Here is a 54942-nt window from a genome sequence, read left to right on the forward strand (position 1 = left end):
AGGGCACTCGGAAGGCGGACGGCGGCCCGCCACCACGGCGGGCCCGCCGTCCCTGCCGGTGTCCGGCCCCGCCGGAGGGGACGGGGCCGGGCCCGCCACTCCGGACGCGGGCCCGTCCGACCAGGTCCGGGTGCGCTACCGCACCCGCGACCGGCTGCGCGCCACCGGCACCGACCCCTATCCCGCGGGCGTACCCGCCCCGACCCACGCCCTCGCCGACGTCACCCCCGGCGCGGACGTCACCGTGGCCGGCCGCGTCATGCTCGTCCGCGACCACGGCGGCATCGTCTTCGCCCTGCTGCGCGACTGGTCCGGCGACCACCAGATCGCCCTCACCCGCGACGGCTCCGGCCCCGCACTCGACCGCTTCACCCGCGACACCGACATCGGCGACCACATCACCGTCACCGGCCACGCCGCCCCCAGCGACACCGGTGAACCCACCGTCTTCGTCACCTCCTGGCAGCTCACCGGCAAGTGCCTGCACCCCCTGCCCCACAAGCGGCACGGCCTGACCGACCCCGAGGCCAAGGTCCGCCAGCGCCACCTGGACCTGATCACCAGCCCCGACGCGCGCGCCGTCCTGCGCACCCGCTCCGCCGCCGTCCAGGCCCTGCGCCAGGGGCTGCTGGACCGCGGCTACCTGGAGGTCGGGACCCCGGTGCTCCACCAGGTCCACGGCGGCGCCCACGCCCGCCCCTTCACCACCCACATCAACGCCTACGACCTCGACCTGTACCTGCGCATCGCCCCCGAGCTGTACCTGAAGCGGCTGTGCGTCGGCGGTCTGGAGAAGGTCTTCGAACTGGGCCGCACCTTCCGCAACGAGGGCGTCTCCCACCAGCACAACCCCGAGTTCACCATGCTGGAGGCCTACCAGGCGCACGCCGACTACGACGTCATGCTCGACCTCGCCCGCGAACTGGTCCAGGGCGCCGCGACCGCCGCCTTCGGCTCCCCGGTCGCCCGCAGGGACGGCGGGGAACACGACATCTCCGGGACCTGGCCCGTCAAGACCGTGCACGGGGCGCTGTCCGAGGCGCTCGGGGAGGAGATCGGCCCCGGCACCGAACTGCTGCGGCTGCACCGGCTGTGCGACCGCACCGGGGTGCCGTACACCGCGGACGACGGGCCCGGTGACGTCGTCCTGGAGATGTACGAGCGGCTGGTCGAGCGCCGGACCGGACCGCCCACCTTCTACAAGGACTTCCCGGCCCGTGTCTGCCCGCTGACCCGGCGGCACCGCACCGACCCGCGGCTCGCCGAACGCTGGGACCTCGTCGCCTTCGGCACCGAACTCGGCACCGCGTCCACCGAGCTGACCGACCCCGTCGAACAGCGCCGCCGGCTCACCGACCAGTCACTGCTCGCCGCGGGCGGCGACCCGGAGGCCATGGAACTGGACGAGGACTTCCTCCAGGCCCTCGCCTACGGCATGCCCCCGACCGGCGGGCTCGGCCTCGGCGTCGACCGGGTCGTCATGTTCCTCACCGGTCTGACGATCCGCGAGACACTGCCCTTCCCGCTCGTGCGCCGCCGCTGAGGCGTCCGGCGCCCACTGCGCTGTCCGGGTGCATTACCGCCGCCGCACCGGTGCCGTTGTGGTGCGGCGGACTCCGGTGGGGCGACTGATGGGTCATGCAGAAGGATCAGTTGTTCACCCGGCGCCGGATGCTCCTCGCCGGCGTCGCCGCCCTGGGAGCCGCGGGCACCGCCGGAGCCGTCCTGGCGCAGAGCGGCGAGGAGGCCGCCCGCGGCACCGCCGCCCCCGTCGCCGGCCCACAGGCCCGTCAGGCGCTCAAGCCCTCCGCCTTCCGGCTCCAGCCGCTCACCGGAGACGGACCGCCACGCGCCGCGCCCCGCAAGCTGAAGGTGCGCGAGGAACCCATCATGCAGGTCTCCACGAGCGGCCGGCACATGGTGCTGACCTTCGACGACGGTCCCAACCCGGACTACACCCCGCACATCCTGGACACCCTCGCCAAGCACCGCGTACGGGCGATGTTCTTCGTCTGCGGCGAGTGCGTCGTGCGGAACAGGGAACTGCTCGCCCGGATGGCCGACGAGGGCCACGTCGTCGGCAACCACACCTGGACGCACCCGCTGCTGACCGAGCTCAACCGCCGTGAGATCCGCTCCGAGATGGAGAGCACCAGCGACGCCATCGAGGACGCCTACGGCGAGCGCCCGCAGTGGTTCCGCGCACCCTACGGCGCCTGGAACCGCGCCGCGTTCCAGCTGGGCGCCCAGATGGGCATGGAGCCGATGGCCTGGACCGTGGACACCACCGACTGGATGGTGCCCGGTACCCGCACCATCATCGACCGGGTGGAGAACGGGGCCGCCCCCGGTGTCGTGGTGCTCTCCCACGACGCCGGGGGCGACCGCTCGCAGACCGTCCGCGCGATCCGCGAGTGGCTGCCCTATCTGATCGACTCCGGGTACCGCCTCACCGTGCCGCGCCGCCGCGTGTGACGCCTTCCGGGGGACCCGCCCCTCTTCCCGCCCGCCGGGCCGCGGTGGTTCAGACGACCGTGGCCAGGCGGGCGAAGACCACGACGTTCCCGTCGTAGCCGTTCTGCTTCGAGAAGCCGCCACCGCAGGTGATGACCCGCAGCTCCGGCGCCCCCTTCGAGCCGTACACCCGGTCGCCCGGGAAGTTGCTCTTCTCGAACACCTCGATCCCGTAGATCTCGAACACGGCGGTCTTCCCGTCCTGGCGCAGGACCTCGACCTGGTTCCCCTTCTTCAGCGCCCCGAGGCCGTAGAACACGGCGGGGCCCTGCTTGTTGTCGACGTGTCCGACGATGACCGCGGTGCCCTTCTCGCCCGGGGAGACGGCTCCGGTGAACCAGCCGGCCAGGTCCGGGTTCTCCGGTGGCGGCGCGGCGACCCAGCCGTCCGCGTCCAGCCCGACCTGCATCACGGGCGCGTCGACCCGGATCGCCGGGATCCGCACCCGCTGCGCGGGGGAGAACGGCAGGGGTGCGGGCCCCGGTGCGAGGGTGCCCAGGGTGGCGCGGTTGTCCGGGGCCGCCGCCGTGGCGGGCTGCGGCGGGCCGACGTCGAACTCGCCCGAGCCATTGCGCATGAGCGCCAGGCCGGTGAGCAGAACGAGCGCTATCACCCCCCAGGGGGCGCGCCTCCTCCGTCGCTCCTCCTCTTCGGCAAGCTGGGCCAGCTTGGACGCAGACATTCGTCACCCCTCTCGACGCGGGCCTCGGCACGTCCCTCGCGCATGGGAAAACGCTAAGTCCCGCGCGTGCGGCGGGCGACGGGTCGAACGGCGAACGGGTGGCCCCGCACCCGGTCGGTGCGCCATCCGAGTTGCCGTTTCCAGGAAATTTCTGACGGTCTGTGACCTGCGGCAATATCCGATTGTGTGGTTGTCCGTCGGCGTGTCGGCTCACCAGGACGGACCATTCTCGACATGCGGGCGTGTTCTGCGCGTCTGAGGGTCTACCCGGGAGGTGTTTTCTCGCCGATCCACCGGGGACGGGACCCGGGGCGCCTCCCGCGGAGGATCACATGCGCAACCAACGCGCCCTGGCGGCGGCGTGCACCGCGGTCGCCGTGCTCGGGCTCGCCGCCCCTGACGCCGTCGCGGACGGCATGGGCAACGGCGGCGGGCCGAGCAGCACCGACAACAACCCCGCGGTCATCGTGCCCGGTACCGGCAACATCGGCACCTTCAGCGGGAACGGAGTCTTCCCCGGGAACGGCGTCTTCCCCGGGAACGGCGTCTTCCCCGGGAACGGAAACTTCAACGGCAACTTCAACGGCAACAACGGCCACGGCAACGGAAACTTCAACGGCAACAACGGCCACGGCAACGGCAACTTCAACGGCAACAACAACGGCCACGGCAAAGGCAACTTCAACGGCAACAACAACGGCCACGGCAACGGGAACTTCAACGGCAACAACGGCCACGGCAACTTCAACGGCAACGGCCGTGGAGGCGAGGGCAACGGCCGCGGCGGTGAGGGCAACGGCCACCGTGGCAACGGGCGCGGAGACGAGTTCGGGCGGGGTGACGAGTTCGGGCGGGGTGACGAGTTCGGCCGGGGTGACGAGTTCGGCAACTCGCAGGACATCTTCGTGACGCCCGACATCGTCTCGGCCGGGGGCCGCATCACCGTCATCGTGAACGGCTGCCGGCGCGGTACGGCGAGTTCCGACGCCTTCGGCACCATCGACCTGGACGCGGTCCACGACGACACCGCGCGGGGTGTCGCCATCGTGGACCGCGACGCGGGCCGCGGCCGGTACGACGTCACCGTCCGCTGCGACGGCCGCACCCTGACCCGGCGCGGGGCCTTCAGCGTCATCGGCGGGGTCAACGGCGGCCTCGGCGGGAGCAGGACCAGCGGCGCGACGCCCACCGACATGGCCATCGGCGGCGGCCTCGTGGGCGCGGCCGTGCTCGGAGGTGGTGCCTTCTGGATGCGCCGCCGCCACGAGAAGCGCGCCTGAGTCCCCGGTGCGCCGCCGAGGCCACCGGATCTCCCCCCGCTCCCGAGCACGCGCGTCGGCAGGCCTTCGCCCCGGTTCCCCGAGGGAAGCCGGGGGCGGAGGCCTGCCGTGGGCTACCCGGTGATGCCCGGGAACAGGGTCTGGAACGGCTCCGCCGTCACCGCGATACCCCGGCTGTAGGGCGCGTCGAAGTCCCAGATGAGGAACAGCATGAAGGCGATCGTCGCGGAGAACAGCCCGGCCAGGACCAGTTCGCGCCCGGTGCGCCGGATCTGGAGCGCGAACACCATGCCGATGGTGATCAGCGCACCGGTCAGCAGCCCCCACCACACGACCGGCGGCATGGTGGCCCCGGTGGAGTCGGCGCGCGCGTTGCGGGCCTGGTCGGCGGTGGCCATCTGGTCCAGCAGCGGCTGGTAGGCCTGCGCCTCGAAGTCGTTCTTCGGCTGGTAGTCGGTCACGGCCTCCCGCACCTTGTGCAGCAGTTCGGTGCCGCGGTCCGTGACCCGCTCGTCGTCCGCCATCGTCCGCCACTCGGTGTGGACGACGTAACCGACGTAGGCGTCGATGTCCGCGCGGATCCCGTCCCGGACGTCGGGCGGGTAGACCCGGACCCGCTCGGAGATCTCGTGCAGTGCCTGGGCCTCGGTCTGCACGTGGTCCTGGGCGCTGCTGCGCGCCTCCCACACGCCCGCGATGGCCAGGCCCAGGACGATGGCGTAGATGACACCGATCCACATCGTCATGTACTCGATGACGTCCGGGGTCTCGTTGGGATCCTCGTCCTCCGCGGCCGCCCGGTGCCGTAGCAGCGTGATGACGACCACCACGGCACAGGCCCCCAGCATCGCGAGGATGAGAACAAGCCAATCCGACAACTGATGCCTCCAGGGAGTGAGGGGTGCCGGCGCGTCAGCGCGGGCGCAGCGCCGCCACGGCGACGATCGCGGGGACGGTGATGAGCAGGACGTAGGTGACGGGCGAGGTGTGGCCGTGCGTGGGACGGCTGATGGCGTGGGGGTGGTACTCCGCCGGGTAGCTCACCGGGGTCACGGAGGGCCGCGGGGTGGGCTTGGGCGTCGGCTTCGGCGTGGGTCTCGGCGGTGGCGTGGGGGTGGGGGTCGGCCGGGGCGCCGGGGGCGCCGGGGCGGGCCGGGCGGGCGGTCGCGGCGCGGGGGCCGGTCTCGGCGGTGGCTTCGGCACCGGCCGGGGTGGCGGTTTCGGGGTCGGCGTCGGCTCGGGCGGAGGCGTCGGCTTCGGCGGCGGGGTCGGCGGGGGAGGGGGAGTGGGCGTCGGCGTGGGCGTCGGCGGACACGGTGGCGGGGGCGGCTTCGGACAGGGCGGGTCGGGCCAGTGGTAGCCGCCGGCATGGGCCACCGCCACCGTGCCGTCCGGGCCCGTGGAGGCGTACGCGCAGGCGTCGGCCGACGCGCTGCCGGCCGGCCAGCCCACCAGGGCCCAGGTCAGCGTCATCAGGGCCAACACCCGTGTGGCGGGCGCGCATCGGGTCACTTCGGGTCCAGGCACGACCGAGATCATGAGGCGCGGGAGGCCGCCGTACCCCGTAGTGGGCCGAGATTGCTCCGAAAGAGGGAGATGGGGTGATCAGAGGTTTGGCGAGCGGAAGCGTCCGCTATCGCCCCGTGTGTCCCTCTGGTGTCTCTGTCCCGGCGCCGGAGCCGCACAGCGTCCGGAAAGAAATTCCGGCAGCCGTTGAACGCCGAGGCCCCCGCGGTGCGTACCCATGGCCGTGCGGCGGCACATCAGGGCGCTGCAATATCCAGGCGATAATGGGGAGTTGACGATGAAGACCTCCTGGCGGACCGCCTCACTGGTGGCGACAGCCGCTTCGGTGCTGGCGCTGACGACGGCGTGCGGTCAGGACAATCCCACCACTCCCGCGTCGGCGGCCCAGAACGTCGGGGCCACCGCGGCGGCCGGCGACTACGGCAACCCGGGCAGCGGCGCCTCGCCGGGCGCCGGCAACGGCTACGGCGCCGACGGCAACCAGAGTTCCGGCTCCCCGGCCCCGGCCGCCCCCGCGGGCAAGCTCGCCGTGGCCGGCAACCCCCAGCTGGGCAGTGTGCTGACCGACGGCGCGGGCCTCACCCTCTACCGGTTCGACAAGGACACCGCCAACCCGCCCACGTCCAACTGCGCCGGCGACTGCGCCACCACCTGGCCGCCGGTCCCCGCCGCCGACGCCACCGCCGGCGCCGGCATCGACAAGGCGCTGCTCGGCGAGGTCACCCGTGCCGACGGCGCCAAGCAGCTGACCATCGGCGGCTGGCCCGCCTACCGCTACGCCAAGGACGTCAACGCCGGTGACGTCAACGGCCAGGGCGTGGGCGGCAAGTGGTTCGCGCTCGCCCCCACCGGCAAGAAGGCCAAGCTGTCCGACCTGCCCGGCCTGTCCGTCCGCAAGGACGCCAAGCTGGGTGACGTCGTCGTCGACAAGAACGGCATGACCGTCTACCGCTTCCTGAAGGACCAGGCCTGGCCGAAGTCCGTCTCCCGCTGCACCGGCGCCTGCCTGGAGAAGTGGCCGGCGGTCGGCCCGGTCAACGCCGACGACACCGAGGGCGTCAAGAAGAAGGGCCTGATGCCCTTCACCCGCCCCGACGGAGTGAAGCAGATGACCGTCAACTGCTGGCCGATCTACACCTTCTCCGGGGACAAGGCCCCGGGCGACACCAACGGTCAGGGCGTGGGCGGCACGTGGTACGCCGTCTCGCCCGACGGAAAGCCGGTCGGCGCGCCGGGCAACTGATCACCTCCCCAGGTCGATCGCCCCGCCCGCCCCGGCGCGCGGCCGAAGATCCGCCCCCTCCGCACCGCACGGAGGGGGCGGATCGTTGTGTGCGGTGAACGCTCGAGCTGCCCGTACCGCCGTCACACAGCGGGGCCATACGGGCACTTGCCGCAGGCAGTGACCGGGAACGGACGGTCAATTTCCGGTTCGGGTCGCTCCTTTGGCGGGCGATCAGTAGCCTCAGCTCGAACACCGGATCGCCTGCACCCGTCCACCGTCTTGGAGAGATACATGGAGCGACCCGCCTGGGCCCCGCGGAGCATCGACATCTCGGTGCCCAGCGTCTCGCGGATCTACGACTTCTACCTGGGCGGTTCGCACAACTTCGAGGTCGACCGGGAAGCGGCCCGCAAGGCCATGGAGTTCCTGCCGGGCCTGCCGAAGATCATGCAGGCCAACCGGGCGTTCATGCGCCGGGCCGTGCGGTTCGCGGCCGGGGAGGGCATCACCCAGTTCCTCGACATCGGGTCCGGCATCCCCACCTTCGGCAACGTCCACGAGGTGGCGCAGGCGGCCGTGCCGGGCGCGCGGGTGGTCTACGTCGACAACGACCCGGTGGCCGTCGCGCACAGCCAGGCGGTGCTGGCGGGCAACGACGACGCCGACGTGGTCGCGGCGGACCTGCGCAAGCCTCGGGAGATCCTCTCCAGCCCCCCTCTGGACCGGCTGATCGACCTGAATCGGCCAGTGGCCCTCCTCCTCGTTGCCATACTGCACTTCGTGGAAGACGCGGACGAACCGTACGGTGCGGTGGCCGAGCTGCGCGAGGCGCTCGCGCCCGGCAGCCTGCTGATCCTCACCCATGCCTCGTACGAGGGAATCCCGGTGCCCGCCGAGCGGGCCGGGGGCGCGGTGGACGTGTACAAGGACATTCGCAACCCGCTGATCATGCGCTCGCGCGAGGAGATCGCGCGGTTCTTCGAGGGGTACGACATGGTGGAACCCGGACTGGTGCCGATGCCGCTCTGGCGCCCGGACCCGGCGCCGGAGGACGAGGATGCGTATGCCTTCTCCGGATTCGCCGGAGTGGGGCGTACGGCGTGAACGCGGAGCCGGACCAGCCGGAGGGCAGACTGCGCCGGCTGACGACGATCTGGAGCCGGGCACTCTTCCCGGTGACCTCCACGTCGCTGACCCGCACCGAGTTCGAGGAACGACTCCTCCCGCTCGCACGCCGGCTGAGTGAACTGCTGCGGGCCCGCAGCTTCGACGCGGACGCCGCGAAGGCCGTGGGCGCCGCCCTGGTCGAGGCGCACTGCACCGACCCCGAGGCACTGGCCCGCACCCTCGACTGCGTCGACGCCTACCTGGTGCTGTACTGCGGCGAGGACGGCCCCCAGGACGAACTGCGCATCCGCTCCTCCCGGTTGCAGCACGCCATGGCCGCCGGCTACGCCCAGGCGCTGCGCGAGCGCACCCTCGCCGAGCAGGAGGCCATCGCACAGGCCGCGTTGCGGGCCCAGGGCGTGGTGGCCCAGGCGCTGCACGCGAGCGAGGCCCGCTTCCGCGCGGTCTTCGAGGGCGCCGCGATAGGAATCGGCATCGCCGACCTCGAAGGCAACGTCCTCCAGGTCAACGAGGCGCTGCTGCGCATGTTCGGCCTCTCCGAGCAGAATCTGCGCGGCCGGCGCGTCCAGGACTGGGTGCACCACGAGGACGCCCCGCAGATCTGGCGGCTCTACGACGAACTCGTGAGCGGCGAGCGCGAGCACTACCACGTCGAGAAGGCCTTCAACCGCCCCGACGGGACGGTCCTGTGGACCAACCTGACGGTGTCCCTGCTGCGCGACGCCGACGGTGACCCGCAGTACCAGCTCGCCCTCATGGAGGACACCACCGAGCGCCGGCTGCTCAACCTCCGGCTGCGCTACGAGGCCACGCACGACGCCCTCACCGGCCTGCCCAACCGCTCCCTGTTCTTCGAGCGGCTGGAGAAGGCCCTCGGCGCGGGCGCGGGCCAGCGCTTCGGCCTGTGCTACCTGGACCTGGACGGGTTCAAGACCATCAACGACAGCCTCGGCCACGCGGCCGGCGACCGGCTGCTGGTGGAGGTCGCCGACCGGCTCCAGTCCTGCGCCACCGCGCCCGGCGAGATGGTCGCCCGGCTCGGCGGCGACGAGTTCGTGGCCCTGACCACCGGCCCCGGCACCGAACGCAAGGTGGACGAACTCGCCGAGCGCATCATGAATGCGCTGGTCACGCCGATCAGCATCGACGGCCGCGACCTCATGGTGCGCGGCAGCCTCGGCATCGTGGAGGGCCCGGCCGGGGAGCGCACCGCCGCCGAGGTGCTGCGCAGCGCCGACATCACCATGTACCGGGCCAAGTCGGCGGGCGGCAACCGCTCCGAACTCGCCGACCCCGAGGCCGACGCCCGCGCCATCACCCGGCACGGCCTGACCACGGCCCTGCCGACCGCGCTGGAGCGCGGCGAGTTCTTCATCGAGTACCAGCCCCTGGTCCACCTCGGCGACGGGAGCGTGCGCGGCGCCGAGGCCCTGGTGCGCTGGCTGCACCCGCAGCACGGCGTCCTCGGCCCCGACCGTTTCATCCCGCTCGCCGAGCACACCGGCCTGATCGTCCCGCTCGGCCGCTGGGTCCTGGAGGAGTCGATCCGGCAGGCCCGCGCCTGGCGGGAACTCCAGGGCGAGCAGCAGGCGGCCGGCCCGCTGCGGATCAACGTCAACCTGTCGCCGTGCCAGCTCACCCACCCCGGCCTGGTGCAGGACACGGTGGACATCCTCGAACGGTCGGGCGTCACCCCGGACGCCCTGTGCCTGGAGGTCACCGAGTCCGCGCTCATCGGCGCCGACGACGACCTGCTCAAACCCCTGCGCCGGCTCGCGGAGATGGGCGTCGACATCGCCCTGGACGACTTCGGCACCGGCTACTCCAACCTCGCCAACCTGCGCCGCCTGCCGGTGAGCATCCTCAAGCTGGACCGCTCCTTCACCCAGGGCATGCAGCAGTTCCCCGCCGACCCCGTCGACCTGAAGATCGTGGAGGGCATCGTCTCGCTCGCCCACAGCCTCGACCTGGCGGTCACGGTCGAGGGCGTGGAGACCGGCGCCCAGGCCGAGCAGCTGCGGATCCTGGGCTGCGACACGGCCCAGGGCTGGTACTACGCGCGTCCGGGCCCGCCGGAGAGACTCCACGACCTCGCGCTGGTGGACGCGACGGGCTGACCCGCCGGAGCCGCGCCGTCGTCCCCCACCCGGGCGGCCGCGGCGACGGCGGCCGCCGCCCGGACGAGGGCCGCGGTCGCCATGGAACGGGACTGCTGCGGCCAGGCGACCGCCAGCAGCGAGGGCGGCGCGTCCGGGACGGGCCGGTAGACGGCCCCCGGGCGCGGATAGCGGTCGGCGACGGACGCCGGAAGCAGCGCGACCAACTCGCCCAGGGCGACACGGGTGAGCAACTGGGCCAGATCACGGCCCTCGTCGCGCATGTCCGCCAGGAACCGGTGCACATCCCCGGGGCGCAGCCCCAGGTCGGCGAGGAGGACCTGGTCGCGGGCGGCGAGCGGGTGGGCCGCGCCGAGCACCGCCACACGCGGCTCGGCGATCAGGGTCTCGCTGTCCAGGCCGGTGCGGTCGAAGGGCTCGTGGACCAGCGCGGCATCGGCCTCGCCGCGCCGCAGCAGCCGCGGCTGTTCCAGCCACCCGCACAGCCGTACCGTCACCGGGACGGCGGCGGGGTCGGTGGCATAGCGCTCCAGGAGCGGCTCCAGCAGTCCCGCGTCGCCGTCGGCCTTGACCGCCAGGACGAGCCCTCGCTGCGGGTCCGCCGCGCGCTGGGCCCGCCGCCCGGCGGCCTCCAGGGCGTCCAGCGCGAACCGCGCCTGGGCGAGGAGCACGTCGCCCGCGCGGGTCAGGACCACGCTGTGGGTGGTGCGCTCGAAGAGGATGACCCCGAGCTCCGCCTCCAGCCCGCGGATCGCCCGGGACAGCGGCGGGGCGGAGATGCCCAGCCGTTCGGCCGCGCGGGTGAAGTTGAGTTCCTCGGCGACGGCGACGAAGTAGCGCAACGGGCGGGACTCCATGGTTTCGCCCTCCCTCCGGCAGTGCCTTCGACTCGGTCGTGCGCTCGGTATTGCCCTGAGGGTAACAACCCGGAGCGAAGCGGTCCTTCAGTCGGCGGACGCCGAGGGGCAGGCTCGATCACGTCCACCCCTCCCGTTCTTCCAGGAGCGTTCCGTGATCCTCGTCACCACCCCGACCGGCCAGATCGGCAGCCGGGTCCTCGACTCCCTCCTCGACGCCGGGGACGCGGCGGGGGAGATCCGCGTCGTCGTGCGCGATCCCGGGCGCCTGTCCCCGCGGGCGCGCGCCCGGGTCGAGGCCGTCACCGGCTCGCACGCCGATCCCGACGTCACCGCCAAGGCGTACGCGGGCGCCGACCGGGTGTTCTGGCTGGTGCCGCCGAGGCCCACCGCCGACAGCGTCGACGGCCACTTCCGCGCCTTCACCCGGCCCCTGGCCGACGCGATCCGCGCCGGGGGCGTCGAGCGGGTCGTCGCCGTCTCCACCCTGGGCCGTGGCGTCGCCCGCGACGCCGGGCAGATCTCGGCCTCGCTGGCCATGGACGACGAGATCCGGGCCACCGGGGTCCACCACCGGGCGCTGTGCCCGCCGTACCTCATGGAGAACCTGCTCCACCAGGCCGCGGCGATCCGCCACGACGGTGTGATCGCCATGGCGGCGCCCGGCGACCGGGTGCTGCGCACCTGCACCACCCGTGACATCGGCGCGACGGCGGCACGGCTGCTGCTCGACGGCTCCTGGACCGGCCAGGACGACGTCCCGACGGTCGGTCCCGACGCGCTGACGCCCGAGGACATGGCACGTGTCGTCGCCGAGGTGCTGGACCGGCCGGTCCGCTTCCAGCGGATCAGCGGGGCGGAGTACCGGGCCTCGGTGCTGCGGTACGGCGCGAGCGAGAACTGGGCCCAGGCCCTGACCGACCTCGCGACCGCGACGGCCGAGCAGGGCTTCTACGGCAGCGAGGCGCCCAGCACCCCCGAGACGGCGCCCACGTCCTTCCGCCGGTGGTGCGAGGAGGTCCTCAAGCCGGCCGTCCAGCCCTGACGGCGCCCCCACCGCCCGCGGTTTTGGGGGTAGGGCCCGGGGGCGACCGGCGGCACCCCTCCCGCTCTCGGCGGTACAACCCCCGCCCCGGTGGACCCCCGCCCCGGCGCCGCCGCCTACCGCTCCAGCAGCATCCGCTGTAGTTCCCGGGCCGCCCGGGGCGGAGCCACGTCGCTGCGGTGGGCCAGGGCGATGGCGCGGTGCAGGCCGGGGCGGGCCAGCGGGGTGACCCGCAGGCCCCGGCCCGCCCGGGCGGCCACCATCCGGGGGACGACGGCCACGCCGAGCCCCGCCCGGACGAATCCCAGCACCGCGTCCATCTCGCCGCCCTCCACCGCGAAGTCCGGCTCGAACCCGGCGGAGCGGCACGCGGCGACGGTCAGTTCCCGCAGGTCGTACCCGTGCCGGAACATCACCAGCCGTTCCCCCTCCAGGTCGGCGATCTCCACGGCCCGCCCGCCCCGGCCCGGGTCCGGCGCCTCCGGCGAGGACACCACCACCAGATCCTCGCGCAGCAGCTCCACGGTCGTCAGCGCGGGCGCCGGCGTCGGCAGCGGCAGCACGATCAGCGCGAGGTCGAGCGCGCCGCGTGCCAGCTCCCGCACCAGGTCGTGGGAGCCGCTCTCCTCGATCAGCAGCTGGATACCGGGGTACCGGTCGTGGAAGGCCCGCAGCACGTCAGGCAACAGCCCCGTGCACAGGCTCGGCGTCGCGCCCAGCCGTACCCGCCCCCGCCGCAGCTGCACCAGTTCCTGCACCTCGTGCCGGGCGGTGTCGGCGTCGGCCAGGATGCGCCGGGCCAGCGGCAGCAGCGCCTCGCCGGCGTCGGTGAGCGTGATGTTGCCCCGGGCGCGCAGGAAGAGGTCCGCGCCCAGCTCCCGTTCCAGCGCCCTGATCTGCTGGGACAGCGAGGGCTGGGCGACATGGACCAGCTCGGCGGCCCGGGTGAAGTGCCGGGTCTCGGCGACGGCCACGAAGTACTGGAGCTGCTGGAACTGCACCCCACCAGAATAGCCTCAGCCTATGGAAACAAGCTGGACCATGTCTTGGACCGATCGGGCCCTTCGCCCCTAGCGTGCTGTTCCATGGCTCTGGCAACGCGGACGGACCGACGGCCGTCCATGGCGCGCACGATGTGGGACTCCTCCGTCGGCAAGAAGACGGTGATGGCCGTCAGCGGCGTGATCATGCTCCTGTACCTGGTCGCGCACCTGATCGGCAATCTGAAGATCTTCTTCGGCGCCGGCGAGTTCAACCACTACGCGCACTGGCTGCGCACCGTGGGCGAGCCCTTCATGCACTACGAGTGGACCCTCTGGCTCGTCCGGATCGTCCTCGTGGTCGCCGTGGTGGCCCACGCCACGTCCGCCTACCAGCTCAGCCGGCGCGACATCAAGGCACGGCCCAGCAAGTACGTGCACAAGAAGCCGCGGGCCAGCTACGCGACCCGCACCATGCGCTGGGGCGGCGTCATCCTCGGCCTGTTCATCGTCTGGCACATCCTCGACCTGACCACCGGCACCGTGCACTCCGGCGGCTTCCAGGACGGCCACCCGTACCAGAACGTCGTGGACACCTTCTCCACCTGGTACGGCAATGTCGTCTACATCGTCGCGATGCTCGCGCTCGGCCTGCACGTCCGGCACGGCTTCTGGAGCGCCGCCCAGACCCTCGGCGTCGGCAGCCGCAGCCGCGACCGCGCCCTCAAGACCCTCGCGAACGTCCTCGCGCTGCTGCTCACGGCCGGCTTCATCGCCATCCCCGTGGGCGTCATGACCGGAGTGGTGAGCTGACATGACTACCTACGCCGACTACACGACCGGCGCGCCGGTCACCGACACCAAGGCCCCCGCCGGACCCGTCCACGAACGCTGGGACAAGCGCCGCTTCGAGGCGAAACTGGTCAACCCCGCCAACCGGCGCAAGCACACGGTCATCGTGGTCGGCACCGGCCTGGCCGGCGGCTCCGCCGGCGCCACGCTCGCCGAACAGGGCTACCACGTCGTCCAGTTCTGCTACCAGGACTCCCCGCGCCGCGCCCACTCCATCGCCGCGCAGGGCGGTATCAACGCGGCGAAGAACTACCGCAACGACGGCGACTCCGTCCACCGGCTCTTCTACGACACCGTCAAGGGCGGCGACTTCCGGGCACGCGAGTCCAACGTCCACCGGCTCGCGCAGATCTCCGTCGAGATCATCGACCAGTGCGTGGCCCAGGGCGTGCCGTTCGCCCGCGAGTACGGCGGCCTGCTCGACACCCGCTCCTTCGGCGGCGTCCAGGTCTCACGGACCTTCTACGCCCGCGGCCAGACGGGCCAGCAGCTGCTGCTGGGCGCCTACCAGGCGCTGTCCCGGCAGATCGCGGCCGGGAACGTGGAGATGCACCCGCGCACCGAGATGCTCGACCTGATCGTCGTCGACGGACGGGCCCGCGGGATCGTCGCGCGCGACCTCGTCACCGGCAGGATCGGCACGTACTTCGCGGACGCCGTGGTCCTCGCGAGCGGCGGCTACGGCAACGTCTTCTACCTGTCGACCAACGCGATGAACTCCAACGCGACCGCCGTCTGGCGGGCGCACCGGCGCGGCGCGTACTTCGCCAACCCCTGCTTCACCCAGATCCACCCGACCTGCATCCCGCGCACCGGCGACCACCAGTCGAAGCTGACGCTGATGAGCGAGTCCCTGCGCAACGACGGCCGCATCTGGGTGCCCAGGGCCCAGGGCGACACCCGCCCGCCGAACGAGATCCCCGAGGACGAGCGCGACTACTACCTGGAGCGCATCTACCCGTCCTTCGGCAACCTCGTGCCCCGGGACATCGCCTCCCGCGCCGCGAAGAACGTCTGCGACGAGGGCAGGGGAGTGGGCCCCGGCGGACAGGGCGTCTACCTGGACTTCGCCGACGCGATCCGGCGCATGGGGCGCACAGCGGTCGAGGCGAAGTACGGCAACCTCTTCGACATGTACCAGCGGATCACCGACGAGGATCCGTACGAGGTGCCGATGCGGATCTACCCGGCCGTGCACTACACGATGGGCGGCCTGTGGGTCGACTACGACCTCCAGACCACGGTCCCCGGGCTGTTCGCGATCGGCGAGGCCAACTTCTCCGACCACGGCGCCAACCGGCTCGGCGCCTCCGCGCTGATGCAGGGCCTCGCAGACGGCTACTTCGTGCTGCCGGCCACCATCAACGACTACCTGGCCCGCAACCCGCACCAGGAACCGGTCACCGACGAGCACCCCGTCGTGCAGGAGGTGCTGGCCGAGACCGAGGACCGGATCAACCTCCTTCTGGCCGTGGACGGCGACCGCACCCCGGACTCCTTCCACCGCGAACTCGGGGAGCTGATGTGGGAGTTCTGCGGCATGGCCCGCTCCGACACGGGGCTGCGCAAGGCGCTGGAACGCATCCCGCAGATCCGCGAGGAGTTCTGGCGCCGGATCAAGGTGCCCGGCACCGGCGAGGAGTTCAACCAGTCGCTGGAGAAGGCCAACCGCATCGTCGACTACCTGGAGCTCGCCGAGCTGATGTGCCTCGACGCGCTGCACCGCACCGAGTCCTGCGGCGGCCACTTCCGCGAGGAGTCCCAGACCCCGGACGGCGAGGCCGCCCGCAAGGACGACGCGTTCTCGTACGCCGCCGCCTGGGAGTTCACCGGCACCGGCGAGGCGCCCGTCCTGCACAAGGAAGACCTCGTCTTCGAGTACGTCCATCCCACCCAGCGGAGCTACGCATGAAGCTCACCCTGCGCGTCTGGCGGCAGAAGAACGCCGGCGCCGAAGGAGCGATGTCCACCTACGAGGTGGACGACATCTCGCCCGACATGTCCTTCCTGGAGATGCTGGACGTCCTCAACGAACAGCTCATCCTCTCCGGCGAGGAGCCGGTCGCCTTCGACCACGACTGCCGCGAGGGCATCTGCGGCGCGTGCTCGCTCGTCATCAACGGCGACGCGCACGGACCGGAGCGCACCACCACCTGCCAGCTGCACATGCGGTCCTTCCGGGACGGCGACACGATCGACATCGAGCCGTGGCGGGCGTCCGCGTTCCCGGTGATCAAGGACCTGGTCGTGGACCGGTCGGCGTTCGACCGGATCATCCAGGCCGGCGGCTACGTCACCGCGCCGACCGGCTCCGCGCCCGAGGCCCATGCCACGCCGGTGCCGAAGGCCGACGCCGACTTCGCGTTCGAGCACGCCGAGTGCATCGGGTGCGGGGCGTGCGTCGCCGCGTGCCCGAACGGCGCGGCGATGCTGTTCACCTCCGCCAAGGTCAACCACCTGAACGTGCTGCCCCAGGGCGCACCCGAGCGGGAGACCCGGGTGCTGGACATGGTGGCGCAGATGGACGCGGAGGGCTTCGGCGGGTGCACGCTGACCGGTGAGTGCGCGACCGCCTGCCCCAAGGGCATCCCGCTGGTCTCGATCACCGGCATGAACAAGGAGTGGCTGAGGGCCACCCGGAAGGCAGGCAAGCGGTAACACCCGAGAACGTTCGCCGACCGGTGGACGGGCGGGGCCGGGACCGGTGCTCCCCGGCCCCGTCTGGTTTTCCCGGTCCCGGCCGTCCGCGCGCACGGACGACCCCGGCGTTCACCACCCCCACATCCCCTCTCCCGGCACCGGTCACGCGCACGCCAACCGTTCTCGGAAGAACAGGAGCGGCGGGCCGTACGACCCGGGCCCGCCGCCCCCGCCGCCGACCCGGCCCGTGCCCAGGAGAGAGCCATGACCGGCGTTTCCACCCTCGACCGTCCCCCGCAGCCCGCGGCACCCACCCGCTACACCGTCACCCTCGCCCGCGACGAGGCCGACGTGCGCGCCGCCCAGCGGCTGCGGCACGACGTCTTCGCCGGGGAGATGGGGGCCCTGCTGGCCACCGCGGAACCCGGACACGACATCGACGCCTTCGACTCCTACTGCGACCACCTGCTCGTGCGCGAGGAGGTGACCGGACAGGTCGTCGGCACCTACCGGCTGCTGCCGCCGGAGCGGGCCGCGATCGCCGGCCGGCTCTACTCCGAGGGCGAGTTCGACCTCGCCGCGCTGGACGCGATCCGGCCCGGCCTGGTCGAGGTCGGCCGCTCCTGCGTCCACCCCGACCACCGCGACGGCGCCGTCATCGGCCTCATCTGGGCCGGCATCGCCCGCTACATGACCGACCGGGGCCACGAGTGGCTGGCGGGCTGCTGCTCGGTGCCCCTCGCCGACGGCGGCGCCCTCGCCGCCGGCACCTGGGAGCGGGTCCGCGACAAGCACCTGGCACCCGAGGAGTTCCGGGTCCGGCCGCTGCTGCCGTGGACCCCGGGCGCCGCGGCCCCCGCCGCCCGCACCGAACTGCCCGCCCTGCTGCGCGGCTACCTCCGGCTCGGCGCCTGGGTGTGCGGCGAGCCCGCGCACGACCCCGGCTTCGGGGTCGCCGACCTGTACGTCCTGCTGTCGATGCGCCGGGTCGACCCGCGCTACCTGCGGCACTTCCTCTCCCTCGTCCCGGCCTGATGAACGCCTGGCTGCCCACCGCGCCCTGCACCCCGGGCGCCTGCCTGGAACCGGTCCGGGCCGCCGCGGCCGTACCCCGTGCCGTGCTGCGGCTGACCGCGGTCGCCGTCCTGCTGCTGGCCGGGATCGCGCTGTCCCCGCTCGGCGGGAGGATCCCCGCGGGGTGGGTCGGGCGGTGGTGCCGGATGATCGTGCGGGCCGTCGGGGTCCGGGTCCGGGTCACCGGCGCCGCCCCGCCGGCCGGCGGGCTGCTGCTGGTCGCCAACCACGTCTCGTGGCTGGACATCCCGCTGCTCACCGCCGTGCGCCCGGCCCGGATGCTCGCCAAGACGGAGGTCCGCGGGTGGCCCCTGGCGGGCGCGCTGGCCGCGCGCGGCGGGGCCCTGTTCATCGAGCGGGACCGGCTGCGCGCCCTGCCCGGTACGGTCGCCGAGATCGCGGGCGCCCTGCGCGCGGGCGCGGCCGTGACCGCGTTCCCCGAGGGCAGCACCTGGTGCGGGCGTGCCCACGGCCGCTTCCGCCGGGCCGTCTTCCAGGCCGCGCTCGACGCGGGCGTGCCCGTGCAGCCGGTCGGCCTGCGCTACCGGCGGCAGGACGGCGGGCCCGGCACCGCGGCGGCCTTCGTCGGCGAGGACACCCTGCTGGCCTCCCTGTGGCGGGTGGCCCGGACCCGCGGCCTGGTCGCCGAGGTGGAGGTCCGGCCGGTGATCCGGCCGGGCACCCACCCGGACCGCCGCGCCCTCGCCCTCGCGGCCCAGCCGACCGCACCCGAGCCGGCCTGGACCCACGCGGCGCTGGTCGCGAGCGCGCCGGAGGCGCCGTACGACGGGCCCGGCCGGCCACGGACAGGCACGGGCGACGGCCGGGCGGCAGCCATTCGGCTCCCGGCGCGGTGACCGCGGCGTACCGCGCCGCCCGGCCGCGCCCGGCGGCCTGTCCGGCCGTGCGGCCCCCTGCCCGGCCGGGCGGCACCGGCGCGTGCGCGTACCCCGCCTGGCCCCTGGCCCGGCCGGCCGTCCCCCTCGTGGCGCGGCGGGCCGGCGGATCGGCCGCTCAGGGCATGACCCGCGCCAGATAGGGCGCCGTCGCGCTCCCCTCCGTGCGGGACACCCGGGCCGGCGGGCCGGCCGCGACGATGCGGCCGCCTTGGTCGCCGCCGCCCGGGCCCAGGTCGATCACCCAGTCGGCGCCCGCGACCACCGTCATGTCGTGCTCCACCACGACGACGGTGTGCCCGGCGTCGACCAGCCCGTGCAGGCGGTCCATCAGCACCTCCACGTCGGCCGGGTGCAGACCAGTCGTCGGCTCGTCCAGCAGGTACAGCGTGTGACCCCGGCGCCCGCGCTGGAGTTCGCTCGCCAGCTTGATCCGCTGTGCCTCGCCGCCGGACAGCTCGGTCGCCGGCTGGCCGAGCCGCAGGTAACCGAGGCCCACGTCGAGCAGGGTGCCGAGGCTGCGGGCGGCGGCGGGGGAGTCCGCGAAGAACTCCGCGGCGGCCTCCACGGTCAGGTCGAGCACGTCGGCGATGGTCCGCCCCCGGTACGTCACCTGGAGCGTCCCGGGGTTGTAGCGGGCGCCGCCGCAGTCCGGGCAGGGCGCGTAGGTGCTCGGCAGGAACAGCAGTTCCACGCTGACGAACCCCTCGCCCTGGCAGGTCTCGCAGCGCCCGCCGGCCACGTTGAACGAGAACCGCCCGACGCCGTACCCGCGCTCCCGCGCCTCCCGCGTGCCGGCGAACACCTTCCGCACGACGTCGAAGAGGCCGGTGTAGGTGGCCAGGTTGGACCGCGGGGTGCGCCCGATGGGCTTCTGGTCGACGCGGACCAGCCGCCCGACGCCGTCCAGGTCCTCCGTCAACTCGCCGATGAGCGTGGACTTGCCGGACCCGGAGACACCGGTCACCGCCGTGAACGCGCCGAGCGGGAACTCGGCCGTCACCTCCCGCAGGTTGTTCCGGGTCACCGGGCCCACCGTCAGCCAGCCGCCCGGGGCGCGGACTTCGCGCGGCGGACCGGGCGACTCGTCGAAGAGGAACACGGCCGTCGCCGACTCCTCGACCGAGGCCAGCTCGGCGACCGGACCGCTGTACAGCACCCGCCCGCCGTGCTCACCCGCGCCGGGGCCCACGTCGACCACCCACTCGGCCCCGCGCACCACCTCCAGGTGGTGCTCCACCACGAACACCGAATTCCCGGCCGCCTTCAGCCGGTCCAGCACGGTCAGCAGCGCCTCGGTGTCCGCCGGGTGCAGCCCGGCGGACGGCTCGTCCAGCACGTACACCACACCGAACAGCCCGGACCGCAGCTGCGTGGCGAGCCGCAGCCGTTGCAGCTCGCCCGCAGAGAGGGTGGGGGCGGCCCGGTCCAGGCTGAGGTAGCCGAGCCCCAGCTCGATAACCGGCGCGATCCGGGACGTGAGGTCGGCCGTGAGCACCCGGGCCGCCTCCATGCCCGCGCCCGCTGCGAGCAGTCCCGCGAGGCCGGTCAGCGGCAGCGCGGCCAGCTCGGCGATGGTCCGCCCGCCGAAGGTGACCGCGAGGGCCTCGGGCCGCAGCCGGCTGCCCCCGCAGGCCGGGCAGGGCGCACTGGTCAGGAAGCGCTCCGCCTTCGCCCGCAGGGTCGGCGACCTGGTGTCGGAGAACGTCTTCAGGACGTACCGGCGGGCGCTCGTGTAGGTGCCCTGGTACGGCCGTTGGATGCGGTCGGCGTCCCGGACCGGGTGGACGGTGACCACCGGCTGCTCGTCGGTGAACAGGATCCACTCGCGCTCACGCGCGGGCAGTTCGCGCCAGGGCCGGTCCACGTCGTGGCCGAGCGCGTCCAGGATGTCCCGCAGGTTCTTGCCCTGCCAGGCGCCGGGCCAGGCCGCGACGGCGCCCTCCCGGATGGTCAGCGAGGGGTCCGGGACCAGCAGCTCCTCGGTGGTCTCGTGCACCCGGCCCAGGCCGTGGCAGGTGGGGCAGGCACCGGCCGCTGTGTTCGGCGAGAACGCGTCCGAGTCCAGCCGCTCCGCCCCGGGCGGATAGGCGCCGGCGCGCGAGAACAGCATGCGCAGCGAGTTGGAGAGGCTGGTGACGGTGCCCACCGAGGAGCGCGAGCCGGGGGCGGAGCGGCGCTGCTGGAGCGAGACCGCGGGCGGCAGCCCGGTGATCTCACCCACCTTGGGCGCCCCCACCTGGTGGATCAGGCGGCGCGCGTACGGGGCGACCGACTCGAAGTACCGCCGCTGCGCCTCCGCGTAGACGGTGCCGAACGCCAGGGACGACTTGCCAGAGCCGGAGACGCCGGTGAAGACGGCCAGGACGTCCCGGGGGATGTCCACGTCGACGCCCTTGAGGTTGTGCTCGCGGGCGCCACGGACGCGGACGTACGGGTCATGGGGGCTGTGCATCGGGGGGATACTTTAACCGCCCCGGTGCGTCAGACCTGCGGAGGGTTGTCCCGGTCCTGCGGCCGGGTGCCGAACTCGTCGCGCAGTCTGTCCTGACCGGTGTCGACCTGCGACTGGTACTTGTTCCCGGTGCGCTCGTCGACGTAGTCGCCGCCCTTGTCGATGCCCTTGTCGGCCATGCCCTCACGGCCCTTGAGCATGCCCTTGATCTTGTCCTTGAAGGACATGGCAGCCCTCCTCGTCGCTAGGGGTTCGCCCTCCCAGGTTCACCGCCCCGGGCCGTGTTCGCATCTCGGGCGGGTCACCGGGCCGGCGCGAAGAGCGCGGCCAGCCGCCGGTGGGAGTCGAGCAGGGCCGTACGGTCGTAGGTGCTGGTGGTGACGAGCACCTCCTCGGCGCCCGTCTCCCCGAGCACGCTCTCCAGCTCCTGGGCGACCTGGTCGGCGGTGCCCGCGATGTGCCCGGCCAGCCCGGACACGTAGAAGTCCCGTTCCTTCGCGGTCATCGCGCGGGCCTCGACCGCTTCGGCGGGGGCGAGCGGCGGGAAGGTGCCGTGCGTGCGGGAGTACGCCATCGCCCAGGCCTCGGGGAGCAGCAGCCGGCGCGCCTCCGCCTCGGTGCCGGCGACCGCGACCGTGCCGGAGATCACCACGTACGGCTCGGAAGCCCAGCGCGAGGGGCGGAACAGGGAGCGGTACTGGTCGATGCCGCGCAGCATCTTCTCCCGGCCCCGCAGGTCCCCGATGACCACGGGCAGCCCGGCGCGCGCCGCGATCCGCGCGCCCTCGCCCATGGCCAGCACGAACGGCGGCACGGTCAGGCCCTCCGCGGGGCGGGCGTGCACGCCGGTCGGCGAGTCGCCCGTGAACCAGTCCAGCAACTCGCCGAGCTGGGCCGCGAAGTCGTCGGCGTCGCCCTTGTCCCGGCCGAGCGCCCGGCGCACCCCATCCGTGAAGCCGACGGAGCGGCCGAGTCCCATGTCGACACGGCCCGGGAACAGGGACTCCAGCACCCCGAACTGCTCGGCGACGACCAGGGGCCGGTGGTTGGGCAGCATGACCCCGCCGGTGCCGACCCGGATAGCGCGGGTGGCGGCGGCGACCGCGGCGGCGAGCACGGTCGGCGCGGAACCGGCGACACCCGGCACGCCGTGGTGCTCCGACACCCAGAACCGGTGGTATCCCAGCTCCTCCGCACCGCGGGCCAGCGCGACGGTGTCGCGCAGCGCCTCGGCGGGCGGGCGGCCCTCCCGGGTCCGGGAGCGGTCGAGGACGGAGAACCGGGTGCGGCTGATCAGTGTGCTGCTCACACCAGGGTTCAACGCCGTAGGGGGTCCGCGATTCCCGCGGTCACGGGCGGTGGCTGGTTAGGGTGGCGGGCGTGACCGACAGCAGCACGCGCCCGCTCGCCGTGTTCGACCTCGACAACACGCTCGCCGACACCGCCCACCGCCAGCACTTCCTGGAGAGCCGGCCGCGGAACTGGAACGCGTTCTTCGCCGCCGCGCCCCAGGACCCGCCGCTCGCCGAGGGGGTGGCGCTGGCCGTGGAGAGTGCCCGAACCTGCGAGGTCGTCTACCTCACCGGCCGTCCCGAGCGGTGCCGCCGGGACACGCTGGAGTGGCTCGCGGCCCACGGTCTTCCCGAGGGACGCGTGCACATGCGGGGCGACGCCGACCGCAGGCCGGCCCGGTTCACCAAGCTGGAGACGCTGCGCCGGCTCGCCCGGGACCGGGAGGTCCGGGTGGTCGTGGACGACGACGAACTGGTCTGTGCCGACGCCGAGCGGGCCGGGTTCACCGTCGTACGGGCCCGCTGGGCCGCGACGTCGGCCGCGCTGGAAGACGCCCAGGAGCGGGAGGGGCGTACCTGAGGAGGGCCCGGGCGGGGCGGCTCAGTCGCCGTCCTCCAGGCGGAATCCGACCTTCAGGCCCACCTGGTAGTGCTCGACCCGGCCGTTCTCGATCTGGCCGCGTACCTGGGTCACCTCGAACCAGTCCAGGTTGCGCAGGGTCTGGTCGGCGCGGGCGATGCCGTTGCGGATGGCCTGGTCGAGGCCCTCGTGCGAGGTGCCGACGATCTCGGTGACCCGGTAGGTGTGGTTCGACATGCGGGTGCTCCTCTCGTGTCACGCCGTACTCCACCGTGCCGTATCCGCGCCCCGCGCGCACGGCGTCGCGGGCCGGCCGGGGGCCGGGCCTTGACCTCCGCATTGGTCCATACCAAAATCCAGCACACCCGTACGAGCCGTGTGCTCGTCCCCCCACGCCGGGCCCCCACCCCTGTCCCAGCACTCCCGCCAGACAGAACAGGACCCCTCGTGAGACGTCGTCTGCTCGCCCTCCTCTGCGTCACCGGCTCCCTCGTCAGCGGCTGCGGGATGCTCCCCGGCGACCACGGCCGCACGACCGTGACCGTGTGGCTGATGAAGGGCAGCGCCTCCGGGGAGTTCCTGCGGCGGTTCACCGAGGACTTCGAACGCACCCACGAGGACCTCCGGCTGGACATCCGCATCCAGGAGTGGACCGGCATCGTCGACAAGGTCCGCGGCGCGCTCAAGGCCCCCTCCGGCGACGGCCCCGACGTCATCGAGGTCGGCAACACCCAGGTGCCGCTGTACGCGGACGGCGGCCGGCTCGCGGACCTGACCCTGGAGTCGATGCGGGACTGGGGCAAGGACAAGTGGCTGCCCGGTCTCGCCGAGCCCGGCAAGGACGGCAACAAGCAGTACGGCATCCCCTGGTACGCCGCCAACCGGGTCGTCATCTACCGCAAGGACCTGTTCGAACAGGCCGGCATCACCAGCCCGCCCGAGACCCGCGACGCGTGGCTCGCCGCCACCGAGAAGCTCGACTCCGGCGGCAACCAGGGCATCTACCTCGCCGGGCAGGACTGGTACACGCTCTCCGGCTTCATCTGGGACGAGGGCGGCGACCTCGCCCGGGAGAAGGACTACGAGTGGCAGGGCGCCCTGGACACCCCGGCCGCGCTGCGGGGCATGGACTTCTACCGCCAGCTCCAGGCGCTGGGCGAGGGACCCGTGGACGCCGACGAGGAGCACCCGCCCCAGGCCGGGGTGTTCGCCGGCGGCAAGGTCGCGCAGATCGTCGCCGTACCCGGGCTCGCCCAGGCGGTCGTCCGGCAGAACCCGGACCTGAAGGACAAGCTCGGCTTCTTCCCGGTGCCCGGCCGGACCGCCGGGCGGCCCGGCACGGTCTTCACCGGCGGTTCGGACCTGGTCGTCGCGGGCAACACCGGCGACCAGTTCGCCGCGACCGCCGTCGTCGGGGCGCTCACCGGCGCCAAGTGGGACACCGAGCTGGCCCGCACCATGAACTACGTGCCCAACAAGACCACGCTGGCCGGCGCGGTCGGGGGCGAGGAGGGGGTCGCCGCCATGGCCGCGGGCGCGGCGCACGGCCGGGCGACCCCCAACACCCCTCAGTGGGCCGACGTGGAGGCCGACAACCCGATCAAGCAGTACATGACCCGGGTGCTGGGCGGCGCGGACCCGGCGGCCGAGGCCCGCCGGGCCTCACGCCGGATCACCGAGGCCCTCGCCCCGAACGTGGGCTGACCGGGCGCGCCCGGCTCACCGCAGCACGCTCAGCGACAGCGCGAACCGGCCCTCGGCGTCCGTCCACCAGTGGGTCAGCTCCAGGCCGGCGGCGGCCAGTTCGCGGGACACGCCCTCCTTGCGGAACTTGGCCGAGACCTCCGTGCGCAGCTCCTCACCGGCCGCGAAGTCGACGGCGAGGTCCAGCGCGGGCACCTTCACGGTCTGCGCGGTACGGGAGCGCAGCCGCATCTCGATCCACTCCCGCTCGGCGTCCCAGCGGGCCACGTGGTCGAACGCGTCCGGGTCGAAGTCGGCGCCCAGCGCGCGGTCGACCACGGCCAGCACGTTCTTGTTGAACGCGGCCGTCACCCCGGCCGCGTCGTCGTACGCCCGGACCAGCACCCGCTCGTCCTTCACCAGGTCCGTGCCGAGCAGCAGTCCGTCGCCGGGGGCGAGCAGCGCGCGCACGGAGGCCAGGAACTCCGCGCGTTCGGCGGGCAGCAGGTTGCCGATCGTGCCGCCGAGGAAGGCCACCAGCCGGGGTCCCGGTGTGGCGGGCAGGGTCAGCGGGGCGGTGAAGTCGGCGATCAGCGCGTGCACTTCGAGCCCGGGACGCTCCTCGATCAGGGCCTCGCCGGCCTGGGTGAGGGCGCTCTCGCTGACGTCGACCGGGACGTACGCCGCGAGGGGCAGCGCGTCGATCAGGTAGCGGGTCTTCTCCGAGGAGCCCGAGCCCAGTTCGACCAGGGTGCGGGCACCGCTGGCGGCGGCGATCTCACCCGACCGGGTGGCGAGGATCTCCCGTTCGGCGCGCGTGGGGTAGTACTCGGGCAGTTCGGTGATCCGCTCGAACAGTTCGCTGCCCCGGGCGTCGTAGAACCACTTGGGCGGCAGCCATTTGGGGGTGGCGGTGAGGCCGTGCAGGACGTCGGCGCGCAGCGCGGCGTCCATGGCGTCCTCGGGGAGCGTGCGGGTGACGTGCAGGGGACTCAACGGCAGGGCTCCTTCGGTGATCGGGGTGCCACCGCTCGGGCGGAGCCGAGCGCGGGGGAGGCCGCCGGGTCCTCCAGCGGGGCGAGCCGCACGCCGGCGCGGCTCGCGGTGAGCACCGTGCGGTCGGGGACCTCCCGCCAGAGCGGGTCGTCGTCGTACGGCTCGGAGGCGACGACCGTGCTCCGGCCGGGCTCCGTGCGGTACCAGAGCGAGTCGCCCCAGGCGGTGGCGGTGATCGTGGCTCCGTCGGTCAGCAGCAGGTTGAGGCGGGAGGCGGGGGCCGCCCGCGCCAGTTGGCGAACCGTTTCGCCCATGGCCTGGTCCGGTTCGTCGCCGCTGCGCAGCCGGTGCAGGACCAGCGCCCAGACGAACGCCGAGTCGTTACGGGCCTGGAGCGAGAGCAGCTCGACCGGCGGCAGCGCGGACACCAGGGGCGCCGCCGCGTCCGGCCAGCCCGCGACCGCGCCGTTGTGGCTGAACAGCCACCGTCCGGCCGCGAACGGCGCCGCGGCGGCCTCGGCGTCCGCCCCGGCGAAGGTCGCGTCCCGGACGGCCGCCAGCACGGCACCCGAGCGCACCACCCGGCACAGGTCGGCGAAGGACAGGTCCGCCCAGATCGGCCCGGCCCGCCGGTAGCGCGCCGGCACCGGGTCCTGGGAGGCGTACCAGCCCACCCCGAAACCGTCGGCGTTGACCGTGCCGTGCCGCTGCCGGCGCGGCGCCCACGACTGGCGGAACAGGCTGTGCGGGGGCTCCATGAGGATCCGGCCGAGCGGCTCCTCGGGCCCCAGAAAGGCGAGGTGACGGCACATCAGACCGCCTCCGAGCGGGCGGTGCGGAACCCGGAGAAGATCTGCCGGCGGATCGGGTAGTCCCAGTTGCGGAAGGTGCCCCGGCAGGCCACCGGGTCCACGGCGAACGAACCGCCGCGCAGCACCTTGCACTCGGGTCCGAAGAACACCTCCGAGTACTCCCTGTACGGGAAGGCCCGGAAGCCCGGGTACGGCAGGAAGTCGCTCGACGTCCACTCCCACACGTCGCCGATCAGCTGCCGGACGCCGAGCGGCGAGGCACCGGCCGGGTAGCTGCCGGCCGGAGCGGGCCTGAGGTGCCGCTGGCCCAGGTTGGCGTGTTCCGGTGCCGGGTCGGCGTCCCCCCACGGGTAGCGCCGCGAGCGGCCGGTGACCGGGTCGAAGCGGGCCGCCTTCTCCCACTCCGTCTCGGTGGGCAGCCGCCGCCCGGCCCAGCGGGCGTAGGCGTCCGCCTCGTACCAGCACACGTGCAGCACCGGCTCGTCGGGCGGGACCGGTTCCGTGATCCCGAACCGGCGCCGCAGCCACTGGCCGCCGTCCCGCCGCCAGAACTGCGGGGCGGAGATGGCGTGCTGCCTGATGTGCGCCCAGCCCGCCGGTGCCCACCAGCGCTCGGTGTCGTAGCCGCCGTCCTCGATGAACGCCTGGTACGCCGCGTTCGTCACCGGGGTCGTGTCGATCCAGAACGGCGCCACCTCGCGCGGGTGCGCCGGGCGCTCGTTGTCCAGCGCCCAGGGCTCGCTGGAGGTGCCCATGGTGAACGGGCCGCCGGGCACGAGGACTTCGGCCGGCCCGGTGAACAGCGGGGCCGGCTCGGGGTCCGGGGCGGTCAGCGCCTGCGGTCCCCTGCGCAGCTGATGGGTGATCAGCATGGTCTCGTCGTGCTGCTGTTCGTGCTGGGCGATCATGCCGAAGGCGAAGCCGGCCTCGGTCAGCCGGGTGCCGTGGAAGTCCGTGGACTGGAGCAGGTCCAGCGCCCGGCCGCGCACCTCCGCCGCGTACCGGCGGGCCTCGGCGGGCGGCAGCAGCGGCAGGGTGGGGCGCTCGGCCCGCGGGTGCTCGAAGGCGTCGTAGAGGCTGTCTATCTCCGGCCGCATCGCCTCGCGGCCGCCGACCGTCCGCAGCAGCCACAGCTCTTCCTGGTTGCCGATGTGCGCCAGGTCCCAGACCAGGGGGGACATCAGCGGCGAGTGCTGGGCGGTGAGGTCCGGCCCGTCGACGCAGGAGGTCAGCAGCGTGGTGCGGTCGCGGGCCGTGGTGAGGGAGGCCAGCGCGCGCTCCCGCAGCGCCTCGGCGTCCGTCTCGGCCGTCTGGGTGTCGATGTCGGTCTCCGGGGCGGTCATGTACGGATGTCCTTCCTCCTGTGGGCGGTGCGGGTGCCCCCGGCCGGGCCGGACCCGGACGACGGCCGGCCGGTCACGGAGAGCCGCTCCAGCAGGTCGTCGGCCGGGCAGCGGCCCCGGGCGACATGGCGGTCCCGGTAGGCCGCCACCGCGTCGGTGACCCGGGCGGTGGCGCCGAGCCGGGGCAGCGCGTCCAGGGCCGCCGCGAAACAGGCGTCGGCCGCCTCGCGCAGCTCCGGGTCGGCGAGCCCGTACCGGGCCGCGTCGAGCCACAGGGGGTTGTGCGGGGCGGGCAGGTTCAGGGTCCGTTCGCCCAGTGGTTTCACGGTCCGGTAGGCGGTCTCCGCGGCCTCCGGGTCGTCGAACAGCGCCGCCGTCACCGCGAGCGGCACGATCCAGCCGTCCTCGCCGGGCTGCGCGTCGATCATGCGCAGCTCCAGGTGGCCGCGCGGCCGGACCGGCGGGAACAGTGTGGTCAGGTGGTAGTCCAGGTCCGCCCGGGTGGGCGGCCGGGGTGTGCCGGAGCGGGTCCACTCCCGGAAGGTGAGCCCCTCGGGCACGTCCCAGGGCCCGCTGTCCCGGCGCACGCACATCACCGGCGCGTCCAGCACCTGCCGGGCCCAGGCGGCCCGGGGGTCGCCGTCCAGCGGTGGGGCGCCGGCCCGGCCGGCGCCTATCTCCGTCCACACCAGCTGCCGGGTGGACTGCCAGCCCGTGGGGCGGCCTTCGATCAGCGGCGAGTTGGCGAACGCGGCCACCAGGACCGCGCCCAGCTGGTGCGCCAGCCACCAGCGCCGGGTGTGCCCCAGCGGGCCGGGCTCCTCGTGGCCCGCGTCCACACAGACCTGGACGGACGCCGAGGCGCACATCATGTGCCGGCCGGCCGGACCGGTGCGGTCCAGGCAGGTCTCCATGGCGTCGTAGCGGGGCTCGTGCAGGAACCTGCGCGGCGCGTGCCAGGGGTCGTGGCCGATGCCCGCGAGGCCGAGACCGTCCCGGGCCAGCACGGCCCGGACGGCGTCCAGGTCGGCGGAGACGGTGTCGACGCACTCCATCAGGGAGGCGGCGGGCGGCGAGCTCAGCTCCAGCTGGCCACCGGGTTCGACGGTGAGCGCCGATTTCAGGGGTACGGCCCGCACGGTGGCGTAGGCCGCTTCGAGTCGTTCGGGTGTGACCGGGAGCTGCGGCAGCTCCAGCGGGTGGACGAGCCACTCCAGCTCGACACCGAGGGTGCGGGGCGGTCCGGTCTTGAAGCAGATGCCCCGGACCAGGGCCTCCACCTCGGCCTCGGTGACGGCGGTGCGGTGCCCGGTACAGTCACCACCGTCGCTCTGCGTATGAGACATGTCGGGATCCTCCTGAGATTCCACCATGCCGCCGACCCGGGTGCGGGCCGGGCAGGCACTCGTCCCACCCAAGACCTTCGCACCGATTCGCACAAGAGTGCCAGCCGGGTTGTTCCGGATTTATTACTTTTGTTTCTTCGTGCGGTCCCCGACCGTCGGGGAGCCGGGAAACTCCGTTGCACCGCCCCACCAGCATCACCCAGGATGCGTGAATGAGCACGACGGGGGAGACCGCGCGGGCCGCGGCCACGGCACCCACGGGGGTGGCGCCGTGAGCGCGCGCCCGCGCGGGATCGCCGAGGAAACGGAACGAATCGCAGCCGCGGGCCGGTACCGCGCGCCGGACGGCCGCGCGCTGCACACCTGCCTGCTGACGGCCCGCGCCTTCTACGAGCACCACCGCGGCGACCGCGATCCGTTGAGGTAACCGCCGCCGGGATTCCGGGCGGAGGCGATTACTCGGACCGCGTGCTCCACTCCCCGGCCGTCCCCGTCTTCAGTGACGACCGGGGCCGGCTGCTCGCGGAGCTCCCGGCGGCCCTGGCCGTACGGGCCGAACGCGTCCTGGAGACGGCCGCGGCCCACGGTCACCGGCGGCTGGTGCTCGGCGCCTGGGGCTGCGGGGTCTTCCGACACGACCCGGCGCAGGTCGCGGGCGCCTTCCGCGCGCTGCTGGGACCTGACGGCCGGTTCGCCCGCGCCTTCGGGCACGTGGTGTTCGGCGTGCTGGACCGGACGCCGGGGGCGGTGGCGCGAGGGGCCATCGAGCGGGCGTTCCCGGAACCGGTGAGGGCCCAGCGGGAGTTCGGGACGGGCGCGGCCGCCGGCTCGGTCCCGGCGCGGGGCCAGGGGGCGGTCGGACCCGGCCCTGGTGCTCGAGGCGCGGGCCCGGCCGTGGGGTCCGCCGCGTGGGGCTCGTGCCGTGGTCCGACGCGGTCAAGTCCGGCCGTACCACTCGTGCGACGGCCCCGCGCCGCTCAGGTCCACCCGTAGCGCTCGTGCAGGCGTTGGCGGACCAGGTGGAAGCGCATACGGTCCAGGGCGCACGCCTCGCGGCGCATGCCCTGCTCGTGCAGCCGCAGCACCCGGTCCACGTTCACCCACGAGTCGCGGCCCGACCGGTCCCAGGGGCCGCTGCCGATCGGCACCCACTCGCGGTCGCCGTCGTGCCGCTTGCTGGAGAGCTGTACGGCGAGCAGGGTGCCGGCCGCCTCCCGGGCCACTACCAGCACCGGGCGGTCCTTGCCCCGGCCGTCGTTCTCCTCGAACGGCACCCAGGTCCACACGATCTCGCCGGGGTCCGGGTCGCCGTCATGGGCCGGGGCGTACTCGGTGCGCACCCGGCCGACCTCGCGCGGGTCGGCCTCGGTGGTGGCGTACGGGCCCTGACGGCCGGGGACGTCCTCTTCGGTAAACGTGCTCACGGAGGCACCCTAGTGGCCCGCGCGACCCGGCTCCGGAGCAGGTGGGTTACCGCGGGGCCGGACCGGGGTGCCGGGCCGGTGCGGAACCGGGGAGCTGGACCGGTGCCGTGGCCGTCGGGCGCGCGCCGATCCGCATGCCGGGGCGCCGGCCGTGCACCGTCAGATAGGTCAGCCCGGACTCGCCGGCGGTGATGCTGCGGGCGGCGCCGTGCGGCAGCCAGACGAGCGCGCCCTCGCTGAGCGCCTCCACCGCCTCCGAGGAGCCGTTGCCGAGCGTGCCGTTCCCGGCGACGACCAGGACCAGCACGTCCAGTTGGCTCTCGGTGTGGGCCGTGATCCGTCCGCCCGGGGCCAGCCGGACGACGTTCGCGTCGAGTTGCCGGCCGCTCTCCGCCAGCTTCCACAGCACCCCGGCCGGCGCCGGCGGCGCGTCGGCCAGCGCGCGGATGTCGCACAGCACGCGCGGTTCCGGCGCCGGACGGGCTGCTGCTGCGGTGTCGGTCGCGGACGGCGACGTCATCTGGTGTTCCCCTCGGGCTCTGTCCCTGCCACGGTGTCCGCTCAGCCTACAATTAATACATGTAGGATTCGTGAAAACGAGCGCAGGCGGGAGAGGGGGTCCGGACGTGACCACGCGGGAGAGTCCGCGCCGCCGGGAGGTGCTGGAGGTGCTGCGCACCGCGCCCGCGCCGCTCGGGGTCGCGGAGGCCGCCCGGCGGATGGGGCTCCACGCCAACACCGTGCGGTTCCACCTGGACGCCCTCGTGGCCGACGGCCTGGTGGAACGCCGGGCCGCGGCGCCCACGGGACCCGGCCGGCCCCGCACCGTCTACACCGTACGTCCCGGCATGGACCGCGGCGGCCCCCGCGACTACCGGTTGCTCGCCCGTATGCTGCTCAGCCGGTGGGCCGCAGCAGCCGACCCGGCCGGGGCACGGGCGGAGGCGACGGAGACGGGCCGGGCCTGGGGCCGCTTCCTGGTCGACCCTCTGCCGCCGTACGAACCGGCCACGCCCGGCCGGTCGGTGACCGCGTTGCTCGACCTGCTGGACGGCCTGGGCTTCGCACCGCAGCCGGAAGGGGAGGACGCGGCGAACGGCGAGTCCGGCCGGACGCCCGAGCGGATCCGGTTGCGGCACTGCCCCTTCCTGGAACTCGCCGAGGAACAGGGCGGGCTGGTCTGCCCGCTCCATCTGGGCCTGATGCAGGGAGCGCTGGCGGAGCTGGGCGCGCCGCTGACGGCCACCTCGCTGGAACCGTTCGCCGCGCCCGACTCCTGCGTGGTCCACTTGGCGGGTGCCGCCCCCGGCTGACCCGTCCCGCGCGCTCCGGGCACCTCACGACCGGGCCCACCGCTGCGGGCCGAGCCACCGTGCCGCTCGCCGGACCCGCGGCCACCGCGCGCTCGCGGTATCCGCAGCGGTCGCGCCCCCGCTCGCCGTATCCCCACCCGCCGAGACGCCCGCCGGACCCGGGCCACCACACCGCCCGCCGGTCCGGAAGCCACCGCAGCGCCGTACCACCGCACCCGCCGCACCACGCGCCCCGATCGACCCCGCCGCCCACCCACCCCGGCGGAGAAAGGCCTCCCATGAACACCACCGCCGCCGCCACCGCCGGCGCGGTCACCTTCGTCTGGCTCGGGATGGTGCTGGCGATCTCCTTCCTGGAGGCGCCGCTGAAGTTCCGTGCCCCGGGTGTGACGATCCCCGTCGGTCTCGGTATCGGACGCCTGGTGTTCCGCGCGCTGAACGCCGTGGAGACCGTCCTCGCGGTCGTCGTGGTCCTCGCGGTCGCGCTGGGTGACGCCCCGGCCGCCGTCATCTCGCCGACCGCGGCGGTGGCGGCCCTGCTCCTCGCCCAGCTGGCCGTCGTCCGCCCCCTCCTGAACCGCAGGTCCGACCGGGTCCTCGCGGGGGAGGAACTGCCCCGCTCGCACAGCCACCTGTGGTACGTGGCGCTGGAAGTCCTCAAGGCGGCCGGCCTGATCGCCCTCGGCGTCACCCTGCTCACGACGTGACCCCCGGAGCACACCGGACCGGAACCCGAACGCCCGCCCACCCCGCCGAACGTCCCGCGCGCCGGGGCTCGCCCACCCCGCCGGGCGCGCCGGCCCGAGGCCCGGGCCCTGGTCGCCCGGGACCCGGATACCGAGCCGGCCGTCGTCGAACGGCTCACCCGTGAACACGGCCCCGAGGCCCGGGCGGCCCTGGCCCGCCCCTCCCGCACCTCGCGGCCCCTCGGCTCACGGAACTCCCCGCCGACCCGGAACCCGCCCGCCCCGCCGCCGCGAACCCGGCCCCGCGCCCGCGGCCGGCCAGGCTCGTGCAGACGCGCGGCCGGGGCCCCTGGTGAGGGACCCCGGCCGCGCACAGCACCCCTTTCTCAGCCCTCCTGCTGCACGGGCACCTTCTGCGACGGAGGCGCCACCACGCCGTTGAGCGAGGGCGAACCACCGTTCACCGGCTGCCCGTCGTCACCCATCGTGGCGAGCAGCTTGCGGGCGAGGCCCAGCCCCGTGCCGCCCATCGTGAGCGCCTTGGCGAACAACTCGCCCATGCCGTCGGCGCCGTTGAGCAGCACCATGTTGTCCACGTTGCCGAACGCCGACGCGCCCGCCTGGACGATCTCCGGCCACTTCTCGGCGAGTTGCTGGGCGACGACCGCCTCCTGGTTCTCCGCGAGGGCCGCGGCCCGGGCCTTGATGGCCTCCGCCTCCGCCAGACCCCGGGCGCGGGTCGCCTCGGCCTCCGCCAGGCCCTTCGCCTGCTGGGCGGCGGCCTCGGCCTCACCGGTGGCCCGGGTGGCGTCGGCGGTCGCCGCACCCCGGGTCTTGGTCGACTCGGCCTCGGCCGCGGCGGCGGCCTTCACCCGGGTCGCCTCGGCCGCCGCCGCCAGCTCCGTCTCCTTCGCCTTGGCCTGGGCCGCCGAGATCCGCGCGTCACGCTCGGCCTCGGCCAGCGTCCGCTTCTCGTACGCCTTGGCGTCCGCCGGCTTGCGGACGTCCGCCTGGAGCTGCTGCTCCCGCCGGTGCGCCTCCAGTTCGGCGACCCGTGTCTCCTGCACGACGACCTCCTGCCGGGCCGCCGCCGCCGCGAGCGGGCCGGCCTGCTGGGCCTTGGCCGCCGCCTTGTCCCGCTCGGCCTGGTAGCCGGCCTGGAGGATCTCGCTGTCGCGGGTGGCCTCCGCCATCCGCGCGAACGACTGCTGCTCGGCCTCCGTGGCCAGCCGGTTCGCCTCGGCCTGCGCGATGCGCGCGTCCCGCTGGACGGCCGCCGCGTGCGGCATCGCCAGGTTCTGGATGTACCCGGTCGGATCCTCGATCTCGTGGATCTGCAGCGAGTCCACGATCAGACCGAGCTTCTCCATCTCCGTACCGCAGGCCGCCCGGGTCTGCCCGGTCAGCTTCTCCCGGTCGCGGATCATGTCCTCGACCGTCAACCCGCCCACGATCGACCGCAGATGACCCGCGAAGACGTTGTGCACCCGCTCCGACATCAGCTTCTGCTGGTCGAGGAAACGGCGGGCAGCGTTCGCGATCGACACGAAGTCGTCGCCGACCTTGAAAATGACCACGCCCCGCACCTTCAGCGGGATGCCCTGGTGCGTCACGCAGTCCACGTGCAACTCGGTCTCGTTCAGATCCAGCGACAGCTTGCGCACCGCCTGCACACCGGGCAGCACCAGCGTGCCGCGCCCGGTGACGATGCGGAAGCCCATGCCGTCCTCCAGGCCCTCGGTGCGGTGTGTGGACCCGGAGATGACGAGCGCCTCGTTCGGCTCGGCGACCCGCCACATCATCTTGAACAGACCGATCAACACGAGGACGGCAACGACGACCGCCCCCGCAACGACGCCGACGACCATCGGCATTCGCCCCCTTTGCATGGTGCCCTCTCGGCACCGAACGAAGGGAGTGTGCGCCCGCGCCGAGCCGGGGTGAAGACGCCGGGTAATCCTTGTTGCAATCTTGACGCACGCCGCCCTCACCTGGGGCGACGCACGCTCAACTGTCGTACGCCGGCGTCACGTAGACCGTCCTCGGCGGCAGGTACTCCACCACCATCACGACCGTCCCGGTCGTGATCCGGCCCGTGCCGTCGGCCGGATGGGCGAGGAAGTGCTCCGCGCCGCCGCGCACCCGCACGATCACCTCGCCGACCAGACCGGGCCCGACCGTCCCCGTCACCCGCCCCATCAGCCCGACCATCGACGCGTCGTCCATGGCCCCAGCGTACGGGCGGAACGCCGTCACGCTGCCGGAGTGCCGGCGTCCGCGCCGGCGCCGACCCCCTCCGGCGGCCACCGCTCGTGCCAGCGCAGCTCCGCCTCCACCTGCGCGGCCAGGGACACCAGGAGCGGCTCACTGCCGGCCGGGCCGAGCAGTTGGGCGCCCACCGGCAGTCCGGGGCCGGCGAACCCGGCGGGCACGCTCACCCCCGGCCAGCCGAGCACGTTCCACGGCCAGGCGTACGGGCAGGCGGCGATGATCGCCCGGTCCGTGGCCAGCCCGCCGAGCCCGGCCAGGGCGCCGATCCGGGGCGGGGGCACGGCGGTGGTCGGGGCGAGGACCACGTCGTAGGACTCGAAGAACGCGCCGATCCGCCGGTGCAGCACCGCCTCGGCGCGCCGGGCCGCCCGGAGCGGGGCACCGGCGAGCAGCCGGCCGAGCCGGGCCGCGCCGCGGGTGCGCGGATCGAGCAGCGCGGGATCCGGGGCCTCACGGACCCGCTCGGCGATCCCGGCGGTGGCCCGGGGCAGGAAGGCCAGCCCGATCTGCCCGTACGGCGGATCGGCCTGCTCCACGACGTGCCCCAACCCGGCCAGCCGCTCGGCGAGTTCGACGACCCGGGAGCGGACCACCGGGTCGAGCGGGGCGGGTACGGCGGTGAACGGCGGCTTCAGCGACAGCGCGACGCGCAGCCGCCCCGGGTCGCGGCCGACCGCGTCCGCCACCGTCAGCGCGGGCGGCCGGTGCGGGTCCAGGTCGTGGTTGCCGCTCGCCGCGTCGAGCAGCACGGCCGCGTCGGCGACCGTACGGGCCAGGGTGCCGTTGACCGTGATGCCGTGGAAGGACTCGCCGCGCGGCCAGGTCGAGATGCGGCCGCGCTGCGGCTTGATGCCGATCAGGTGCGTCCAGGAGGCCGGGATGCGCACCGAACCGGCGCCGTCGGAGCCGAGGGCGGCCGGCACGAGCCCGGCGGCGACGGCGGCGGCCGAACCACCGGACGACCCGCCGGGCGTGTGCCCGGTGTTCCACGGGTTGCGGGTCTCCCCGAACGCCGGCCCCTCCGTGAAGGGCCACTGCCCCAGCTCGCACGTGTTGGTCTTGCCGACGATCACCGCGCCGGCCGCGCGCAGCCGCCGTACCGCCTCCGCGTCCGCGGCCACCGGGGGGAACTCGCCGCAGCAGCCGAACGCGGTCGGCTCACCGGCCACGTCCATGTCGTCCTTCACCGCCACCGGCACCCCGAGCAACGGGCGCCGCGCACCGGCGGCCAACTCCCGGTCCGCCGCGTCCGCTTCGGCGAGCGCGGCCTCGGCGCGCACGATCCGGAAGCAGTTCAGCGTCGCCTGTGCGGCCTCGATCCGCGCCAGTGTCCGCTCCACCACCTCCCGCGAGGTTACCTCCCCCGCGGCGAGCGCACGCCGGGTCTCCACGAGTCCTGCGGAACGGTCGGGCGTCATGGACGAGCACCTCCGGGAGACTCCGGGCACGATGTCTACCGAACGGTAACGTCGAAGCGGCGCGGGAGCGTGGTTTTCCCGGGGGTGTTTCCCGGGGGCGGGGGTTCTTCCGGGGGACGGGGGGTGTTCCCCGGGGCAGGGGCGGTCACGCCCTTTCCGGCGCCTCGGGGGCGGACCCGGAGCCGGTGGGGCGTGTGGTGGGGGATCAGTTCAGGAGTCGTCGCAGCCAGGCCAGCCGGGCCGCGCGGGCCGTGCGGGACAGGGTCGCCTCCGGCGCGAGGGCGTCGAAGCCGTGGCAGCCGCCCGGCCAGACGTGGAGCTCCGCCTCGCCGCCGGCCTGCCAGATCCGGGACGCGTAGCCGACCACCTCGTCCCGGAAGGTCTCCGCGGAGCCCACGTCCAGGAACGCCGGGGGCAGGCCGGACAGGTCGGCCGCGCGGGCCGGGGCCGCGTACGGGGAGACGTCGGGGCCGCCGCGGCGGTCGCCCAGCAGGGCCGTCCAGGCGGTCTCGTTCGCGGTACGGTCCCACACGCCCCGACCGGCCATCTGACGGCTGGAGACGCTGTCGTTGCGGTCGTCCAGCATCGGGCACATCAGTATCTGGCCGAGGGGACGCGGACCCCGCCGGTCCCGGGCCAGCAAGGCCAGCGCCGCGGTGAGGCCGCCGCCCGCGCTGGCGCCCGCGACGACGATCCGGTCCGGGTCGCCGCCGATCTCCCGCGCGTGCTCCGCGGTCCACACCAGCCCGGCGTACACGTCCTCGATCGGCGCCGGATGCGGATGCTCGGGCGCGAGCCGGTACTCCACCGACACCACGACCGCGCCCAGCTCACGCGCCCAGGCCAGCGGTTCGGTCACCCCGGCCCGGTTGGTGCCGGCCACCAGGCCGCCGCCGTGCACGTGGTACAGCACCGGCAGCGGGGCCGGGACGGCAGCGGCCGTCGGCCGGCACAGGAGGAGGGAGACACCGGGGGCGCCCCGCGGTCCGGGCACCGTACGGTCCTCCGCCTCGAACGCGCCGTCCATGGTCACGTCGACCAGCTCGACGGCCGCGCCGCGCCGGGCGGCCTCGACGTCGTCCGGCGTCAGTCCGGGCCCGATCACGCCCCGGAACGACTCCAGCACGGCGGCGAGTTCCGTATCGAACGGCGGGGGGACCAGGGACATGGCTCCTGCTGCTCCTTGCGTGGGTCGTCCGGGTCATGAGAGGCCATGAGCCGTCTACCCCTCAGCGTGCCGGTCAGCCCCAGGCCGGCTTCGAACGCGCTCCGGCGCGGGCAGCGGGCGCGGCGAAGGGCCGGAGCCATGGCGGCTCCGGCCCTTCGCCGGGATCGTACGGTGCCGGCCCCGCGGGGGCGGCGGCACGGCTCAGGCGGCGGCAACGCCCACGTTGCCGTGCAGCCGGGCGACGACCTCGGTCAGCTGGGCGGCGACCTCGGCGTCGTCGACCGGGTGGGTCTCGGCGAAGCGGGTGACCGAGCCGGGGATGGACAGCTTGATGTCCTCGATCACCTTGCCGCCGGCGATGCCCACGGCCTTGCGGGCCTCGTCCTGCGCCCACACGCCGCCGTACTGGCCGAAGGCGGTGCCGATCACGGCGACGGGCTTGCCGCCGAAGGCGCCGGCGCCGTAGGGGCGCGACAGCCAGTCGATGGCGTTCTTCAGCACGGCCGGGATGGTGCCGTTGTACTCGGGGGAGAAGAGCAGGAAGGCGTCCGCGGCCTGGGCTGCCTCGCGCAGCTTGGCGGCGGCGGCCGGCACCTGGCCCTCGACGTCGACGTCCTCGTTGTAGAAGGGGATGTCGGCCAGGCCCTCGTACAGCTCGACCTCGGCGCCCTCCGGCGCGAGCTTCACGGCCGCCTCGGCGAGCTGGCGGTTGTGCGAACCGGCGCGAAGGCTGCCGACGAGCGCGAGGATGCGAACAGACATGGGAACTCCAAAGGGCTGAAACATCACTGTTACGATCCGGACCGGGGTCCGTTTAAGTGTGTACCACCCTAACCGGACCGCGGTCCAGTTTTGTTCCCGATGCTTTACGCTGTCGACATGTCCAGCGCTCTGCCGCCCTTCCCGAAGCCTGAGGAGCCCGTCGACACGCCCTGGTTGCTGGAGGTCGGCCCGGCGTCCGAAGAGCCGTTCCTGCGTGCCGACGCCGCCCGCAACAGGGCCCGGCTGCTGGAGGCCGCCGCACGGCTGATCGCGGAGCACGGGGTGGCCGGGGTCACCATGGAGGCGGTGGCTGCGGCGGCCAACGTGGGCAAGGGCACCGTCTTCCGCCGCTTCGGCGACCGCACCGGGCTGCTGATGGCCCTGCTCGACCACTCGGCCAGGCAGCTCCAGGCCGACTTCCTGAGCGGGCCCCCGCCCCTCGGTCCCGGCTCGCCGCCCCTGGAGCGGCTGCGGGCGTTCGGCGTGGCGGTGCTGTACCGCACGGCGGAGCAGCTGGACCTCCAGCTGGCCGCCCAGCCGGAGCCGACCCGCCGGTTCGCGCACCCGGCCGCCGAGTCGCTGCGCATGCACGTGACGATGCTGCTCCGCCAGATCGTCCCGGACGCCGACTGCGACCTGCTGGCCCACACCCTCCTGGCCTCGCTGGACCCCGCGCTGATCCACCACCTGACCCGACAGTGCGGCATGCCCATGGAACGCCTGGAATCCGGCTGGCTGGACCTGGTCGCCCGGGTGACCGGCACGGAGGCGCGGGGCTAGGGGGCGTCCGGGCCGGGCCGCGGCCCGGACGGTCAGTCGCCCTGGCCGGTGAACATGCGCACCAGGCCCCGCGGCGCGTCCGCGCGGAACAGCAGGGACTGGCTGTGCGCCGAGTCCGCCGCTGAGGTCTCGGCGCGGGGGAACATCCGGGACTCGTAGGCGGCCAGCGCGGCCTCCGTGTCCCCGGGGTGCGCTGCCAGGGCCAGGCCCAGTTCGGCGCCGTCGATCAGGGCCAGGTTGGCGCCCTCGCCCGCGAACGGCGACATCAGGTGGGCCGCGTCGCCGAGCAGGGTCACCCCGGGCACCCGCTCCCAGCGGTGCCCCGGCGGCAGGGCGTGGATGCGGCGGGGCACCAGGGCGCCGTCCGCGTCGGCGACCAGCGCCCGCAGGCTCGCGTCCCAGCCGTCGAACTCCTTCAGCACGGCCGCCTTCGCCGCCTCGGCGTCGGCGAAGTCGATGCCGTCCAGCCAGTCCTCCGGCGCCACCACGGCCACGTACACGTGCAGGCTGCCGTCGGTCTCCCGGTGGGCGAGGAAACCGCGGCCGGGGCCGAGCGCGAAGAGCATGCCGCCCCCGACCACCTCCGCGCTCACCGGGTGCCGCGCATCCGCCTGCCGCAGGTCGGCTTCCACGAACGACACGCCGGTGTACGCGGGCCGGGCCGCGGAGACCAGCGGCCGCACGCGCGACCAGGCCCCGTCGGCGCCGACCAGCACGTCGGTGGTGAACTCGGTGCCGTCCACGAGCGTCACCCGGTGCCGGCCGCCGGCCAGCGGGCGTGCGCCGGTGACCTTGGCGCCCCAGCGGACCGTGCCGGCGGGCAGGGAGCGGAGCAGCAGGTCGCGCAGGTCGCCCCGGTCTATCTCGGGCCGGCCGCCGGAGCCGTCGTCGGGCTCGGCCAGCCGGACCGTGCCGTCCCGGTCGAGGACCCGTACGGCCTGGCCGCCGGAGTGCACCCGGGTCAGGAACTCCTCGTGCAGGCCGGCGGCCCGCAGCGCCTCCTGGCCGGTGTCGTCGTGGATGTCGAGCATGCCGCCCTGGACCCGGGCGTCCGCCGACGCCTCCAGGTCGAACAGCGCGGCCTCGATGCCGTGCACGTGCAGCACCCGGGCGAGCGTGAGCCCGCCGAGGCCCGCGCCGACGACGGCGACGGGGTGGTGGGGGAGGGAACCGGGGGTCGTCATGTGGCCTCCTGGCCGTCGGTCGTCACGTCGGTCGGAACTGCGGTCGTCACGCCGGTCGGTACCGGGGCCGGTACGGCGGTCCGTTCGATGCCGTTGACCAGCGTCTGGAAGGCCCACGACAGGCGGGCCTCGGGCGTGCCGGACAGCAGCGCTCCGGCGCCGGCGGCGATGTGCGGATGGGTGGCGGCGGGCGCCTCGCGCAGGGCTTGGGCCGCCGCCTGCCAGTCGCCCTGGGGCTGCTCCCCGGCGTGCTCGGCGGCGGTCGCCGTGGCGTGCTGGAGCAGCAGGTCCACGCCCCAGGCCGCCTGGGCGAGCGGCACCCCGCCCGCCTGGAGCAGCTCCAGCAGGGTCTCGACCAGGCGCAGGTAGTGCGGGCCGCTCGGCCGGGCGGTCAGCGCCGAGCGGGCCAGGGTGGGGTGCTCCAGGAGCATGTGGGTGTAGGCGGTGAGCACCCCCTCCAGCCGTTCCCGCCAGGTGCCCCCGGCCGGCGCCGGGCCGACCGTGCCGAGCAGTTCGTCCAGGACGGCGGCGTGCAGTTCGTCGGTGTTGCGGACGTACACGTAGAGCGAGGCCGGGCCGGTGTCGAGTTCCTGCGCGAGCCGACGCATCGTCACCTTGCGGAGCCCTTCCGCCCGCAGGATCGCGACGGCGGCGGAGATGATGCCCTCCCGGGTCAGGGCGGGCTTGGCGGGACGCTCCCGGCGGGAGCGGGGGGCAGCGTTCATGCCCGACACACTAACGAACATGTTCGTCGCGAACAAGTTCGGAGCGAACGTGTTCGTCACCAGGCGTGCAGGCGTCCTCTTTGCCAAACGATGAACCACCTTGCCCCGCCCGCCCCAGGCCCCCGCCCCTCTGCCAAGATGCGGTCTGTCATGGTGCAGATCCCGAACACGCCCACGAGTGCCGATGTGGCCCGCCTGGCCGGCGTCTCGCGCGCGACCGTCTCCTACGTCCTCAACAACACCGGCGCCGTACGGATCAGCGAACCGACCCGCCGGCGCGTGCGCGAGGCCGCCCGCGAACTGGGGTACGTCCCCCACGCCGCCGCCCGCAGCCTGCGCGCCGGACGCAGCCGTATGGTCCTCATGCCCGTCCCGGCGATCCCGGTGGGCCCCCTGTACAGCCGGTTCCTGAACGAACTCCAGTGGGCGCTGGGCCGTCTGGACTACACCGTCGTCCAGTACGGCAGCGTCGGTCTGGAGGGGGACGAGGCCGCCCGGGCCTGGGCGGAACTGCGGCCGGTCGCCGTCCTGGTGCCCGGTGCCGGCCTCGGCCCCGAAGGCGTCGCCGTCCTCAAGCGGTCCGGCGCCCGGGCCGTCGTCACCCTCGGTCCCGGCCGTGTGCAGGGAGCGCACGCCCTGCAGATGGACCACGACGCCGTCGGTCACTGCGCGGGCGCCCACCTGTACGCCCGGGGCCGGCGCCGGATCGGTGTGGTGCTGCCTGGGGAACCGGGACTGGAGGCGTACTCACGGCCCCGGCTCGCGGGCGTGCGCGAGGCGCTGCGGGGCACGGACGCCACCGTGACGGAACTGCCGCTCGCCTACACCGAGGAGGCCGCCGCCGCACTGGCCGCACGCTGGTCCGGGTCCGGCCTCGACGCGGTGTTCGCCTACAACGACGAGTACGCGATGCTGCTCATGCGCGCCCTCCAGGACGAGGGCGTGCGCGTCCCCGGGGACGTCGCCGTCATCGGTGCCGACGACCTGATGCTGGGCCGGCTGCTGCGGCCCCGGCTGAGCACGGTCCGCATCGAACTGCCCTCGGGGCAGGACCTCGCCGGACTGGTCGACCGTGCCGTGCGCGACCCGGGCGGCGAGCCCGAGGTGCGCACCGTGCTGGGGGCCTCGGTGATCCGGCGGGAGTCCAGCTGATCCGGACCCGCACCCGGTTCCCCGCGGCCCCGCACGCGTTACTGCTGCTGCCCCTCCTGGGCCTGGCCCTGCTGGGCGGCGATGTCCTTGCGGACCTCGGCCATGTCCAGCTTGCGGGCCTGCCCGATGAGGTCGGCGAGCATGGGCGCGGGCAGGGCGCCCGGCTGGGCGTAGACCGCGACCTGGTCGCGCACGATCATCAGCGTCGGGATCGACTGGATGTCGAAGGCGGCGGCCAGCTCCGGCTGCGCCTCGGTGTCCACCTTGGCGAAGACCAGGTCGGGGTTCTCCTCGGCGGCCTTCTCGTAGACAGGCGCGAACGACCGGCACGGCCCGCACCAGGACGCCCAGAAGTCGATGAGAACGAACTCGTTCTCGGTGACCATCTGGTCGAAGTTCTCCTTGGTCAGCTCCACAGTGCTGCTCATGGCGTGTTTCCCTCTTCCTGGTGTGGGGTGTGCCGACGGCGGAAACACGGCCGCCCGGCCGCCTATTCCACCCGTGCACGCCCCTGTTCCGCGCGCGTACCCGTGTGGCCACGGCGCACACCACCCACCAGACTGACCCCATGACGGAAACGGAATCCATCGCTTACGACGTCGTGGTGATCGGGGGCGGTCCCGTGGGGGAGAACGTCGCCGACCGCACCCGCGCGGCCGGCCTCACCACGGCCCTCGTGGAGAGCGAGCTGCTCGGCGGCGAATGCTCGTACTGGGCCTGCATGCCCAGCAAGGCCCTGCTCAGGCCGGTCATAGCCCAGGCCGACGCCCGCCGCCTGCCCGGCCTCGCCCAGGCCGTCCAGGGCCCGCTCGACGCCCCGGCCGTCCTGGCCCGGCGGAACTACTTCGCCGCCGACTGGAAGGACGACGGCCAGGTCGGCTGGCTGGAGGGCACCGGCACCGTCCTGTACCGCGGCCAGGGCCGGCTGGCCGGTCCCCGCACGGTCACGGTCACCGGCCCCGACGGCACCGTCACCACCCTCACCGCCCGGCACGCCGTCGCCGTGTCCACCGGCACCCGGGCCCAGCTGCCCGACCTGCCCGGACTCGCCGAGGTCAAACCCTGGACCAGCCGTGAGGCCACCAGCGCCCAGGCGGTCCCGGGCCGGCTGATCGTCGTCGGCGGCGGTGTCGTCGCCACCGAGATGGCCACCGCCTGGCAGGCCCTCGGCTCCCGGGTCACCATGCTGGTACGCGGCAAGGGCCTGCTGAACCGCATGGAGCCGTTCGCCGGGGAACTGGTCGCCGAGGCCCTCACCGAGGCGGGCGTCGACGTGCGCACCGGCACCTCGGTGGAGTCCGTCGGCCGGGAGAACGGCACGGTCGTGGCCGTCACCTCCGCCGGTGACCGGATCGAGGGCGACGAGATCCTCTTCGCCACCGGCCGCGTCCCGCACACCGACGACATCGGCCTGGAGACCGTCGGCCTGGAACCCGGCTCCTGGCTGGACGTCGACGACAGCCTGCGGGTGACCGGCACCGACTGGCTGTACGGGGTCGGCGACGTCAACCACCGCGCCCTCCTCACCCACCAGGGCAAGTACCAGGCCCGCGTCGCCGGTGCCGCCATCGCCGCCCGCGCCGCCGGCGGCACGGTCGCGGAGGAACCCTGGGGCGCCCACGCCGCCACCGCCGACCACCACGCCGTACCCCAGGTCGTCTTCACCGACCCGGAGGCCGCCGCGGTCGGGCTCTCCCTCGCCGAGGCGGAACAGGCCGGCCACCGCGTCCGCGCCGTCGACGTGGAGTTCTCCTCCGTCGCGGGCGCCGGCCTGTACGGCGACGGCTACAAGGGCCGCGCCCGGATGGTCGTGGACCTGGAGGACGAGATCCTGCGCGGGGTCACCTTCGTCGGCCCCGGCGTCGGCGAACTCATCCACTCGGCCACCGTCGCGGTCGCCGGACACGTCCCGGTCAGCCGGCTCTGGCACGTCGTCCCGTCGTACCCGACGCTGAGCGAGGTGTGGCTGCGGCTGCTGGAGGCGTACCGGGACAACTGAGCGGCCGGCTACGGCAGTCCGAAGCCCAGGGCCTCGGCCGCCGCCTCCGGCGTCGGCTGGGCCCACAGGGCCAGCGCCGCCTCGGTGGTGGACAGCGAGCGGAGCTCCGCGCGGTCCAGATACAGGGTGCCGTCGAGGTGGTCCGTCTCGTGCTGGACGATCCGGGCCGGCCAGCCGGTGAACTCCTCGTCCAGCGCGCGGCCGTGTTCGTCCGCGCCGCGCAGCCGCACCCCGGCGTGCCGGGCCACCACCGCGACCCACCCCGGCACGCTCAGGCAGCCCTCGAAGAACGCGGCCCTGGCGGTGCCGAGGGGCTCGTACGAGGGGTTGACCAGGACCCGGAACGGCTGCGGCACCCGGCCCCGGGCCACCGCCACCTCCTCGGGCACCTGCGCCGGGTCCTCGATGACCGCGATCCGCAGCGGCACACCGACCTGCGGGGCGGCGAGACCCACACCGGGGGCCGCGCGCATGGTGACGCGCAGGGCCTCGACGAACCGGGCGAGCAGCGCGGGGCCGAGCTGGCCGTCGTACGGCTCGGCGCCGCGCCGCAGCACCGGCTGTCCGGCCGCGACGATGGGCAGGGGGCCGCCGGCGGCGAGGAGTTCCTCGACCCGCTCGGCGAGCGGTGCGTGATCACGGGGAGGTGCCATCGCGTCAGCATGCCACGCCCGCACGCCGTCCCCTGTGGCCCAGGTCACCAACACCCCGGGGAACCCGGCCCTTTCGCGGTCCGGCTTCGCCATTTCGCCCGAGTCCCGGAGAACCCCGCCGATGACCACCGCTCCCGCGGCCGCCCCGGCCGAGGCACCGCCTTCGGCCGGCCGGTCCCGCGCGGCGCCAGGGCGGTCCTGCCGCCGTACCTCCTCGTGCCGGCCCGCGCGGCCGTCGCCGTGCTCGGCTGGTTCGTGCCGCCGCTCGGCGTCCCGCCGGCCCGTCTCCTCGCCGTCGACGTCCTCCTCGGCGAGACCGCGCACCGGCGCGGGCGCCGCGCCTGCGGGAGTGTCAGTGGCGTGAAGTAGCGTGGAACGGCAGGTGAGCGAAGCCGGATGACGCGGAGGAGCCACGGATGACGAGGGAAGACGGCCGGGTCCGGCGGCGCGGTCAGGGAGAGCTGGAGGGACAGGTCCTCGGCGCGCTGCGCGAGGCGGACGGACCGGTCACCGCGGCCTGGGTGCAGCAGCGCCTGGGCGGCGACCTCGCCTACACCACCGTCGTCACCATCCTGACCCGGCTGCTCGCCAAGGACGTCGTCTCCCGCGAACGGCAGGGCCGGTCCTTCCTGTGGACGCCCACCGCAGACGTGGCCCGGCTGGCCGCGCTGCGCATGCGCCGCCTGCTGGACGGCGAACGGGACCGCGAGGCGGTCCTGGCCAGCTTCGTCACCGCCCTGCCGCCCGGGGACGAACAGGTGCTGCGGGCCCTGCTCGACATCCCCGGCCCGGACGCCGGCGGCACGGAGGGCTGACCGCTCATGGGGGTCTTCGTCTTCCTGCCGCTCGTACTGCCGCTGTCCGCGTGGCCGGTCGCCCGCCTCGCCGAGACCCGGCTGCACCCGCGCACCGCCACCCGGCTGCTGACCGCGGTCGCCGTCGTCATGGCCGGGTGCAGCACGCTCTGCCTGGCCCTGCTCATGGTGGTCGGCACCGCCCAACTGCCCGGCAACCCGCTGCCGGACGGCTGGTCCGACCCGGAGGTGCGGGCCGCCGTCCCGCACGACGAGGTGGCCGGCCGGGCCGCCATCCCCGCGCTCGCCGTCGTCGCCGCCGCCTGCGCCCGCACCCTGTGGCGGCACCGCCGCGTCACGCGCCGCGCCCACCGCGCGCTCAGCGGGGTGCCGGGGTCCACGGTCGCGGTCCTCCCCGACGGCACGCCGTACGCGTACGCCCTCTCCGGGGGCCGCGGCCCCAGCCGGAGCCGGGGGCGGATCGTCGTCAGCACGGCGCTGCTGGCCGGGCTGGCGCCCGCCGAGCGGCGCGCCCTGTTCGCCCACGAGCGCGCCCATCTGAGCGCCCGTCACCACCGTCACCTGCTCGCCGCGCACCTCGCGGCCCGCGCCAACCCGTTCCTGAGACCGCTGCGCACCGCCGTCGTCTACACCGCCGAGCGGTGGGCGGACGAGGAGGCGGCCCGCGCGGTCGGCGACCGGCGCACGGTCGCCCGCGCCATCGGCAAGGCGGCCCTGCTGTCCCCGCGCACACCGGTGCCGACCGTGCCCGCGCTCGCGGCGACCGGTCCCGTGCCGCGCCGGGTGGCCGCGCTGCTGGCCCCCGCCCCCACGGTCCGTACCTGGCCGCCGGCGTTCACCTCGGTGGGCCTGGCCGCCTGGGGCGCCGCCGCCGGGGCGCTGGTCTCGGCGATGTCGTCGGCGAACTCCGCCGTCACCCTGTTCCTGATCCTGCACGCCGCGACACCGCTGTGACGAGGCGGCGTCCGCGCGGCTGCGTCCGGACCGCGTGGGCCGGTGCCGGTCGGATCCGGGGAGCCCCGGAGGGGACGGCCGGCTCCGCGTTCGCCCGCTCGGTGAGCGCGGCCGGGTGCCCGCCCCGCTCGGTGAGCGGGGCGGGCACCCGGCCGGTCACCGCCCGGTCCTCCTCGGAGTGGCCCGCGTCGCGGCCCCGGTGGCGCTGGTGAACACGCGGGAGGCGTCTACGGCACGGGATGTGCCGCGTGTCTGGTGACCGGTGCGCGTGCGGGGCGCCAGGTGGCGACCAGGGCCGCCGCCAGCAGCAGCTCGGCGATGTCACCGCCGTAGTACATGATCTCGGCAGCACCCTGCACCTGGGGGACCGGAGCGTCGACGGTCACCCAGAAGCCGCCGTACATCAGTTGCGCGACGCTCGCGTGCACCGCGATGGCGCAGCCCAGGCAGACCAGCCGGGCGCGCACACCGGGGCGGTACGGGGCGGGGTCGGGTCCGGCGACGGCGTGCGCGAACAGACAGCCCGCCAGCAGGAAGTGCGCGTGCAGCAGCCAGTGTCCGGCCGGACGCTCCGTGAGGGTGTCGTAGAGCGGGGTGAAGTACAGCGGCACGAGGCTGCCGGCGGACAGCAGCAGACCGGTCACGGGGTGGGCGAGCAGGCGGGCCGGGCCGCTGTGCAGGAACGCGGTGAGACGGCGGGCGCGGGGCGCCGGCAGGGCGCGCAGCACCAGGGTCATCGGGGCGCCGAGCACCAGGGCGAGCGGCGCGTACATGCCGATGAGCATGTGCTGGGCCATGTGGCCGCGGAAGTCACGGTGGGCGAGGGCGGCGACGGGCGGCAGCAGCGCGGCGGCCAGCAGGAGCAGGCCCGCGCAGAAACCGGCCGTGCGCCAGGGGTTCCAGCCCCTGACGGGGTTCCGGCGGCGGACCCGGCGCGCCAGCAGCAGATAGCCGCCCGCGCACACCAGCAGCGCCAGGACGGGAAGCAGGACCTCCCACGCGCCGCCGCCCTCCGCGTGGTGCATGTGCGGCCGCATGTGCGTGCCGTCGGGCATCAGACGGCGTGTCCGGGCCGTGCGGCGCGGGGCGCGGCCGGATCGAAGGGCCGGGCGCCGCGCCGCAGGAGCAGGCCGCCCGCCAGCAGCAGCGCGCCGAGCACGAGGAAGCCGATGTCCCACCACACCTGGTAGGGGCCGGCGTGGACGTGGTGGATGCCGAGGACGTGATGGTCGAGGACGCCCTCCACGAGGTTGAACAGGCCCCAGCCGGACAGCACCCAGCCCCAGAGCACCCGCGAGGCCCACACCTGGCGCCGGCCGGTGGTCACCCGGGCGTACAGGACGGCGAGGCCGCCGAGGACGGCGAGCCAGCAGACGGTGTGGAAGACCCCGTCCCAGACGGTGTTCATCTCCAGCCCGGAGACGGTGTGGGGGTCGTAGTACTTCACCCCGATGCGGTCGTGGTCGGTGCTGGTCAGCATGTGGTGCCACTGGAGGAGCTGGTGCAGCAGGATGCCGTCGACGAATCCGCCGAGCCCCACCCCCAGCAGCAGGCCGGGCAGCTGGAGGCTGGGCGGCGTGTTCTCGGCTCCGGTCTCGCGCACGGTCGCTCCTCGTCTCGGTCGGTCCCCCGCTCGGCCGCGTACGGTGGCGGCTGCCCTACGAGAGCTACCAGCTCCCCGGCTCCACCGCTGCGGCACGCTCGGCCATCTGTGCGGACGCGGGCGGCACGGGGCCGGAACCGGCCTGCCGGAACACGTCCTCTCATGCCGTCCGCCCGCCAGGGGTACCCGCCCGCCACGGGAGGAACCCGGCACGCCCGCGACGGTGCGGGCGCCTGCGACGGCTCGGACGGAAGGGCGGCAAAACCCATGCCCGCTACCACCGGCACACCCACCGACGACACGGTCGACCTGCACTTCCTCGGCAACGCGACCGTCCTGCTGCGCTACGGGCCGCTGACCCTGCTCACCGACCCGAACTTCCTGCACCTCGGCCAGTACGCCTACCTCGGCAACGGCCTGCTGAGCCGGCGCCTGACCGAGCCCGCCCTGCAACCGGAGGACCTGCCCCGCCTCGACGGGATCGTGCTGTCCCACCTGCACGGGGACCACTGGGACCGCCGGGCCCGGCGCCACCTGGACCCCTCGGTCCCGGTGCTGAGCACCCCGCACGCCGCGCGCCGCCTGAAGGTGCTGCACGGGCGCGAGCGGGTGGCCGGACTGCGCACCTGGCGGGGGCTCACCCTCCGGCAGGGCCCGGTCCAGGCCACGGTCACGGCGCTGCCCGGACGGCACGCCGGACATCCGGTGCTGCGGCGGCTGCTGCCCCCGGTGATGGGCAGCATGATCGAGCTGGGTCCCGCGGGCGGCCCGCCACGGCTCCGGCTGTACGTCTCCGGCGACACCCTGCCCTACGACGGCCTCGACGAGATCACCCGCCGCTTCCCGGCCGCCGACCTGGCCGTCCTGCACCTGGGCGGCACCACGCTGCCCGGCGGTTTCCTGGTCACCATGGACGGCCGGCAGGGTGCGGAACTGGCCCGGCGCCTCGGCCCCCGCGCCGTCCTGCCCGTGCACTACGAGGAGTACACGGTGATGCGCTCGCCCCTGTCCGCCTTCCTGGCCGAAGCCGGCCGGCTCGGCCTCGGCGACCGGATCGTGCACTGCCCGCGCGGGCGCCACGCCCGGCTCGCGACCGAGCCGGGAGCGGCGCCCGTCGTCGGCTGACCGGCGCCCCGGAGTGTCGGGGGCGCGGGCTCAGCGGGTCACCCAGTCACCTCGTCACCTCGTCACCTCGTGGCGCGCGTCCGGGACGCAGTGCGTCATGGTGAGGCCCTCGACGTTCCGCGGCGGGTTCTTGCCGAGGTTCGCCAGCCGCTCCTTGTCCTCCTCGGTGAGGTCCTGGCCGGCCAGCGGCTCCAGGTCGGCGACGTCCTCCGGACGGATGCCGAGGCCCTCGCCGACCCGCAGCCCCAGGTCGTTCTCCACCAGCAGGAAGTGCCAGACCATCCGCTCCTGAATGGAACGGTCGCACCGGGAGAGCTGACCGGCCAGGTTCCGCACCAGGTCGTCGCGCTCCCACTGCTCCATCAGCAGGTAACGCTGGCCCGCCTGGAGGTAGTCGTTGGTACGGGGGATGCGCCTGCGGGTGAGCCGGCCGTGGATCTCCGGGCCCTGCTCGTCGTGCGCCGGGTACTCCGCCTCGCGCAGACCGCCCCGGATCGACGGCTCGTAGTTGACGCTTCGATTCTCCCCGCCGCCGTCGACGTGGTACGTCATCAGCCCGTCGCGCTGGTTGGTGCGCACGTGTGCGTTCTTCGCCTGGTTGACCGGTAGCTGGAGGTAGTTCGGGCCGACCCGGTAGCGCTGGGTGTCGCTGTAGGAGAAGGTCCGGCCGACCAGCATCTTGTCGTCGGAGAAGTCCAGGCCGTCGACGAGCACACCGGTGCCGAAGGAGATCTGCTCGTTCTCCGCGAAGAAGTTCTCCGGCATCCGGTCCAGCACCATCCGGCCCACCGGCTTGGGCGGGAAGTCCTGCTCCGGCCAGGTCTTGGTGTCGTCCAGCGGGTCGAAGTCGAGTTCCGGGTGCTCGTGGTCCTCCATGACCTGCACGAGCAGCTCCCACTCGGGGTACTCACCGCGCTCGACGGCCTCGTACAGGTCCTTGGTGGCGTGGCCGAGGGAGCCGGCCTGGACGTTGGCCGCGTCCTCCTCGGTCATCGAGCGCACGCCCTGCCTGGGCATCCAGTGGTACTTGACGAGTACGGTGTGGCCCTCGGCGTTCACCCACTTGTAGGTGTTGACGCCGAAGCCCTGCATGTGGCGGTAGTCGGCCGGGATGCCGCGCGGGCTGAACAGGTTGACCAGCATGTGCATGGCCTCCGGCGTCTGCGACATGAAGTCGAAGATCCGGTTCGGCTTCTGCTCGAAGTCCACCGGGTCCGGCTTCAGGGCGTGGATGACGTCCGGGAACTTGATGGCGTCCCGGATGAAGAAGACGCCCAGGTTGTTGCCGACCAGGTCCCAGTTGCCGTCCTCGGTGTAGAACTTCACGGCGAAGCCGCGCGGGTCGCGGGCCGCCTCCGAGGAGTCACGGCCGCCGATGACGGTGGAGAAGCGGACGGCGACGCCGGTGCGCTTGCCGCGCTCCTGGAACAGCTTCGCGCGCGTGTAGCGGGCGATCGGCTCGTCGCCCCAGGCGCCGTACGCCTCGAAGAAGCCGTACGCCGTCACGCCGCGCGCGTGCACCACCCGTTCGGGGATGCGTTCGCGGTCGAAGTGGCTGATCTTCTCGAGGAACTGGTAGTTCTCCAGCGTCGCGGGCCCACGGGCGCCGACGGTGCGCTGGTTCTGGTTGTCGTGGACGGGGTGGCCCTGCCGGTTGGTCAGGATGCTCCGGTCGTCCCCGGAGGCGGGACCGGTGCCTGCTACGTCTGTCATGTCGAGGGCTCCTGGAAACGGGAGAGGCGGTAGCGGTACGACAAGCGTCGCCACGATCACCGGCCGAGTACCCGAAGGCGCGCGGTCATGCCCGTGCCGAACCCCCGTACGGCTCTCGGGCGCGAAAGGGGCGCGGACACGCCGACCGGACCGCCGTATAGGGCAAAAGGCTGAAAAACCATAACTTGCATGTTTACAGCGGCGTTTCCTCCGGTGCGGGTGAGTGCCCGCAACCGTGTCTGGAAGGGCTGGGAACCGATGAAACGGGCTACCCGAAACAGTGTGATCGCCATCGCCGCCGCGTCCGGCGCGATGGCAGTGGCGGGACCGGTGTACGCCGACTCCGCCGCGGACGGTTCCGCGGGCGGCTCGCCCGGGCTGATCTCGGGCAACGGCATCCAGTTGCCGGTGCACCTCCCGGTGAACGCCTGCGGGAACACCGTGAACGTGGCGGGGCTGCTCAACCCCGCCATGGGCAACACGTGCGCCAACGAGGGCGGCGGCCACACCGGGGGGAAGGAGCAGCCCGCGGCGCCGAGCGGGGCGACGGCCCACGCCCGCACCCAGGACTCGCCGGGCCTGGTCTCGGGCAACGGCATCCAGTTGCCGGTCGACCTGCCCGTCAACGTCAGCGGCAACAGCGTGAACGTGGTCGGGGTCGGCAACCCCGTCTTCGGCAACACCTCCGTGAACGCCCCGGGCCACCCCGAGGAGCCCGGCCGGACCACCCCGTCCAAGCCGCCCACGCGGGTCACCCCGCCGCCGGTGCGTTCCGAGCCCCCGCGGCCCCAGGAACCGCCCGCCACCCACCCGGCGCCGCGGCCGACCCCGCCCGTCGTACGCCACCAGCCGCCCGGCACCCTGGCGCACACCGGAACGGAGACCACCTGGGCGGCGGCCGCCGCGAGCGTGGCCTCACTGATGGGCGGCACGGTGCTGTACCGCCGCTTCCGCACGACGAGGCCCGGCCCGGAGGCCTGAGCGCGGACGCCGCGGGGCACCCTGGCGGGGCACCCGGCCGACACGGAAGGGCCCGCTGCCGTCAACGGCCGTCCCCGGCCACGCCCGGACCGGTGACGGCCGGGCGGGGCCGGGGCTGTCCGTGCCGTGCGCCGCGCGGTCGGACGGCCGGCGGGTGGTGCTGTCCGGCCCGTGCGCTCGGGCGCTCCGGGGACCGTGGCCCCGGCGCCCGCCACGGCCGACGCCCCCGCGGGCCGGTTCACCAGCCGGTGAGCAGAAGGTGGTTCAGCAGGAGTGCGAGCGCCGCCTGGGCGGTGAGCCAGCCGCGTGGGCGGGTGAGGAGCGCGCACGCCGGGAGCAGCCACATCGCGAAGGGCAGCCAGATGCGTTCCGTCTCCGCCTTGCTCATGCCGGACAGGTCGGCGACCAGCAGGGCGACCAGGGCCCCCGCGACCAGGAGGGCGAGCCGGGACTCGGCGGAGGCGGCCGTGCGGCTGCGGGCCAGGGACAGGCCCGTCCGCCGTATCCCCGCCGCCGTGGCCAGACCGGTGATCAGCACCGTGCAGGCCAGGTTGGCCCACACCCAGTAGCCGTAGGGGCGGATGCCGCCGACGCCCTGGTAGTAGCGCGTCACCAGCAGCCGGTACCCCTCCCACCAGTCGAACCCGGCCAGCGTGAACACCGTCGGGACGACCGCCGCCCCGGCCAGGAAGAGGACCGCCAGGAGCGGTCGCGGCCGGCGCCGTCCCGCCACCAGCACCGCCGCCCCGATCAGCGCGAAGAGCGTCAGGCCGTACGAGAGGTAGCAGGTCAGGCCGTACAGCAGCCCGCTGCCCGCCGCCCAGGCCACGGACCGCCCGGTGACCGCCAGGGCCAGCAGGGCCACCGACCAGGCGGCGACCGCGGCGAAGTAGCCGTCGGCCGAGACCCCCACCCACACGGCGGCCGGGGCCAGGGCGAGGAACGGCGCCGCCCGCCGGGCCAGGCGCTCGTCGGCCAGTGCCCGCACCGCCACCAGTACCGCCACGCAGGCGGTCGCGCCGACGGTGACGCACCAGGCACCGGCCCAGCCGCCGCCGCGCAGCCCGGCCCGGTCCAGCAGGACGAAGGTGACGGTGGCCGCCGGGGGGTGCCCGGCGACGTGCGCGGGCCAGGGGCCGGGGGAGCCGCTGACGATGTGGTGGGTGAAGTCGCGCAGCGCGGCCGGGAGGTCGTGGAAGCGGCCGATCACCGTCAGGTACTCGTTGCGGGTGGTGAGCCGCCCGGCCACGCCCCGCCGCCAGCCGTCGACCAGCGCCAGCGACCACGTCCAGGCCAGCGCCGTGGCCCAGGCCGCGAGGAGCAGCCCCCGCCACGGCAGCCGTGCGGCGACGGCGGGCCCGTACGCCACCACGGCGGCCGCCACCAGGACGGCGGCCGGGGTGCCCGGGCCCACGTGCGGGTCCCATTCGGCCAGCAGCGGCGGCCAGTGCACGAACAGGGTGCGCCGGGTGTCCTGGATGTGCCGGCCGACCAGCACGGCGACGAGGACGAGCAGGGCGGCGGCCGACGCGGCGCGGAGATCGGCGCGCGGGCCGGCGCACCGGTCACGCGGGGGAGGCTGGGTCACACCGGAACGCTAGGGCGGCGACCGGGCGAACGAGGGGACCGGCGGCCCGACGTCAGCGTTTCGTCATGGGCCGCACCCCCGGTCCGGGGTGTTTCCGGCCTACCGTCGGAACATGCGAGACGACGACCCGCGGCTCCCCTCCTCGCCCGGATTCTGGCGCAGCCCGCTGCGCGGTCCGTGGTTCACCTCGGTGCTCGGCGTCGTGCTGCTGGTGGGCATCACGGTGCTGTTCGTGACGGGCCTGGTGTCCTACGCCGCCTACAACCCGGACCTCGCACGGGTGAACGACCAGACGCCGGACAAGGGGATCCTGGGCTTCTACCTCTTCGCCTGGCCGACGGACCCGTACTGGCTGTACCGGCTCACCCAGGGTCTGCACGTGACCCTCGGGATCACCCTGATCCCGGTGCTGCTGGCCAAGCTCTGGTCGGTCGTGCCGAGGCTGTTCGCCCTGCCCCCGGCCCGCTCGCTCGCGCACGCCCTGGAGCGGATCTCCCTGCTCCTCCTCGTCGGCGGCGGGCTGTTCGAGTTCACCACCGGCGTCCTGAACGTCCAGCTCGACTACGTCTTCCCCGGCTCCTTCTACCCGCTGCACTTCTACGGCGCCTGGGTGTTCTTCGCCGCGTTCGCGGCGCACGCGGCGCTGAAGCTGCCGACCGCCGTACGGAGCCTGCGCCGACGGCGCGCGGAGCGCGGGGAGCCGGTGTCCCGCGCGCCGGAGCCGGGGGCGCTGGTGTCCCCCCGCCCGCTGCCGCCGACGGTGTCCCGGCGCGGGGCGCTGTGGTTCGTCGGGGGTGCCTCGCTGCTGCTCCTCGTCACCACCGCCGGCCAGAGCATCGGGGGCGTGCTGCGGCGCACCGCCCTCCTCGCCCCGCACGGCGGAGCCGATCCCGGCGGCGGGCCGAACGGCTTCCAGATCAACAAGACGGCCGCGTACGCCGGGATCGACGCGGCGGAGACCGGCGAGGAGGCATGGCGGCTCGTCGTCACGGGGCGCACCGGAACGGTCCGCCTCAGCCGCGCCCAGCTGCTGCGCATGCCGCTGCACAGCTCGGCGCTGCCCATCGCCTGCGTCGAGGGCTGGTCGACGGACGACCAGTGGTGGCGTGGCGTGCGGCTGCGCGACCTCGCGGCGCTGGTCGGGTACGACGGCGACCCGCCGGACCTGTTCGTGGAGTCGCTCCAGCGGCGCGGGGCCTTCCGCCGGGCCGCCCTGCGCGCCAACCAGGTGGCCGACCCGCGCTCCCTGCTCGCCCTGTACGTCAACGGCGAGGAGCTGTCCCCCGACCACGGCCGTCCGGCGC

General features: G+C 74.0%; 53 protein-coding genes and 1 pseudogene (2 of these 54 running past the window's edge). 26 read left to right on the forward strand and 28 right to left on the reverse strand.

All coding sequences use genetic code 11. The features are described 5' to 3' along the window. Window positions 1-1543, forward strand: partial view of a bifunctional lysylphosphatidylglycerol synthetase/lysine--tRNA ligase LysX gene (gene lysX / locus ACZ5DC_RS05245; RefSeq protein WP_468649529.1) — the final stretch only. Its footprint begins 1736 nt before the window's first position; 1543 of the gene's 3279 nt are visible here — the last part of the coding sequence; its start codon lies beyond the left edge, outside the window; the stop codon is at window positions 1541-1543. Between the two features lie 95 nt (window positions 1544-1638). After that, window positions 1639-2475, forward strand: coding sequence for a polysaccharide deacetylase family protein (locus ACZ5DC_RS05250; RefSeq protein WP_468649531.1), 837 nt, complete (start codon window positions 1639-1641; stop codon window positions 2473-2475). 49 nt (window positions 2476-2524) lie between these two features. Here ACZ5DC_RS05250 and ACZ5DC_RS05255 read toward each other — a convergent pair whose 3' ends face one another. After that, on the reverse strand, window positions 2525-3196 hold the full coding sequence (locus ACZ5DC_RS05255) for a class F sortase (protein ID WP_468649533.1): 672 nt from the start codon (window positions 3194-3196) through the stop codon (window positions 2525-2527). 332 nt (window positions 3197-3528) lie between these two features. Between ACZ5DC_RS05255 and ACZ5DC_RS05260 the strand changes: the two genes are divergently transcribed. After that, window positions 3529-4476 (forward strand): hypothetical protein, encoded by a 948-nt coding sequence (locus ACZ5DC_RS05260; protein ID WP_468649535.1) that lies wholly within the window; start codon window positions 3529-3531, stop codon window positions 4474-4476. Between the two features lie 113 nt (window positions 4477-4589). On the opposite strand, the gene ACZ5DC_RS05265 is transcribed toward ACZ5DC_RS05260, so the two are convergent. Beyond that, complete coding sequence (locus ACZ5DC_RS05265) at window positions 4590-5354, reverse strand: bestrophin-like domain (protein WP_468649537.1); 765 nt, start codon at window positions 5352-5354, stop codon at window positions 4590-4592. Between the two features lie 34 nt (window positions 5355-5388). Beyond that, on the reverse strand, window positions 5389-5520 hold the full coding sequence (locus tag ACZ5DC_RS05270) for a hypothetical protein (RefSeq protein WP_366748990.1): 132 nt from the start codon (window positions 5518-5520) through the stop codon (window positions 5389-5391). 760 nt (window positions 5521-6280) lie between these two features. On the opposite strand from ACZ5DC_RS05270, the gene ACZ5DC_RS05275 reads away from it, so the two are divergent. From ACZ5DC_RS05275 to ACZ5DC_RS05285, 3 genes are all read left to right on the forward strand, one after another. Further along, window positions 6281-7246, forward strand: coding sequence for an SCO0930 family lipoprotein (locus ACZ5DC_RS05275; RefSeq protein WP_468649942.1), 966 nt, complete (start codon window positions 6281-6283; stop codon window positions 7244-7246). A gap of 273 nt (window positions 7247-7519) precedes the next feature. Beyond that, a complete protein-coding gene (locus ACZ5DC_RS05280; RefSeq protein WP_468649539.1) occupies window positions 7520-8332 on the forward strand; it encodes an SAM-dependent methyltransferase in 813 nt (270 codons plus the stop codon). Then, a complete protein-coding gene (locus ACZ5DC_RS05285) occupies window positions 8329-10473 on the forward strand; it encodes a putative bifunctional diguanylate cyclase/phosphodiesterase (RefSeq protein ID WP_468649541.1) in 2145 nt (714 codons plus the stop codon). Before ACZ5DC_RS05280 ends, ACZ5DC_RS05285 begins: the two co-directional genes overlap by 4 nt. Here ACZ5DC_RS05285 and ACZ5DC_RS05290 read toward each other — a convergent pair. Then, the gene (locus ACZ5DC_RS05290; RefSeq protein ID WP_468649543.1) at window positions 10410-11330 is read right to left on the reverse strand and encodes a LysR family transcriptional regulator; all 921 of its coding nucleotides are present in this window, start codon (window positions 11328-11330) and stop codon (window positions 10410-10412) included. The genes ACZ5DC_RS05285 and ACZ5DC_RS05290 overlap by 64 nt on opposite strands. 154 nt (window positions 11331-11484) lie before the next feature. On the opposite strand from ACZ5DC_RS05290, the gene ACZ5DC_RS05295 reads away from it, so the two are divergent. Then, window positions 11485-12375 carry an NAD(P)H-binding protein gene (locus ACZ5DC_RS05295; protein WP_468649545.1) on the forward strand — a complete coding sequence of 297 codons (891 nt, stop codon included), beginning with the start codon at window positions 11485-11487 and terminating at the stop codon, window positions 12373-12375. A gap of 116 nt (window positions 12376-12491) precedes the next feature. Here ACZ5DC_RS05295 and ACZ5DC_RS05300 read toward each other — a convergent pair whose 3' ends face one another. Continuing rightward, a complete protein-coding gene (locus tag ACZ5DC_RS05300; protein ID WP_468649547.1) occupies window positions 12492-13376 on the reverse strand; it encodes a LysR family transcriptional regulator in 885 nt (294 codons plus the stop codon). A gap of 120 nt (window positions 13377-13496) precedes the next feature. Between ACZ5DC_RS05300 and ACZ5DC_RS05305 the strand changes: the two genes are divergently transcribed. The 5 genes from ACZ5DC_RS05305 to ACZ5DC_RS05325 all read left to right on the forward strand — a co-directional run bounded on the left by ACZ5DC_RS05305 (window position 13497) and on the right by ACZ5DC_RS05325 (window position 18778). Continuing rightward, window positions 13497-14168, forward strand: coding sequence for a succinate dehydrogenase (locus ACZ5DC_RS05305; RefSeq protein ID WP_366749180.1), 672 nt, complete (start codon window positions 13497-13499; stop codon window positions 14166-14168). A 1-nt stretch (window position 14169) separates the two neighbouring features. Beyond that, entirely contained in the window at window positions 14170-16119 is a 1950-nt protein-coding gene (locus ACZ5DC_RS05310; protein ID WP_468649549.1) for a fumarate reductase/succinate dehydrogenase flavoprotein subunit, read from the forward strand. Further along, window positions 16116-16865: a succinate dehydrogenase/fumarate reductase iron-sulfur subunit gene (locus ACZ5DC_RS05315; RefSeq protein ID WP_366748983.1), complete on the forward strand. Its 750-nt coding sequence runs from the start codon at window positions 16116-16118 to the stop codon at window positions 16863-16865. Before ACZ5DC_RS05310 ends, ACZ5DC_RS05315 begins: the two co-directional genes overlap by 4 nt. Window positions 16866-17111: 246 nt before the next feature. Beyond that, window positions 17112-17882 carry a GNAT family N-acetyltransferase gene (locus ACZ5DC_RS05320; RefSeq protein WP_468649551.1) on the forward strand — a complete coding sequence of 257 codons (771 nt, stop codon included), beginning with the start codon at window positions 17112-17114 and terminating at the stop codon, window positions 17880-17882. Continuing rightward, complete coding sequence (locus ACZ5DC_RS05325) at window positions 17882-18778, forward strand: lysophospholipid acyltransferase family protein (RefSeq protein ID WP_468649553.1); 897 nt, start codon at window positions 17882-17884, stop codon at window positions 18776-18778. The genes ACZ5DC_RS05320 and ACZ5DC_RS05325 overlap by 1 nt, the downstream gene beginning before the upstream one ends. 157 nt (window positions 18779-18935) lie before the next feature. On the opposite strand, the gene ACZ5DC_RS05330 is transcribed toward ACZ5DC_RS05325, so the two are convergent. The 3 genes from ACZ5DC_RS05330 to ACZ5DC_RS05340 all read right to left on the reverse strand — a co-directional run bounded on the left by ACZ5DC_RS05330 (window position 18936) and on the right by ACZ5DC_RS05340 (window position 22581). Next, window positions 18936-21272, reverse strand: coding sequence for an ATP-binding cassette domain-containing protein (locus ACZ5DC_RS05330; RefSeq protein WP_468649555.1), 2337 nt, complete (start codon window positions 21270-21272; stop codon window positions 18936-18938). Between the two features lie 29 nt (window positions 21273-21301). Further along, on the reverse strand, window positions 21302-21499 hold the full coding sequence (locus tag ACZ5DC_RS05335; protein WP_366748979.1) for an antitoxin: 198 nt from the start codon (window positions 21497-21499) through the stop codon (window positions 21302-21304). A 74-nt stretch (window positions 21500-21573) separates the two neighbouring features. Beyond that, entirely contained in the window at window positions 21574-22581 is a 1008-nt protein-coding gene (locus ACZ5DC_RS05340; RefSeq protein ID WP_468649558.1) for an LLM class flavin-dependent oxidoreductase, read from the reverse strand. A 71-nt stretch (window positions 22582-22652) separates the two neighbouring features. Here ACZ5DC_RS05340 and ACZ5DC_RS05345 point away from each other — a divergent pair, with 71 nt between their 5' ends. Beyond that, the gene (locus tag ACZ5DC_RS05345) at window positions 22653-23144 is read left to right on the forward strand and encodes a phosphatase domain-containing protein (protein WP_468649560.1); all 492 of its coding nucleotides are present in this window, start codon (window positions 22653-22655) and stop codon (window positions 23142-23144) included. Window positions 23145-23165: 21 nt separating this feature from the next. Here the strand turns inward: ACZ5DC_RS05345 and ACZ5DC_RS05350 are convergent, their stop codons facing one another. Continuing rightward, on the reverse strand, window positions 23166-23381 hold the full coding sequence (locus ACZ5DC_RS05350; RefSeq protein ID WP_030348223.1) for a dodecin: 216 nt from the start codon (window positions 23379-23381) through the stop codon (window positions 23166-23168). 210 nt (window positions 23382-23591) lie between these two features. Here ACZ5DC_RS05350 and ACZ5DC_RS05355 point away from each other — a divergent pair, with 210 nt between their 5' ends. Continuing rightward, window positions 23592-24848, forward strand: coding sequence for an extracellular solute-binding protein (locus tag ACZ5DC_RS05355; protein WP_468649562.1), 1257 nt, complete (start codon window positions 23592-23594; stop codon window positions 24846-24848). Between the two features lie 15 nt (window positions 24849-24863). Here ACZ5DC_RS05355 and egtD read toward each other — a convergent pair whose 3' ends face one another. The 4 genes from egtD to egtA are packed head-to-tail and all read right to left on the reverse strand — an operon-like array spanning window position 24864 to window position 29324. Beyond that, on the reverse strand, window positions 24864-25823 hold the full coding sequence (gene egtD, locus ACZ5DC_RS05360) for an L-histidine N(alpha)-methyltransferase (RefSeq protein ID WP_468649564.1): 960 nt from the start codon (window positions 25821-25823) through the stop codon (window positions 24864-24866). Then, window positions 25820-26635: an ergothioneine biosynthesis protein EgtC gene (gene egtC, locus ACZ5DC_RS05365; RefSeq protein WP_468649565.1), complete on the reverse strand. Its 816-nt coding sequence runs from the start codon at window positions 26633-26635 to the stop codon at window positions 25820-25822. The genes egtD and egtC overlap by 4 nt, the downstream gene beginning before the upstream one ends. Continuing rightward, window positions 26635-27978 (reverse strand): ergothioneine biosynthesis protein EgtB, encoded by a 1344-nt coding sequence (egtB, locus tag ACZ5DC_RS05370; RefSeq protein ID WP_468649567.1) that lies wholly within the window; start codon window positions 27976-27978, stop codon window positions 26635-26637. The genes egtC and egtB overlap by 1 nt, the downstream gene beginning before the upstream one ends. Beyond that, complete coding sequence (gene egtA / locus ACZ5DC_RS05375) at window positions 27975-29324, reverse strand: ergothioneine biosynthesis glutamate--cysteine ligase EgtA (RefSeq protein WP_468649569.1); 1350 nt, start codon at window positions 29322-29324, stop codon at window positions 27975-27977. Before egtA ends, egtB begins: the two co-directional genes overlap by 4 nt. A 139-nt stretch (window positions 29325-29463) precedes the next feature. On the opposite strand from egtA, the pseudogene ACZ5DC_RS05380 reads away from it, so the two are divergent. Further along, window positions 29464-30107: pseudogene (locus ACZ5DC_RS05380) on the forward strand (TIGR02452 family protein); the annotation flags it as partial. A 194-nt stretch (window positions 30108-30301) separates the two neighbouring features. On the opposite strand, the gene ACZ5DC_RS05385 reads toward ACZ5DC_RS05380, so the two are convergent. Both ACZ5DC_RS05385 and ACZ5DC_RS05390 read right to left on the reverse strand, forming a co-directional pair. Beyond that, window positions 30302-30748 carry a type II toxin-antitoxin system PemK/MazF family toxin gene (locus tag ACZ5DC_RS05385; protein WP_468649571.1) on the reverse strand — a complete coding sequence of 149 codons (447 nt, stop codon included), beginning with the start codon at window positions 30746-30748 and terminating at the stop codon, window positions 30302-30304. 46 nt (window positions 30749-30794) lie between these two features. Next, entirely contained in the window at window positions 30795-31268 is a 474-nt protein-coding gene (locus ACZ5DC_RS05390) for a cupin domain-containing protein (protein ID WP_468649573.1), read from the reverse strand. A 106-nt stretch (window positions 31269-31374) separates the two neighbouring features. Between ACZ5DC_RS05390 and ACZ5DC_RS05395 the strand changes: the two genes are divergently transcribed. Further along, on the forward strand, window positions 31375-32061 hold the full coding sequence (locus ACZ5DC_RS05395) for a helix-turn-helix transcriptional regulator (RefSeq protein WP_468649575.1): 687 nt from the start codon (window positions 31375-31377) through the stop codon (window positions 32059-32061). 278 nt (window positions 32062-32339) lie between these two features. After that, on the forward strand, window positions 32340-32768 hold the full coding sequence (locus ACZ5DC_RS05400; protein ID WP_468649577.1) for a hypothetical protein: 429 nt from the start codon (window positions 32340-32342) through the stop codon (window positions 32766-32768). A gap of 365 nt (window positions 32769-33133) precedes the next feature. Here ACZ5DC_RS05400 and ACZ5DC_RS05405 read toward each other — a convergent pair whose 3' ends face one another. The 5 genes from ACZ5DC_RS05405 to ACZ5DC_RS05425 form a co-directional block, all read right to left on the reverse strand. Continuing rightward, window positions 33134-34621 carry an SPFH domain-containing protein gene (locus tag ACZ5DC_RS05405; RefSeq protein WP_468649579.1) on the reverse strand — a complete coding sequence of 496 codons (1488 nt, stop codon included), beginning with the start codon at window positions 34619-34621 and terminating at the stop codon, window positions 33134-33136. A gap of 133 nt (window positions 34622-34754) precedes the next feature. After that, window positions 34755-34973, reverse strand: a complete 219-nt coding sequence (locus ACZ5DC_RS05410; protein ID WP_468649581.1) for a hypothetical protein — start codon at window positions 34971-34973, stop codon at window positions 34755-34757. A 26-nt stretch (window positions 34974-34999) separates the two neighbouring features. Then, window positions 35000-36436, reverse strand: a complete 1437-nt coding sequence (locus ACZ5DC_RS05415; protein ID WP_468649583.1) for an amidase — start codon at window positions 36434-36436, stop codon at window positions 35000-35002. Window positions 36437-36641: 205 nt separating this feature from the next. After that, window positions 36642-37604, reverse strand: a complete 963-nt coding sequence (locus ACZ5DC_RS05420; RefSeq protein ID WP_468649585.1) for an alpha/beta hydrolase — start codon at window positions 37602-37604, stop codon at window positions 36642-36644. Window positions 37605-37805: 201 nt separating this feature from the next. After that, a complete protein-coding gene (locus tag ACZ5DC_RS05425) occupies window positions 37806-38366 on the reverse strand; it encodes an NADPH-dependent FMN reductase (protein WP_366748962.1) in 561 nt (186 codons plus the stop codon). A 99-nt stretch (window positions 38367-38465) separates the two neighbouring features. On the opposite strand from ACZ5DC_RS05425, the gene ACZ5DC_RS05430 reads away from it, so the two are divergent. Continuing rightward, window positions 38466-39146: a TetR/AcrR family transcriptional regulator gene (locus ACZ5DC_RS05430; protein WP_468649588.1), complete on the forward strand. Its 681-nt coding sequence runs from the start codon at window positions 38466-38468 to the stop codon at window positions 39144-39146. Between the two features lie 32 nt (window positions 39147-39178). Here the strand turns inward: ACZ5DC_RS05430 and ACZ5DC_RS05435 are convergent, their stop codons facing one another. Then, window positions 39179-40330 carry an FAD-dependent oxidoreductase gene (locus ACZ5DC_RS05435; protein WP_468649590.1) on the reverse strand — a complete coding sequence of 384 codons (1152 nt, stop codon included), beginning with the start codon at window positions 40328-40330 and terminating at the stop codon, window positions 39179-39181. After that, window positions 40327-41055, reverse strand: a complete 729-nt coding sequence (locus tag ACZ5DC_RS05440) for a TetR/AcrR family transcriptional regulator (protein ID WP_468649592.1) — start codon at window positions 41053-41055, stop codon at window positions 40327-40329. Before ACZ5DC_RS05440 ends, ACZ5DC_RS05435 begins: the two co-directional genes overlap by 4 nt. A gap of 138 nt (window positions 41056-41193) precedes the next feature. Here ACZ5DC_RS05440 and ACZ5DC_RS05445 point away from each other — a divergent pair, with 138 nt between their 5' ends. Further along, window positions 41194-42207 (forward strand): LacI family DNA-binding transcriptional regulator, encoded by a 1014-nt coding sequence (locus ACZ5DC_RS05445; RefSeq protein ID WP_468649594.1) that lies wholly within the window; start codon window positions 41194-41196, stop codon window positions 42205-42207. 38 nt (window positions 42208-42245) lie between these two features. Here the strand turns inward: ACZ5DC_RS05445 and trxA are convergent, their stop codons facing one another. Continuing rightward, window positions 42246-42635 (reverse strand): thioredoxin, encoded by a 390-nt coding sequence (trxA, locus tag ACZ5DC_RS05450; RefSeq protein WP_468649596.1) that lies wholly within the window; start codon window positions 42633-42635, stop codon window positions 42246-42248. Between the two features lie 140 nt (window positions 42636-42775). Here trxA and ACZ5DC_RS05455 point away from each other — a divergent pair, with 140 nt between their 5' ends. Further along, window positions 42776-44206 (forward strand): dihydrolipoyl dehydrogenase family protein, encoded by a 1431-nt coding sequence (locus ACZ5DC_RS05455; RefSeq protein WP_468649598.1) that lies wholly within the window; start codon window positions 42776-42778, stop codon window positions 44204-44206. 8 nt (window positions 44207-44214) lie between these two features. Here ACZ5DC_RS05455 and ACZ5DC_RS05460 read toward each other — a convergent pair whose 3' ends face one another. Next, a complete protein-coding gene (locus tag ACZ5DC_RS05460; RefSeq protein ID WP_468649600.1) occupies window positions 44215-44859 on the reverse strand; it encodes a peptide deformylase in 645 nt (214 codons plus the stop codon). Between the two features lie 216 nt (window positions 44860-45075). Here ACZ5DC_RS05460 and ACZ5DC_RS05465 point away from each other — a divergent pair, with 216 nt between their 5' ends. From ACZ5DC_RS05465 to ACZ5DC_RS05475, 3 genes are read left to right on the forward strand one after another with little or no spacing between them, the layout of a single operon-like run. After that, a complete protein-coding gene (locus ACZ5DC_RS05465) occupies window positions 45076-45228 on the forward strand; it encodes a hypothetical protein (protein WP_468649602.1) in 153 nt (50 codons plus the stop codon). 47 nt (window positions 45229-45275) lie between these two features. Further along, window positions 45276-45674, forward strand: coding sequence for a BlaI/MecI/CopY family transcriptional regulator (locus tag ACZ5DC_RS05470; protein WP_468649604.1), 399 nt, complete (start codon window positions 45276-45278; stop codon window positions 45672-45674). Window positions 45675-45680: 6 nt separating this feature from the next. Beyond that, on the forward strand, window positions 45681-46628 hold the full coding sequence (locus ACZ5DC_RS05475; RefSeq protein ID WP_468649606.1) for a M56 family metallopeptidase: 948 nt from the start codon (window positions 45681-45683) through the stop codon (window positions 46626-46628). Between the two features lie 227 nt (window positions 46629-46855). Here ACZ5DC_RS05475 and ACZ5DC_RS05480 read toward each other — a convergent pair whose 3' ends face one another. Together ACZ5DC_RS05480 and ACZ5DC_RS05485 are read right to left on the reverse strand one after the other, a co-directional pair. After that, on the reverse strand, window positions 46856-47683 hold the full coding sequence (locus ACZ5DC_RS05480; RefSeq protein WP_468649608.1) for a cytochrome c oxidase assembly protein: 828 nt from the start codon (window positions 47681-47683) through the stop codon (window positions 46856-46858). Next, window positions 47683-48231 carry a DUF2243 domain-containing protein gene (locus ACZ5DC_RS05485; RefSeq protein WP_468649610.1) on the reverse strand — a complete coding sequence of 183 codons (549 nt, stop codon included), beginning with the start codon at window positions 48229-48231 and terminating at the stop codon, window positions 47683-47685. Before ACZ5DC_RS05485 ends, ACZ5DC_RS05480 begins: the two co-directional genes overlap by 1 nt. A 267-nt stretch (window positions 48232-48498) precedes the next feature. Between ACZ5DC_RS05485 and ACZ5DC_RS05490 the strand changes: the two genes are divergently transcribed. Continuing rightward, window positions 48499-49356: an MBL fold metallo-hydrolase gene (locus ACZ5DC_RS05490; RefSeq protein WP_468649612.1), complete on the forward strand. Its 858-nt coding sequence runs from the start codon at window positions 48499-48501 to the stop codon at window positions 49354-49356. 54 nt (window positions 49357-49410) lie between these two features. Here the strand turns inward: ACZ5DC_RS05490 and ACZ5DC_RS05495 are convergent, their stop codons facing one another. Next, entirely contained in the window at window positions 49411-51069 is a 1659-nt protein-coding gene (locus ACZ5DC_RS05495; RefSeq protein ID WP_468649614.1) for a catalase, read from the reverse strand. Window positions 51070-51351: 282 nt separating this feature from the next. Here ACZ5DC_RS05495 and ACZ5DC_RS05500 point away from each other — a divergent pair, with 282 nt between their 5' ends. Then, window positions 51352-52050, forward strand: coding sequence for a chaplin (locus tag ACZ5DC_RS05500; protein WP_468649616.1), 699 nt, complete (start codon window positions 51352-51354; stop codon window positions 52048-52050). Between the two features lie 238 nt (window positions 52051-52288). Here the strand turns inward: ACZ5DC_RS05500 and ACZ5DC_RS05505 are convergent, their stop codons facing one another. Further along, complete coding sequence (locus ACZ5DC_RS05505; protein ID WP_468649618.1) at window positions 52289-53638, reverse strand: hypothetical protein; 1350 nt, start codon at window positions 53636-53638, stop codon at window positions 52289-52291. Window positions 53639-53750: 112 nt separating this feature from the next. Between ACZ5DC_RS05505 and ACZ5DC_RS05510 the strand changes: the two genes are divergently transcribed. Beyond that, window positions 53751-54942: the 5' portion of a molybdopterin-dependent oxidoreductase gene (locus ACZ5DC_RS05510; protein ID WP_468649620.1), read on the forward strand. 74 nt of this gene lie beyond the right edge of the window; 1192 of the gene's 1266 nt are visible here — the first part of the coding sequence; the start codon lies at window positions 53751-53753; its stop codon lies off the right edge, out of view.

The sequence above is a fragment of the Streptomyces sp. NPDC031445 genome (assembly GCF_055581365.1).

Coding starts and splice junctions, on each gene's coding strand:
- ACZ5DC_RS05250 (WP_468649531.1), top strand. CDS start 1,639: ATGCAGAAGGATCAGTTGTTCACCCGGCGCCGGATGCTCCTCGCCGGC.
- ACZ5DC_RS05255 (WP_468649533.1), bottom strand. CDS start 3,196: ATGTCTGCGTCCAAGCTGGCCCAGCTTGCCGAAGAGGAGGAGCGACGG.
- ACZ5DC_RS05260 (WP_468649535.1), top strand. CDS start 3,529: ATGCGCAACCAACGCGCCCTGGCGGCGGCGTGCACCGCGGTCGCCGTG.
- ACZ5DC_RS05275 (WP_468649942.1), top strand. CDS start 6,281: ATGAAGACCTCCTGGCGGACCGCCTCACTGGTGGCGACAGCCGCTTCG.
- ACZ5DC_RS05280 (WP_468649539.1), top strand. CDS start 7,520: ATGGAGCGACCCGCCTGGGCCCCGCGGAGCATCGACATCTCGGTGCCC.
- ACZ5DC_RS05290 (WP_468649543.1), bottom strand. CDS start 11,330: ATGGAGTCCCGCCCGTTGCGCTACTTCGTCGCCGTCGCCGAGGAACTC.
- ACZ5DC_RS05305 (WP_366749180.1), top strand. CDS start 13,497: ATGGCGCGCACGATGTGGGACTCCTCCGTCGGCAAGAAGACGGTGATG.
- ACZ5DC_RS05310 (WP_468649549.1), top strand. CDS start 14,170: ATGACTACCTACGCCGACTACACGACCGGCGCGCCGGTCACCGACACC.
- ACZ5DC_RS05315 (WP_366748983.1), top strand. CDS start 16,116: ATGAAGCTCACCCTGCGCGTCTGGCGGCAGAAGAACGCCGGCGCCGAA.
- ACZ5DC_RS05320 (WP_468649551.1), top strand. CDS start 17,112: ATGACCGGCGTTTCCACCCTCGACCGTCCCCCGCAGCCCGCGGCACCC.
- ACZ5DC_RS05325 (WP_468649553.1), top strand. CDS start 17,882: ATGAACGCCTGGCTGCCCACCGCGCCCTGCACCCCGGGCGCCTGCCTG.
- ACZ5DC_RS05330 (WP_468649555.1), bottom strand. CDS start 21,272: ATGCACAGCCCCCATGACCCGTACGTCCGCGTCCGTGGCGCCCGCGAG.
- ACZ5DC_RS05335 (WP_366748979.1), bottom strand. CDS start 21,499: ATGTCCTTCAAGGACAAGATCAAGGGCATGCTCAAGGGCCGTGAGGGC.
- ACZ5DC_RS05350 (WP_030348223.1), bottom strand. CDS start 23,381: ATGTCGAACCACACCTACCGGGTCACCGAGATCGTCGGCACCTCGCAC.
- egtC (WP_468649565.1), bottom strand. CDS start 26,635: ATGTGCCGTCACCTCGCCTTTCTGGGGCCCGAGGAGCCGCTCGGCCGG.
- egtB (WP_468649567.1), bottom strand. CDS start 27,978: ATGACCGCCCCGGAGACCGACATCGACACCCAGACGGCCGAGACGGAC.
- egtA (WP_468649569.1), bottom strand. CDS start 29,324: ATGTCTCATACGCAGAGCGACGGTGGTGACTGTACCGGGCACCGCACC.
- ACZ5DC_RS05390 (WP_468649573.1), bottom strand. CDS start 31,268: ATGACGTCGCCGTCCGCGACCGACACCGCAGCAGCAGCCCGTCCGGCG.
- ACZ5DC_RS05400 (WP_468649577.1), top strand. CDS start 32,340: ATGAACACCACCGCCGCCGCCACCGCCGGCGCGGTCACCTTCGTCTGG.
- ACZ5DC_RS05405 (WP_468649579.1), bottom strand. CDS start 34,621: ATGCCGATGGTCGTCGGCGTCGTTGCGGGGGCGGTCGTCGTTGCCGTC.
- ACZ5DC_RS05410 (WP_468649581.1), bottom strand. CDS start 34,973: ATGGACGACGCGTCGATGGTCGGGCTGATGGGGCGGGTGACGGGGACG.
- ACZ5DC_RS05415 (WP_468649583.1), bottom strand. CDS start 36,436: ATGACGCCCGACCGTTCCGCAGGACTCGTGGAGACCCGGCGTGCGCTC.
- ACZ5DC_RS05420 (WP_468649585.1), bottom strand. CDS start 37,604: ATGTCCCTGGTCCCCCCGCCGTTCGATACGGAACTCGCCGCCGTGCTG.
- ACZ5DC_RS05425 (WP_366748962.1), bottom strand. CDS start 38,366: ATGTCTGTTCGCATCCTCGCGCTCGTCGGCAGCCTTCGCGCCGGTTCG.
- ACZ5DC_RS05430 (WP_468649588.1), top strand. CDS start 38,466: ATGCTTTACGCTGTCGACATGTCCAGCGCTCTGCCGCCCTTCCCGAAG.
- ACZ5DC_RS05435 (WP_468649590.1), bottom strand. CDS start 40,330: ATGACGACCCCCGGTTCCCTCCCCCACCACCCCGTCGCCGTCGTCGGC.
- ACZ5DC_RS05440 (WP_468649592.1), bottom strand. CDS start 41,055: ATGAACGCTGCCCCCCGCTCCCGCCGGGAGCGTCCCGCCAAGCCCGCC.
- ACZ5DC_RS05445 (WP_468649594.1), top strand. CDS start 41,194: ATGCGGTCTGTCATGGTGCAGATCCCGAACACGCCCACGAGTGCCGAT.
- trxA (WP_468649596.1), bottom strand. CDS start 42,635: ATGAGCAGCACTGTGGAGCTGACCAAGGAGAACTTCGACCAGATGGTC.
- ACZ5DC_RS05455 (WP_468649598.1), top strand. CDS start 42,776: ATGACGGAAACGGAATCCATCGCTTACGACGTCGTGGTGATCGGGGGC.
- ACZ5DC_RS05460 (WP_468649600.1), bottom strand. CDS start 44,859: ATGGCACCTCCCCGTGATCACGCACCGCTCGCCGAGCGGGTCGAGGAA.
- ACZ5DC_RS05470 (WP_468649604.1), top strand. CDS start 45,276: ATGACGAGGGAAGACGGCCGGGTCCGGCGGCGCGGTCAGGGAGAGCTG.
- ACZ5DC_RS05475 (WP_468649606.1), top strand. CDS start 45,681: ATGGGGGTCTTCGTCTTCCTGCCGCTCGTACTGCCGCTGTCCGCGTGG.
- ACZ5DC_RS05480 (WP_468649608.1), bottom strand. CDS start 47,683: ATGCCCGACGGCACGCACATGCGGCCGCACATGCACCACGCGGAGGGC.
- ACZ5DC_RS05490 (WP_468649612.1), top strand. CDS start 48,499: ATGCCCGCTACCACCGGCACACCCACCGACGACACGGTCGACCTGCAC.
- ACZ5DC_RS05495 (WP_468649614.1), bottom strand. CDS start 51,069: ATGACAGACGTAGCAGGCACCGGTCCCGCCTCCGGGGACGACCGGAGC.